The organism is Flavobacterium sp. IMCC34518 (assembly GCF_027111095.2).
GTDB lineage: Bacteria > Bacteroidota > Bacteroidia > Flavobacteriales > Flavobacteriaceae > Flavobacterium > Flavobacterium praedii.
In genome coordinates this window covers 1,751,374-1,809,044 of sequence record NZ_CP114284.2, presented here as the reverse complement: position 1 = coordinate 1,809,044, position 57,671 = coordinate 1,751,374, and the positions used below count along the sequence as shown (strand labels likewise).

General features: G+C 35.9%; 42 protein-coding genes (1 of these 42 running past the window's edge). 24 read left to right on the top strand and 18 right to left on the bottom strand.

Annotation, left to right across the window (positions count from 1 at the left end; genetic code table 11):
• Positions 1–655 precede the first annotated feature (655 nt).
• The 4 genes from OZP06_RS07920 to ssb all read right to left on the bottom strand — a co-directional run bounded on the left by OZP06_RS07920 (position 656) and on the right by ssb (position 5,873).
• Positions 656–2,974, bottom strand: coding sequence for a transglycosylase domain-containing protein (locus OZP06_RS07920; RefSeq protein WP_269224400.1), 2,319 nt, complete (start codon positions 2,972–2,974; stop codon positions 656–658).
• A 9-nt stretch (positions 2,975–2,983) separates the two neighbouring features.
• Positions 2,984–3,463: a gliding motility lipoprotein GldH gene (locus OZP06_RS07915; protein ID WP_269224399.1), complete on the bottom strand. Its 480-nt coding sequence runs from the start codon at positions 3,461–3,463 to the stop codon at positions 2,984–2,986.
• Complete coding sequence (ricT, locus tag OZP06_RS07910; protein WP_269224398.1) at positions 3,447–4,886, bottom strand: regulatory iron-sulfur-containing complex subunit RicT; 1,440 nt, start codon at positions 4,884–4,886, stop codon at positions 3,447–3,449. Before ricT ends, OZP06_RS07915 begins: the two co-directional genes overlap by 17 nt.
• A 663-nt stretch (positions 4,887–5,549) precedes the next feature.
• A complete protein-coding gene (gene ssb, locus OZP06_RS07905; RefSeq protein WP_269224397.1) occupies positions 5,550–5,873 on the bottom strand; it encodes a single-stranded DNA-binding protein in 324 nt (107 codons plus the stop codon).
• 761 nt (positions 5,874–6,634) lie between these two features.
• Here ssb and OZP06_RS07900 point away from each other — a divergent pair.
• The 11 genes from OZP06_RS07900 to OZP06_RS07850 all read left to right on the top strand — a co-directional run bounded on the left by OZP06_RS07900 (position 6,635) and on the right by OZP06_RS07850 (position 19,912).
• On the top strand, positions 6,635–8,164 hold the full coding sequence (locus OZP06_RS07900) for a bifunctional GNAT family N-acetyltransferase/carbon-nitrogen hydrolase family protein (RefSeq protein ID WP_269224396.1): 1,530 nt from the start codon (positions 6,635–6,637) through the stop codon (positions 8,162–8,164).
• Between the two features lie 240 nt (positions 8,165–8,404).
• Complete coding sequence (locus OZP06_RS07895) at positions 8,405–8,752, top strand: DUF2116 family Zn-ribbon domain-containing protein (protein ID WP_269224395.1); 348 nt, start codon at positions 8,405–8,407, stop codon at positions 8,750–8,752.
• A gap of 12 nt (positions 8,753–8,764) precedes the next feature.
• Entirely contained in the window at positions 8,765–11,149 is a 2,385-nt protein-coding gene (locus tag OZP06_RS07890; protein WP_281324449.1) for a M20/M25/M40 family metallo-hydrolase, read from the top strand.
• A 280-nt stretch (positions 11,150–11,429) separates the two neighbouring features.
• A complete protein-coding gene (locus OZP06_RS07885; RefSeq protein ID WP_269224394.1) occupies positions 11,430–13,295 on the top strand; it encodes an amidohydrolase in 1,866 nt (621 codons plus the stop codon).
• Positions 13,296–13,307: 12 nt separating this feature from the next.
• Positions 13,308–13,676 (top strand): hypothetical protein, encoded by a 369-nt coding sequence (locus OZP06_RS07880; protein ID WP_269224393.1) that lies wholly within the window; start codon positions 13,308–13,310, stop codon positions 13,674–13,676.
• Between the two features lie 187 nt (positions 13,677–13,863).
• The gene (locus OZP06_RS07875; RefSeq protein WP_281324448.1) at positions 13,864–14,058 is read left to right on the top strand and encodes a hypothetical protein; all 195 of its coding nucleotides are present in this window, start codon (positions 13,864–13,866) and stop codon (positions 14,056–14,058) included.
• A 5-nt stretch (positions 14,059–14,063) separates the two neighbouring features.
• On the top strand, positions 14,064–14,606 hold the full coding sequence (locus OZP06_RS07870) for a hypothetical protein (protein ID WP_269224392.1): 543 nt from the start codon (positions 14,064–14,066) through the stop codon (positions 14,604–14,606).
• A 30-nt stretch (positions 14,607–14,636) separates the two neighbouring features.
• Positions 14,637–16,895, top strand: coding sequence for a hypothetical protein (locus tag OZP06_RS07865; RefSeq protein ID WP_281324447.1), 2,259 nt, complete (start codon positions 14,637–14,639; stop codon positions 16,893–16,895).
• 10 nt (positions 16,896–16,905) lie between these two features.
• Positions 16,906–18,117, top strand: coding sequence for a gliding motility-associated C-terminal domain-containing protein (locus tag OZP06_RS07860; protein WP_269224389.1), 1,212 nt, complete (start codon positions 16,906–16,908; stop codon positions 18,115–18,117).
• Positions 18,118–18,156: 39 nt separating this feature from the next.
• Positions 18,157–18,960 carry an SDR family NAD(P)-dependent oxidoreductase gene (locus OZP06_RS07855; RefSeq protein WP_269224388.1) on the top strand — a complete coding sequence of 268 codons (804 nt, stop codon included), beginning with the start codon at positions 18,157–18,159 and terminating at the stop codon, positions 18,958–18,960.
• Between the two features lies 1 nt (position 18,961).
• Complete coding sequence (locus OZP06_RS07850) at positions 18,962–19,912, top strand: EamA family transporter (RefSeq protein ID WP_269224387.1); 951 nt, start codon at positions 18,962–18,964, stop codon at positions 19,910–19,912.
• Positions 19,913–20,325: 413 nt separating this feature from the next.
• Here OZP06_RS07850 and OZP06_RS07845 read toward each other — a convergent pair whose 3' ends face one another.
• The 8 genes from OZP06_RS07845 to OZP06_RS07810 all read right to left on the bottom strand — a co-directional run bounded on the left by OZP06_RS07845 (position 20,326) and on the right by OZP06_RS07810 (position 32,382).
• Positions 20,326–21,312, bottom strand: coding sequence for a virulence RhuM family protein (locus OZP06_RS07845; protein WP_269224386.1), 987 nt, complete (start codon positions 21,310–21,312; stop codon positions 20,326–20,328).
• A 2-nt stretch (positions 21,313–21,314) separates the two neighbouring features.
• On the bottom strand, positions 21,315–25,058 hold the full coding sequence (locus OZP06_RS07840) for a type ISP restriction/modification enzyme (protein WP_269224385.1): 3,744 nt from the start codon (positions 25,056–25,058) through the stop codon (positions 21,315–21,317).
• 830 nt (positions 25,059–25,888) lie between these two features.
• The gene (locus OZP06_RS07835) at positions 25,889–26,383 is read right to left on the bottom strand and encodes a hypothetical protein (protein ID WP_269224384.1); all 495 of its coding nucleotides are present in this window, start codon (positions 26,381–26,383) and stop codon (positions 25,889–25,891) included.
• Positions 26,384–26,538: 155 nt separating this feature from the next.
• On the bottom strand, positions 26,539–26,769 hold the full coding sequence (locus tag OZP06_RS07830; protein WP_143378118.1) for a ferredoxin: 231 nt from the start codon (positions 26,767–26,769) through the stop codon (positions 26,539–26,541).
• Positions 26,769–28,010, bottom strand: a complete 1,242-nt coding sequence (locus OZP06_RS07825; RefSeq protein WP_269224383.1) for a peptidase U32 family protein — start codon at positions 28,008–28,010, stop codon at positions 26,769–26,771. Before OZP06_RS07825 ends, OZP06_RS07830 begins: the two co-directional genes overlap by 1 nt.
• A 117-nt stretch (positions 28,011–28,127) precedes the next feature.
• Positions 28,128–29,495 (bottom strand): rhodanese-related sulfurtransferase, encoded by a 1,368-nt coding sequence (locus OZP06_RS07820; protein ID WP_269224382.1) that lies wholly within the window; start codon positions 29,493–29,495, stop codon positions 28,128–28,130.
• A gap of 207 nt (positions 29,496–29,702) precedes the next feature.
• Positions 29,703–31,388: a SulP family inorganic anion transporter gene (locus OZP06_RS07815; protein WP_281324446.1), complete on the bottom strand. Its 1,686-nt coding sequence runs from the start codon at positions 31,386–31,388 to the stop codon at positions 29,703–29,705.
• A gap of 22 nt (positions 31,389–31,410) precedes the next feature.
• Positions 31,411–32,382, bottom strand: a complete 972-nt coding sequence (locus tag OZP06_RS07810; protein ID WP_269224379.1) for a polyphosphate kinase 2 family protein — start codon at positions 32,380–32,382, stop codon at positions 31,411–31,413.
• 285 nt (positions 32,383–32,667) lie between these two features.
• Here OZP06_RS07810 and OZP06_RS07805 point away from each other — a divergent pair, with 285 nt between their 5' ends.
• The 3 genes from OZP06_RS07805 to OZP06_RS07795 are packed head-to-tail and all read left to right on the top strand — an operon-like array spanning position 32,668 to position 38,322.
• On the top strand, positions 32,668–33,807 hold the full coding sequence (locus OZP06_RS07805) for an efflux RND transporter periplasmic adaptor subunit (RefSeq protein ID WP_269224378.1): 1,140 nt from the start codon (positions 32,668–32,670) through the stop codon (positions 33,805–33,807).
• Positions 33,808–33,809: 2 nt separating this feature from the next.
• A complete protein-coding gene (locus OZP06_RS07800; protein ID WP_269224377.1) occupies positions 33,810–36,968 on the top strand; it encodes a multidrug efflux RND transporter permease subunit in 3,159 nt (1,052 codons plus the stop codon).
• Positions 36,958–38,322: an efflux transporter outer membrane subunit gene (locus OZP06_RS07795; protein WP_281324445.1), complete on the top strand. Its 1,365-nt coding sequence runs from the start codon at positions 36,958–36,960 to the stop codon at positions 38,320–38,322. The genes OZP06_RS07800 and OZP06_RS07795 overlap by 11 nt, the downstream gene beginning before the upstream one ends.
• 126 nt (positions 38,323–38,448) lie before the next feature.
• Here the strand turns inward: OZP06_RS07795 and OZP06_RS07790 are convergent, their stop codons facing one another.
• The 3 genes from OZP06_RS07790 to OZP06_RS07780 form a co-directional block, all read right to left on the bottom strand.
• Positions 38,449–38,859, bottom strand: a complete 411-nt coding sequence (locus OZP06_RS07790) for a BrxA/BrxB family bacilliredoxin (protein WP_269224375.1) — start codon at positions 38,857–38,859, stop codon at positions 38,449–38,451.
• 110 nt (positions 38,860–38,969) lie between these two features.
• A complete protein-coding gene (locus OZP06_RS07785) occupies positions 38,970–40,130 on the bottom strand; it encodes a lycopene cyclase family protein (protein ID WP_281324444.1) in 1,161 nt (386 codons plus the stop codon).
• A gap of 29 nt (positions 40,131–40,159) precedes the next feature.
• Positions 40,160–40,915, bottom strand: coding sequence for a transporter (locus OZP06_RS07780; protein WP_281324443.1), 756 nt, complete (start codon positions 40,913–40,915; stop codon positions 40,160–40,162).
• A gap of 93 nt (positions 40,916–41,008) precedes the next feature.
• On the opposite strand from OZP06_RS07780, the gene OZP06_RS07775 reads away from it, so the two are divergent.
• The 3 genes from OZP06_RS07775 (at position 41,009) to recA (ending at position 45,081) form a co-directional block, all read left to right on the top strand.
• Positions 41,009–42,880: an Nramp family divalent metal transporter gene (locus OZP06_RS07775; RefSeq protein WP_281324442.1), complete on the top strand. Its 1,872-nt coding sequence runs from the start codon at positions 41,009–41,011 to the stop codon at positions 42,878–42,880.
• A 52-nt stretch (positions 42,881–42,932) separates the two neighbouring features.
• Positions 42,933–43,586 carry a metal-dependent transcriptional regulator gene (locus OZP06_RS07770; RefSeq protein WP_269224373.1) on the top strand — a complete coding sequence of 218 codons (654 nt, stop codon included), beginning with the start codon at positions 42,933–42,935 and terminating at the stop codon, positions 43,584–43,586.
• 475 nt (positions 43,587–44,061) lie between these two features.
• A complete protein-coding gene (recA, locus tag OZP06_RS07765) occupies positions 44,062–45,081 on the top strand; it encodes a recombinase RecA (RefSeq protein ID WP_269224372.1) in 1,020 nt (339 codons plus the stop codon).
• Between the two features lie 32 nt (positions 45,082–45,113).
• Here recA and OZP06_RS07760 read toward each other — a convergent pair whose 3' ends face one another.
• Positions 45,114–45,878: a lysophospholipid acyltransferase family protein gene (locus OZP06_RS07760; RefSeq protein ID WP_269224371.1), complete on the bottom strand. Its 765-nt coding sequence runs from the start codon at positions 45,876–45,878 to the stop codon at positions 45,114–45,116.
• Between the two features lie 231 nt (positions 45,879–46,109).
• Here OZP06_RS07760 and trpS point away from each other — a divergent pair, with 231 nt between their 5' ends.
• Complete coding sequence (gene trpS / locus OZP06_RS07755; protein WP_281238373.1) at positions 46,110–47,084, top strand: tryptophan--tRNA ligase; 975 nt, start codon at positions 46,110–46,112, stop codon at positions 47,082–47,084.
• Between the two features lie 53 nt (positions 47,085–47,137).
• Complete coding sequence (locus tag OZP06_RS07750) at positions 47,138–47,599, top strand: hypothetical protein (RefSeq protein ID WP_269224370.1); 462 nt, start codon at positions 47,138–47,140, stop codon at positions 47,597–47,599.
• Positions 47,600–47,683: 84 nt separating this feature from the next.
• Here the strand turns inward: OZP06_RS07750 and OZP06_RS07745 are convergent, their stop codons facing one another.
• Positions 47,684–48,157: an Lrp/AsnC ligand binding domain-containing protein gene (locus OZP06_RS07745; RefSeq protein WP_269224369.1), complete on the bottom strand. Its 474-nt coding sequence runs from the start codon at positions 48,155–48,157 to the stop codon at positions 47,684–47,686.
• 189 nt (positions 48,158–48,346) lie between these two features.
• Here OZP06_RS07745 and OZP06_RS07740 point away from each other — a divergent pair, with 189 nt between their 5' ends.
• The 4 genes from OZP06_RS07740 (at position 48,347) to OZP06_RS07725 (ending at position 55,356) form a co-directional block, all read left to right on the top strand.
• Positions 48,347–49,156 (top strand): DUF1338 domain-containing protein, encoded by an 810-nt coding sequence (locus OZP06_RS07740; RefSeq protein ID WP_281324441.1) that lies wholly within the window; start codon positions 48,347–48,349, stop codon positions 49,154–49,156.
• A 327-nt stretch (positions 49,157–49,483) separates the two neighbouring features.
• The gene (gene serA, locus OZP06_RS07735) at positions 49,484–51,379 is read left to right on the top strand and encodes a phosphoglycerate dehydrogenase (RefSeq protein WP_281324440.1); all 1,896 of its coding nucleotides are present in this window, start codon (positions 49,484–49,486) and stop codon (positions 51,377–51,379) included.
• A gap of 300 nt (positions 51,380–51,679) precedes the next feature.
• Complete coding sequence (locus OZP06_RS07730; protein ID WP_269224366.1) at positions 51,680–54,598, top strand: FAD-binding and (Fe-S)-binding domain-containing protein; 2,919 nt, start codon at positions 51,680–51,682, stop codon at positions 54,596–54,598.
• 206 nt (positions 54,599–54,804) lie between these two features.
• On the top strand, positions 54,805–55,356 hold the full coding sequence (locus OZP06_RS07725) for a hypothetical protein (RefSeq protein WP_281324439.1): 552 nt from the start codon (positions 54,805–54,807) through the stop codon (positions 55,354–55,356).
• A gap of 159 nt (positions 55,357–55,515) precedes the next feature.
• Here OZP06_RS07725 and dprA read toward each other — a convergent pair whose 3' ends face one another.
• Entirely contained in the window at positions 55,516–56,616 is a 1,101-nt protein-coding gene (dprA, locus tag OZP06_RS07720; RefSeq protein ID WP_269224364.1) for a DNA-processing protein DprA, read from the bottom strand.
• Between the two features lie 246 nt (positions 56,617–56,862).
• Between dprA and OZP06_RS07715 the strand changes: the two genes are divergently transcribed.
• Positions 56,863–57,671 carry the 5' portion of an SPOR domain-containing protein gene (locus OZP06_RS07715; RefSeq protein ID WP_269224363.1) on the top strand. 172 nt of this gene lie beyond the right edge of the window, so only the first 809 of its 981 coding nucleotides appear in the window; the start codon lies at positions 56,863–56,865; the stop codon falls past the right edge of the window.

Sequence of the window (57,671 nt, the reverse complement as noted above, 5' to 3'; positions counted from 1 at the left end):
TTGTTTTGTTTAGAACTATATCGATTTCTTAATTGATTGTAAAGTTAGGTATTTTTTGATTTTCTATGAAAGATTATTATTTAAAGCATTAAAAAAACTACTTCAATTGTATATAATGAATCTATAAAGTGAATTTAGTACAAGATTCGTATTGATTTGGAATTCGAAATTTTCTTGGCTTCCAGGATTTGCGTGAGGGATAGACGGCAATATCATTAAGTTAAGAAAATAGTACTGATTATACTAGGATTGCCGAGTAACTTGTGTGATCTCTCCTTCGTCGAGATGACAAACTAACGCGATATTGGATATCTAAATTATCGCTTTTTGTCATTCCGAGGCACGAGGAATCACATAATAAGAGAACTCTAGTAGCTCTCAAGTACTAAAAAAACTCATTAAGTTAAGCTTTTTTTCTCGCCAAGACGCAAAGGCGCAAAGTTTAGAGCCTATTTCTTTACGTCTTCACTTCTTTGCGAGAGTTGTATTATGAAAAAGCGTAGTGAGAAATCCTTAACTTAATGACATTGTGCGTGAGGGATAGACGGAAGCTACCGAAGTAGCCCAGATAGCCCGACCGCAATAAAAAAAGGGACAACTAGCACGTTATGCTGAGTTAGTCCCTTTTTTTATTGCTGTCACGCCCTACTATTTTTTACAAAGCAAATTCCTCTGTGTCTTGTTCTGGTGTAGCAGTTGTGTCTATTACTGTTGAAGCTCTACGCGTGTAACAATCTACTTTTATAGAAAGATTGGCTGGTCTTTCAAATGGTTCTTTGGATATATTTAAAGTTTTGTCTTCATAACATTTTTTCATATAGTAACCCCATATAGGTAATGCTTCTGCAGCACCTTGTCCGTAAGTAAGACTTTTGAAATGTGCTGAACGGTCTTCACAACCTACCCAAACACCTGTAACTAGATTGGGAACCATTCCCATAAACCATCCATCAGATTGATTTTGTGAAGTTCCTGTTTTTCCGGCAATTGGGTTGGTAAACATGTATGGATAACCGGTCCAGCGATTGTCACCACTACCGCCACCTTGAGTTCTAAGTCTTGCCCCAGAACCTGTTTCGGTAACTCCTTCTAAAAGTTTTATAACCGCAAAAGCAATATCTTTATTCAAAACATCATGAGATTCAGGAATTGGTTCGTAGATAACCTCACCACTTTTGTTTTCGATTTTAGATAAAAATTGAGGTTTGGTGTACACGCCTTGATTGGCGAAAGTACTAAAGGCTGCAACCATATCTTCTACCGTAATTTCAACTGCTCCCAAAGCAATAGAAGGCTGATTGATAATCTCGGATTTTACACCTAATTTATGTGTAAGTTCGATTACCGCTTCTGGACTAACTTTGTCAATTAATTTAGCTGATATAGTATTTATGGATTGTGCCAAAGCTTGTTTTAGCGTTACCATTCCACGGTATTTATTGTCAGAATTTCTAGGTTCCCAATCTTCGGTAACATGATGACGTCCTTTTCGAATCATAAACGGACCGTCTAAAATGGAGTCACAAGGAGACATGTTTAATTGTTCGATTGCCGTAGCATATACAAAGGGTTTAAAAGTAGAACCTACTTGTCTGGCTCCTTGGCCTACGTGATCGTATTGAAAATATTTGTAATTAATTCCACCGACCCAAACTTTTATATTTCCTGTTTGTGGCTCCATTGACATTACTCCCGATTGCAAAAAGTGTTTGTAATAGCGAATAGAATCCAGCGGAGTCATAATCGTATCTCTTTCCCCTTTCCAAGTAAAAACAGTCATTTTTGTTTTTTCGCTAAAGGTTTTGATAATTTCATCATCACTTTTGTCTTGCTCCTTCAAAGCGCTCCATCTATGGGAAGATTTCATGGCTTGATTGATAATACGTTGCGTTTCTGCTTCCGAAATGTTTACAAAAGGAGCGTTTTTATTGTCTTTATTTTGAATGAAAAATTCCTCTTGCATATTAGCCATGTGAGCTGCAACAGCTTCTTCGGCATACGCTTGCATTCTTGAATCAATAGTGGTATAGATTTTAAGACCATCTTTGTAAATATCGTAATCTGATCCGTCAGGTTTCTTGTTGTCTTCCACCCATTTTTTCATATAATCACGAAGGTATTCTCTAAAATAAGTTGCGGTTCCTTCTCTATGGCTTTCCAATTTAAATTTCAAAGTAATAGGCAAACTTTGCAATTGATGTTTTTGATCTTCGGTAATAATATTTGCTTTTTCCATTTGCGAAAGCACCACATTTCTACGATTTTTTACGCCAACAGGATTTTTTACAGGATTATAAAGTCCAGAGTTTTTAAACATTCCCACTAAAATAGCAGATTCGTCTATGGTTAAATCTTTGGGTTCTTTGGAGAAATACGTTTTTGCTGCTGAGCTAACTCCTACTGAGTAATTACCAAAATCATATACATTGCAGTACATGGCGATGATTTCATTTTTGGTATATTGTCTTTCTAATCGAATGGCAATGATCCATTCTTTTATTTTTTGAACAATTCTAAAAGGCAAAAACTTAGAACCTTCCCCATGAAATAATTGTTTGGCAAGTTGTTGAGATAATGTACTGGCTCCACCGCTAGTTCCTAAACTGGCGATGGCTCTTAAAGTTCCTCTGCCATCAATACCGGAATGTTCATAAAAACGAGCGTCTTCTGTTGCAACTAGTGCTTGAACCAAGTTTTTGGGTAGGTCAGAATATTTTAATGCCGAACGATTTTGTTTGAAATATTTACCCAATACCACTCCATCCGAGGAAATAATTTCGGTAGCCAAATTAGAATCTGGATTTTCTAAATCCTCAAAAGAGGGCATGGAACCAAAAAGCCCCCATGATGCAAAAAGGAAAAACAAGGCAATACTACCTAATCCATAAAAGAAAATTTTCCAAAATTTCTTGGAATAATATTTAACATCTTTTTCGATGCCTTTTGACTGTCCGTTATTTTTTTTAATAGCCATAATCGTGATCTATTCTTTGTTTTCTATTCTAAAACCTACTTCGGTAATTCCGTCTAAAAAAGCAACACCAGGTACTTTTCCGTTTTCTCGTACTGCTTGTTTGATGTGCACTTTATATTTTCCTCTAAAACGCACATTTTCTTTGTAATACAATTTACTTTCTTTAATATCAGTAAATCCATTGCCTAACAAAGTTCCGTCTGGATTGGCCATTTGATATTCTAAAGTATCCACTTTGGTGTATCCGTTTGGACTTTCTAAGGAAACAATTAAAAACAAATTGTTGTATTTGTAATTGCTGTTGTCTCTTAAATTCACAAATAAATCATATCGTTTTGTAGCATCTAAAACTGGCAAATCAAACGTAACAATACTGTCTTTATTCCAGGCACTTCCTACCGATTTATATTCATCAAAAACTCTTTTTTTGTCACATGAAAAAAGGAGTATTGTTACAAAAACCAGTAAAATACTATTCTTTATTCTCATTTTTTTTAATAATTATGGGTTTTCTAGGTTCGTCTGATTTGTTCTCAGTGTTTGCGGGCCGATTGTTGTTCGACTTTTTGCGATTGTTGTTTTTGTTGCGATTATTGTTCCTATTTGGGTTATTACCATTAGGATTTTCTTTTGCAGGATTTTCTTTTGCAGGATTTTCTTTAATAATAGAATTTACCTTTGACACAGGATTAATCTTTGTCCCAGGATTTGATTTTATCGGAGGGTTTGATTTTTGAATAGTCGGTTTGCTAGCATTGTTAGAAAGAATTACATTTTCACCAGCTACTCTAGGTTTTTTGTTTGGTTTTTTCTTTCTTTTGGGTTGGTCAAAACGTGTCAAACTTTCCTGACCCATCGCATTATTAAAGTTTTGCTCTGGTTCTGCAACTACTTCAATTGCATAATCTTCTAGCGATGAAACTTTGTTTTTTAACTTGTTTTCAGCTATAATTTCTTTGACCTGATCAATTTTTAAAATGTGCCAATTTGCAAAATTATTAGTATACGCAAACCACATTAAACCTTTGAAAATATCTTGCTTCTGACAAATGGCATCTCCTTTTTCGGTAACCAATTTGGTGTCAAATTCAGGAAAATCTTTTAAAGCATCCATATAAGTGTCCAATTCGTAATTCAAACAACACTTCAATTTGCCACACTGACCAGCCAGTTTTTGAGGGTTTAAAGACAATTGTTGATAGCGAGCTGCAGAGGTGTTAACACTTCTAAAATCCGTTAGCCAAGTCGAGCAACACAATTCTCTACCACACGAACCTATTCCGCCTAAACGAGCTGCCTCTTGACGAAAACCCACTTGTTTCATTTCGACTCTGGTACTGAATTCTTTTGCAAAATCTTTGATTAAAAGTCTAAAATCGACTCTGTCATTGGCAGTATAGTAGAAAGTAGCTTTGGAACCATCGCCTTGAAATTCAATGTCTGAAATTTTCATTTCCAGTTTTTGGGCAATCGCCAATTCTCGTGCACGCACTTTCATTGGTTCTTCCTTATTTCTGGCTACGGTCCAAATATCGATGTCTTTTTGAGTAGCTTTTCGGTACACTTTAGGTACTTCGTTGCTTAAATGATTGACTCCTTTTTTCTTCATTTGAATTTTTACCAATTCGCCTGTAAGTGTCACAATTCCAATATCGTGTCCTGGAGAAGCAACAGTTGCTACTATATCTCCCATACTCAAAGTCAATTTATCAGTGTTGCGATAAAACTCTTTTCTTCCGTTTTTGAATCGTACTTCAACACAATCAAATGGAGCTTCTCCGTTGGGTAAACTCATGTTCGAAAGCCAATCAAAAACCGTTAATTTATTGCAGCTATCGGTGCCGCAAGTCCCATTATTTTTACAACCCTTTGGTGCGCCACCATCTGAAGTTGAACAACTTGTACATGCCATAATGATATATGTAGTATTGCTATTGAAGCAATTTAAGTTCGTATTACGTTTAATGGGTAAAGATAGTATTTTTTTGGTTTATGTTACAAGGGGTAAAAAAGGCTAAAAATCATAAATTTATATTAAACTCTGATTTGGGATTAGAAATCTACAAAAACTGGATTCTATTTCAAATCCAGGTATTTATTGCTATTTTAAAATCGAAAGACAGAAGTAATAGTACATTGGTTATTATTTATTTTGGCATTCACTGAACTTCGTTTTCTTCATTAAAATAGTCCTTCAGCACTTGTTTTTATTGGTTAATCCAACTTCATAACAAAATCTGATGCAGAATCGGGGTAAAAGAATATGATTGATTGACAAGCTTAAACGTAATTTTAAATGTTTTTTAAAGATGTCATTTTCATAGATAAGAAAAGATTAAATCTCATAAAACTATTTTGAACTAAAAAAAGAGTCTCTTTCTAAACTGCAGCCAAAAAGTATAATCCTTTTAGCGCAGTCCATTGGAGACTCTTTTTGGAAAATGAATGTTTCTTTTTGAAGGATTGTCAAACTGTTTTTAAATGCCTACTGTTGAATAAAAGTAAATTTTAAAACAGAATTCTTTTTTTATAAACAATCCTCAAAGATTTATTTCTAGAACTTATTTTTTGGGTTTTATTTCCCTAGTAACATAATTTCGTTTACAACCACTTCGGTGATATAACGTTTTTCACCGTTTTTGTCGTCGTAGCTTCTGTGGGTTAGTTTGCCTTCAACGGCAATTTGTTTTCCTTTGGTCACAAATTTTTCGATAATCTCGGCCGTTTTTCCCCAAGCGACTACCGTGTGCCATTCCGTTTGTTCAACGCGTTCTCCTTTGTCGTTTTTGTAACTGTCATTGGTAGCGATAGTCAAACTGGCTAATTTTTTTCCTCCTTCAAAAGATTTGATGATTGGGTCGTTTCCTACGTTTCCGATTAATTGCACTCTGTTTTTCATGGCGTGTAAAATTTAAATATTAGTGTGTATATGATAGTTTTTTGAAATTGACATTGCTATTGTTATTGCTCTGTATCATTTCGACAGGGCAAAGATGCGACAGCCTCAAAATATTATTCGGTTGCTAACTGCTTACTTTCGGTTGTAAATATTTGTAACCGTTTGTAAATGGAAAATTTTGAGTATATTTGGGAGTTGGCAAAAAATAAAAATTTACAAATCTTGAATTGCCTCCTGATTTAGCAACTGAGATTAGGCCACAGAACCCGATAGCTCAATGTCATTAAGTTAAGGGTTTCTCACTACGCTTTTTCAAAATATAACTCTCGCAAAGACGCGAAGACGCCAAGAAATCGACTCTTAACTTTGCGCCTTTGCGTCTTGGCGAGAAAAAAAGCTTAACTTAATGACATTGCCCGATAGCTATCGGGACAGATTAAACGGATTCTACACGGATAAAAAATCGAGCGTATACCATGATTAGTGTTTGGAAAGTTTGAAATTAAAAATCTATGCTAATCCGTTTCATCCGTATTATCTCTGGCTAATTTTAAAAGTGTTAGGATGGAAAACAAAAACAAAACCATAAATCCTGACTAGCCCTGATTGCAGTGAAAATCCTTTTTTGTCTCGTCTTTTTCGAGACAAAAAAGATTGAAACAAAAAGCAGGAACCCATGCCTACAAATAAAGCCTATTGATTGGCTCCAAAAAATAAAATGATGTTGCTTTTAACTAATTATTCACCTAAAATTCTCCATTATGCAGGCCAAAATAAAAAAAGTAGAATTGCGGAATTTAGCTTTTGAGGATTACAAACAACTCAAAAACTCAATGGTGGAATCGTATCCAGAAATGGCCGATTCCTATTGGCGCGCCAATGATATTGAAAAGTTATTGAGTGTTTTTCCCGAAGGACAATTGGTTATTTTGGTCGACGGAAAAGTGGTGGGTTCTGCTCTATCACTGATTGTCGACGAAAAACGAGTTGATAAAAACCATAATTATTTGCAAATAATTGGCGATTATACGTTTTCGACTCACAACCCGAATGGGGAAATATTGTACGGAATCGATGTTTTTATCCATCCCAGTTATCGTGGTTTGCGTTTGGGCAGGCGTTTGTATGATGCCCGCAAAGAATTGTGCGAACAGTTGAACCTCAAAGCGATTGTTTTTGCCGGCCGGATTCCGAGTTATGGTCAACATGCCGATAAAATGACGCCCAAAAAATACATTGAGAAAGTAAAAAGCAAACAATTGCACGATCCGGTGCTTTCGTTTCAGTTGAGTAATGATTTTCATGTGCTTCGAATCATAAAAAATTATTTAGAGGGTGATGAAGACTCCAAAGAATTTGCTGTTTTGCTGGAATGGAACAACATCTATTTTGACGAAAGTCCAAGACTGATAAATACGGAGAAAAATGTGATTCGGCTAGGGCTAATTCAATGGCAAATGCGTTTACTGGGTAATCTCGAAGCGTTATTTGAACAATCGGAGTTCTTTATTGATGTGGTTTCGGGCTATACTTGTGATTTTGCGGTGTTTCCCGAATTATTCATTGCACCTTTAATGGCCGATTACAACCATTTGACCGAAGCGGAAGCGATTCGGGAATTGGCCAAACACTCAGAACCCATTCGGAAACGGTTTCAGGAACTGGCTATTTCGTATAATATCAATATTATTTCGGGAAGTATGCCGTATCTGGAAAATGGGGATTTGTATAATGTTGGGTTTCTATGTAAAAGAGATGGAACCTTTGAAATGTATACCAAAATTCACATTACTCCAAACGAAGCGCAACATTGGGGAATGAAAGGCGGATCCGAAATTAAGACTTTTGACACCGATTGTGGCAAAATTGGAATTATGATTTGTTATGATGTCGAGTTTCCCGAAGTGGCGAGAATTATGGCCGATGAAGGCATGAATATTCTATTTGTGCCTTTCTTGACCGATACCCAAAACGCCTACATCCGGGTAAAACATTGCGCGCAAGCACGAGCAATAGAAAACGAATGTTATGTTGCTATTGCAGGTTGTGTGGGAAATTTGCCTAAAGTAAATAATATGGATATACAATATGCACAAGCGGCGGTTTTTACGCCTTCGGATTTTGCGTTTCCAAGCAATGGAATCAAAGCCGAAGCTACTCCGAATACCGAAATGACTTTGATTGTTGATGTCGATTTGAGATTGCTGAAAGAATTGCACGAACATGGAAGCGTGAGAATCCTAAAAGACAGAAGAACCGACTTGTATGAAATAAAAAAGATTAAAAATTGAGATTATATTCGAAATTAATTTTAAACATATAAGTCATATAATTTCTTAATTTAAATACAAATAAAGTGAAATTAAAAGTTCATTTAAGGATAAGAACGAAACCTAACAAAGATGGTTTCCAGCTTATATTCTCTTTTCCCAATCTATTAACGAGCTTATTTTTTATTTAAACTTATATGACTTATATGGTAAGCATTTTTCCAGATCGATTCAAAAATAATAGCCTTAAAAAATAAAATTATGAAAACCTGCCTCGAATGTGGTGACCCCATTGTGGGTCGTGAAGACAAAAAATTCTGCAGCGATGGTTGCCGAAATGCCTACAATAACAAAATAAATAAGGATAGTACGAATTATATGCGCAATATCAACAACAAATTGCGCAAAAATTACCGAATTTTGTCGGAACTGAATGTGGAAGGAAAATCCAAAACGACTCGTGCCAAACTGATGAGCAAGGGTTTTGATTTTGACTTTTTCACTAACGTTCTGAATACCAAAACTGGGAATACCTACTATTTCCTGTATGACCAAGGCTATATGGTTTTGGACAATGATTATTATATGCTCGTTAAAAAAGATATTTAATACCTACAAATAATGAAAAAGAATTATTCCTCTATTATAACTGTTGTCATCATCCTTGGGATTTTGGGGTTTTTATTTGCAACCTTAATGCCTTCGTGGTCGCCAAATGAGGACAAAAAAGTTACGGAGTTTTCAACTAGCAGAGCCTTGGAACACATCAATGCGATTGCGAAACAACCGCATTATGTAGGTACCAAAAACCATGAAGTTGTGGCCAACTACATTATCAAAGAATTGCAAAAACTGGGGCTGGAAACAACGGTTCAAGAAGGCTTTACGCTGAGCGATTGGGGGAATTTGGTAAAATCCAAAAACATAATGTGCCGCATCGAAGGCACTAAAAATACCAAAGCATTGCTCCTGCTCTCACATTATGACAGCGCACCACATTCGGTTTCGCACGGAGCCAGTGACGATGCGTCGGGCGTTGCGACAATTCTGGAAGGCGTTCGTGCCTTTTTGAATGCCAAAACCAAGCACCAAAACGACATCATTATACTTTTTACCGATGCGGAAGAATTAGGATTGAATGGCGCTGCGCTTTTTGTTACTGAACATCAATGGGCCAAAGAAGTCGGATTGGTACTGAATTTTGAAGCCCGCGGTTCTTCGGGACCGAGTTATATGCTGATGGAAACTAACAAAGGAAATGCAGGTTTGGTAAAGGAATTTGCCAAAGCAAGTGCTACGTATCCGGTTTCGAATTCATTGATGTATAGTATTTACAAAATGTTACCGAATGACACCGACTTAACGGTTTTTAGAGAGCAAGGTGACATACAAGGATTTAATTTTGCTTTTATCGACGACCATTTCAATTACCATACTGCTCAAGATGATGTGGCACATTTGGACAAAAGCACCTTGAAACACCAAGGTTCCTATTTGATGCCATTGTTGAATTATTTCTCCAACGCCGATTTGAATGCGACAACTTCAACAACCGATGATGTGTATTTCACGATTCCGTTTACGTTTATCAGCTATCCTTTTGACTGGGTGCTGCCAATGACGCTTATCGCTGCTGGTTTACTACTGATTTTAGTATTTCTGGGCAAAGCCAAAAGAATGCTGAAGTTGAATGATATCATGAAAGGTTTCTTTCCGTTTTTGGGTGCTTTGCTTTTTACCGGATTGATCACGTATTATGGATGGCAAGGATTATTGTTGTTGAATCCACAATACAATGATTTACTCAATGGTTTTACCTATAATGGTCACGATTATATTGCAGCTTTTGTATTGCTGAGCCTTTCCATTTGTTTCTTGTTTTATCAAATTGCTTCCAAACCAAAAGTAACGATGAACCATTATGTGATTCCACTAGTGTTTTGGATCGTGCTAAATGGTTTTCTGGCCAACAGTTTACGTGGTGCTGGGTTTTTGATTATTCCAGTATATTTTGGGTTGGTTGCTTTTGCAGTTTTTGTCTTTAGCCAAAGATCCAATTGGATTGTAAACCTCATCTGTGGTATTCCAGCGTTGCTCATTATTGCTCCATTTATTCAAATGTTTCCAGTAGGTTTGGGATTGAAAGTACTGTTTGGAAGTGCAATTTTGACTGTTTTGGCATTTGCCTTGTTGTTACCAATTTTTGGAGCTTTTACCAAAAAAGGAAGCTGGTCATTATTGTTCTTTTTACTTTCTCTAATCTTTCTAGGCAAAGCACAATACCATTCGGGTTACGAATTAGGGGAAGCCAAATCCAACAGTTTGGTGTATCTGTATAATGGAGACTCGAACAAAGCCTATTGGGCAACTTATGATACTAATCTCGATTCTTGGACAAAAGGTTATTTGGGTGAAAACCCGAAAAGTGCTAAGACCTTGAATAATTTGAAGTTGTTTAGCAAATACAATTCGGAGTTCACCTATGCTGCTGAAGCGCCAAACAAAGGAATTGCCAAACCAACGATTACTTTTTTACAAGATAGCGTAGTGGGTTTCAAAAGGTATTTAAAAATTCAAATCACTCCAAACCGAAAGGTGAATCGCTATGATATTTTTGCTGATGAAATTATGACATTTTTCAATTTCAAAGCCAATGGTGTAAGTACTTTGGGGCAAAAAGGAACAGAATTGGAACGAAAAGGCAAAAAATTATTAAGCTATTATGTAGTCAATAATGAACCACTTATTTTGCAATTTACCATAAATAGAGCAACGATTCTCAATATGGATGTTATGGAAAGTTCTTTTGATTTGATGGTCAATCCAATTTTTTCAATGACTCCAAGAGAAGACTGGATGATGCCAACTCCTTTTGTACTGAATGATGCAGTAATTATTACCCAAAAAATAAAAAGACCACAAGTTAAGATCGAAAGCAAAATTGTCATTACTGCCACCGATTCATTAGCTATTGCAAAAGATAGCTTGGTAGTGCCAAAAAGGTAAATCGTTGTATATCCTTTTTAAAACACCCTATTCCATTATGTTGGAGTAGGGTGTTTTTTTTGAAATTATTTTACACAAAACACGATAAGTTTAAAAAAAATGTTAATTTTATTGTATTGCATTTGTTTTCAGTGTTTTATATTGGTTTTCAAGTAAGATTTTTGCTAAAATAATATCGTTTTTGTTTTCATACTTTTGTTTGAATTCAACTAATACTACTCTGAACATAGAGTTACAGAAAGGAAAAATAGCACATTTATTAATTTAATCTAAAAGCATCATGACTAAAAAAATTATCCTATTCGCTATGTGTTTGTTTTGTTCGATTGTAACATCCCAGACATTACAAGACATGAGTGGTACAATGACCACTGATACTCCCATTGTCATTTACACTGCCAAAGAAATCGTTACTATGGATATGGCCAAACCCAAGGCGGAGGCAGTAGCTGTTCAAAACGGAAAGATTATAGCAGTAGGTACTAAGGATGAAGTAGGTAAAATTCTGGGGGATAGAAAAGCACGTTTGGATAAAACGTTTAACGATAAGGTTATTGTACCTGGTTTTATTGCACAACACGATCACCCTGTTTTAGCAGCTTTGACTATGGCTTCTGAAGTACTTTCTATTGAAGATTGGGAATTGCCCGAAGGTACAGCAAAGGCTGTTAAAGACAAAAATGATTTTATGACGCGACTAGCGGCGGCTGAGAAAAAAATGTCTGATCCTGATGAGCCTTTAGTTACTTGGGGTTATCATCCTAATTTTTATGGTAAATTAGTTAAAACTGATTTGGATAAAATTAGTACCACCCGCCCAATTATTGCTTGGCTACGTTCTTGCCATGAAATTGTACTCAATTCAGTTGCCCTTCAAAAATATAACGTTACTGCTGATTTTATTAAGACTTGGGGTGAAACCCCACAAAAGCAATCCGTCTTAGCCGAAGGTCGTTTTTGGGAACAAGGTATGTTTGCCGTAGCCCCCAAAATAGCTACCGTATTAGCGACACCTGAAAAGCTAGAAAAAGGGTTGTATATCACTAGAGATTATATGCATTCCAAAGGGATTACGTTTGGTAATGAACCAGGCGGAATCTTAGTAAAGCCGTTGCAAGATGGTGTCAATAGTGTAATGTCGTCTAACGATATGCCTTTTAGATGGAGTTTTATGGCGGATGGGAAGACCTTGTGCGATAAATACAAGGATGATGCTCAGGTTATTGAAGAAGCCAAAAAATTAGAAAGTTGGTATACTGGTAAAACTTCTTTGGCGAAAAATCAAGTGAAATTATTTTCAGATGGGGCAATTTATTCTCTTTTGATGCAAGTGAGAGAGCCTTATACCGATAAACATCATGGCGAATGGATGACGGATTTGCCTGTTTTTGAACGTGCTTTCAAAATATTTTGGGACGCTGGCTATCAAATTCACGTACACGTAAATGGCGATGCCGGTTTGGATCGGGTATTGAATACTTTAGAGAAAAACCTAAAAGCCAATCCTAGAACAGATCACCGCACAGTAATTGTACATTTTGCCGTTAGTGCAAAAGATCAGGTAGACCGTTTAGCAAAACTAGGTTGTATAGTAAGCGGAAATCCATACTATCCTGTGGCTTTAGCAGATAATTACAGTAAAAATGGATTGGGTCCCCAAAGAGCAGAGAGTATGGTACGTATGGGTGATGTAGAAAGAGCTGGAGTCTCCTATTCTTTTCACAGCGATATGCCAATGGCGCCAGCTGATCCTTTGTATTTGATGTGGTGCGGTGTAAATAGACTAACCACTGGCGGGAGGGTAGTCGCTCCAGAACAAAAGGTTTCTAGAGAGGGCGCTCTAAAAGCAGTTACCATCGATGCTGCTTATTCTTTAAAAGTTGAAGATCAAATGGGTTCGATTACCAGTGGAAAGTTGGCTAACTTTACTATTCTATATGATAATCCTATCAGTTGTGAGGCAATGAAAATTAGAGATATAAAAGTATGGGGAACAGTAGTAGAAGGCAAAAAACAACCTGTGAGCTTAAAAAACACTAAAGATATTCTCGGAATGAATTACACTAAAGATGCCGATGGATTAGCACAAGCTGCATTAAATCACGTGGTAAAAATACTAGCTGCTCATGAAGATGCGGATCATTAAATTTTAGTACTTATGGTTTTATTTTTTCAAATTTTCTGGGCCATTGGCTGTATCGCTTGGAATATGTATGGTTTGTATTTGATTTCAAATAGTCAACAACCTATTGGGCCTACAGCAAGTGCTTTAGGAGCTGGACTTTGCGCAGTCTTTGCATTTCTATTTTGGTATTTTTTGAAAAATAACCTCAAATGGCCTTATATAATTCTCTCTGCTGTAGCGGCTTTGATGGCAGGTTTTGTGATCTATGGTTCATTTACGAAAGACCTTAGCTTATGGCCTTCGGAAGGTTGGCGTTGGGCAGGAATTTTGTTAAACGGAATAGGAATGATAGCTGGTATAGGAGGAATCATTCAAATTACTAATAAGAAAGCTACTTTGTAATACCCAATTTCTAATTCCAATTATCATAGTTTTCAGCAGTCGTTATTTGAGTTGTTATGTGATTAAAAGGAATCGTATAATTCAATTTTTTCTGTTTTTAGTGCGAAATAGATTGTATTTTAATGGTTTGATACGCCTGAGATAGTTTCAAAATTTTTTAATCAGTGGAAGTAGTAAATTAAATCAAATGAAACTTAATTATTTTATTTTACTTTTTGGAGTTGTAATTGTTTCATGTAATTTAACAAAAAAAAAGATTTCACAAACAACCGATACTACAATGAAAGCCAATTTAATTGATGGGTCTTGGAAAGTTAATTACATAATGAATGCTCCAAAAAACAGTAATGCGTTTAACAAGAGTTCAATAATCTTAATTTAAATGGTATGAAAAAAGCATCTCTTTATTTAGTACTACTGTTAAGCACTCTCATATCCTACAGTCAGAATGAAAACCACCATGAAATTCATAGTAGCCAAGGCAGTCATCGTCTCACTTTTGGTATCGGTCACACCCATCTGTCAGAAGGCAAAATAGATGGTAAAACCGAATGGTTGGCTGTACCCTCTTTTACTTTGAATTATGATTATTGGTTATCTAATACTTGGGCAGTCGGATTACAAAACGATATCATTTTGGAGTCGTTTAAAATTGAACACGGAGGAGCCGAATTGTTAGAACGTAGTTATCCATTAGCAGTAGTTCCTGTTGGTATTTATAAACCTGATAAACATTGGTCTTTTATTGGTGGTTTAGGAGCAGAGATTGCACATCAAAAAACCTTAACATTGACCCGTTTAGGCGTTGAATATGGTTGGCATATTCCAGGAAATTGGGAAGTAGGAGGAGCTTTAGTTTGGGATAACAAATGGAATTATTATAATTCTTGGGGTTTGAGTTTGACGATAAGTAAAATTTGGAATAAGTAACATTGATTTTTAATGATTAAATCAGTTGGTATGAATAGTAAAGTTATAAATGTAGTCGTCTTTTTTTTATTTTTTGGAACTATTCAAGCTCAAGTGGGTATAGGCACTATTACTCCTAATTCTTCTAGTATACTTGATATAACTTCTTCAAAAGCAGGAGTATTGATACCTAGAATAGGTCTTCAAAATACAACCGATCAAACCACCATAGAAAAGGGAAATGTAAATGGGTTATTGATTTTTAATACTACTTCTAATGCTGAGTTGCAACCCGGATTTTATTATTGGTTCTTAAATCGATGGATTAACTTAGGAGAACAAAAAGCAGAAACCATAACCACCATGACTGATAATGGAAATGGGACTTTTACCTATGTCAACGAACAAAATATTCCAGTTACCATCAATTTAACAGCAGGTCCTCAAGGCATTCAAGGCCCCAAGGGCGATAAAGGAGACACAGGCGTAACAGGCCCACAAGGAATTCAAGGTCTAGCTGGACCAATAGGTGCAACAGGTGCTCAAGGTCTTAAAGGTGACAAAGGTGATACTGGAGCAGCAGGAACAAATGGAGTTGACGGAGCAGTTGGTGCAACAGGTCCTCAAGGCCCACAAGGTCTTAAAGGAGATAAAGGAGATACTGGAGCTACAGGTGCTCAAGGAATTCAAGGAGAAAAAGGAGATACAGGAATAACAGGTGCTAAAGGTGACAAAGGCGACACAGGTGCAGATGGTGTTGATGGAACGAATGGAATAGATGGAGCTACTGGAGCAACAGGGGCTCAAGGCCCAATAGGTTTAACAGGTGCTACAGGTGCTCAAGGAATTCAAGGAGAGAAAGGAGATACAGGAGATACAGGATTAACAGGTCCTAAAGGTGACAAAGGCGACACAGGTGCAGCTGGATTAGATGGTGCAACTGGTCTTGAAGGCCCAAAAGGTGACAAAGGAGATACAGGAGTTGCAGGAACCGATGGGGCTATTGGCCCACAAGGCCTCCAAGGGATTCAAGGTCCGAAGGGTGATAAAGGAGATACTGGAGCAGATGGTGCCATTGGTCCTCAAGGTCCTCAAGGAATTCAGGGTATTGATGGTGTTGATGGAACGAATGGAACGAATGGAACGAATGGAACGAATGGAACGAATGGAATAGATGGAGCTGCTGGTCAAGGAGGGGTAACTACAGCAGGAACCAATGTTACTGTCACAGGAACTGGTATTGTAACCGATCCCTATGTAATTAATGCCACTGGGTCAACAGAAACGAATACCACCTTAACATTTAATAGTAGTACTAAAATTTTGACGTATACGAATGAGAACAATGATAATCCTACACTTGATTTATCGGCATTGCAACAAGAACCATGGAAAGTGAATGTCACTAATGTAAATGCGAGTACTAATACCGAGAATATTTATCAAGCTGGAAGAGTAGGGGTTAATAAAATTTCTATTATGGATGATGTGGCGCTAGATATTGAAGGTGCTGTTAGAGGGGGAAACACTCAAATAACCCCAATTGGAACAAATTCTGTGGGTTTCGGATTAGCTGTTAAAGCTTCAGGTACTCGTAGCGCTGCTTTTGGTCTTTCAACATTAGCGGAAGGTGATAATACTTTTGTAGCAAATGAAGGTAATCAAGCTAAGGCACAATCTAGTAGTGCTTTTGGTAAAAGCAATATTGCTGATGATTCGAATGCATTTGTACTTGGAGAAACCAATAAAGCCAATGGGAACAATGCTTTTGTGCAAGGTAATAATAATCTTTCTACGTCTTATTCAGAAACGGTTCTTGGGTATTATAATGCGATTACACAAGGAGCAGGTGATACCGGTACTAATGGTACTACCGGTAATATTACTGCTGCTGAAGGTAGTGACCCTTTATTGCAAGTGGGAAATGGTACAAGCGGAGGAGCTACGGGAAGAAGAAACGCCTTAATTATTTTAAAAAATGGTAAAGTTGGTATTGGGTTGGACCAAACAACATTACATAAGCCTTCCGAGCGGTTGGATATTGGGGTTGGTAAGGTTAGAATTCGTGAAATTGTAACTACTCCTGGAGATGCATCTGATAAAATTGTAACCGTTAATAGTTTAGGTGTTTTACAAACAATGCCTGCTGCTGCAGCAATTCAATTACCTTCAGGCGACACCACGCAAAGACCAGCTAGTCCTACTTTTGGACAAATTCGATACAATACAGATTTAGGTAGAGTAGAAGTGTATGTCAATGATCTTAATAATGATGGAACGTTGGGAGATGCGGGTTGGTCTAAGTTATAATTGTATCCAAATGAAAAAACTTGTATTTACTCTAGGACTGCTTTTTTTATGGGAAATGCCAACCGTTGCTCAATGGATTAATAAGGAGCAGATTAGTATTTTGCCCAATACAATAGTTTTCAGTGATGAATCTTTCAGTAATGCCTCTACTGGAAAGTTTTTGAATGATGGTAGTTTATTTTTGACTAGCGATTTACGTAATGAAGGGGATTTTTCTTTTTCATCCAATTCACAAGGAACAACCTATTTCAATGGAAAAAATGTACAACAAATTTCGGGTCAAAGTGCGATACGATTGTTTCATACCGTTTTTGATAATCCCCAAGGATTTGAGTTGAGTAATACGGTTAATTTTTTTAAAAAAGTAGATTTTATTGACGGAATTATTACGGCGCAGCCTACTATAGGCATTCCTGTTTTTGAGGAAAATGCCTTAGCCAACAATGCCAGTAATACCAGTTTTATTGTGGGCAAGACTTTTAAAAACGGCACCACTGATTTTGAGTATCCGATAGGAAGAAATTCACAGTATCGTTCGGCGAAAATAAGTAGTTTAAAAGCAACGAATCAAATGTATAGTGGTGAGTTTTTCGAGGCTAACTCCAATGACCTCTATCCACACAGCAATCGCGCAGGGATTATCAAAGAAATTAGTTCTACAGAATATTGGGAAGTTTCAAATGTTGGTGGGGCGTTGCCTATGGTATTAACCTTAAGTTTTGAAAATGCTACATCTACAGATGCCATTGTTAGAGCACCACTCGAAGCCCTACGAATTGTTCGTTGGGATGTTCCTTCACAAAAATGGGTGGATGAAGGAGGTATTGTCGATAAGGATAAATTAACCATAACTACGCCTTATGAGGTGTCTGGTTTTAGCATTTTTACCATCGGTCGAATCGATGATGCTGGAATAATTTCTCCTTGTAATAAATTGGCAATCTATAATTTTATTTCGCCAAATGAAGATGGTTTTAATGATTTTTTTAGAATTGATGGTTTGGTAGAATGCGGCATTCCTAATTCTGTTGAAATATACAACAGATGGGGAAGAAAAGTGTATTCTACAAAAAACTATGGAAGTGACTTTAATGTATTCGAAGGTATTTCTAATTGTAATTTGCAAGATACCAAAACACTACAACTACCCAACGGAACCTATTTTTATGTTTTAAAAATTGGGGAACATTTTTCAAAGTCAGGTTATTTGTTTATTAATTAATTTTCAGTAAACTTTGTTTTTTAATGAAACAATCGAAAAATGACACAAATAAGCATATTAGGTTGCGGTTGGTTGGGTTGGCCTTTGGCGAAAGCCTTACTTGCAAATAAATTTTCAGTGAATGGTTCCACTACATCCGAAAGTAAACTCGCAATATTAGAAAAATTAGAAATTAAACCCTTTTTGATTGCTCTTTCAGAAGACAAACCAATTGGAGACTTTACTGATTTTCTAAAAGATTCATCAATTTTAATTATTGATATTCCGCCAAAACTCCGCGGTATAGAAAAAGAAAACTTTGTTTCCAAGATTAAAAACACAATTCCGTTTATCGCAAAATCGACGATTGAAAACGTGCTTTTTGTAAGTTCTACTTCAGTTTACGGTGAGGCCAAACAAACCATTTCAGAAAATACCACTCCAAAACCCGATACCGAAAGTGGCAAACAATTGCTAGAGGTAGAATCGCTTTTGCAAAGTAATCCCCATTTCAAAACCACCATTCTCCGTTTTGGCGGACTCATTGGAGAAGACCGAAATCCAACCAAGTTTATGGCAGGAAAAGTAAATATTGAAAACCCAGAAACCCCAATCAACTTTATTCATCAAGAAGATTGCATCGGGATCATCTTAAAAATAATAGCTACCAATTCTTGGAACGAAATCTTCAACGGCGTCAGTCCATTTCATCCCTCAAGAGAAAATTATTACACTCAAAAAGCATCCGAATTAGGTTTACCTTTGCCTCAATTTGATCACTCCAAACCATCAGTTGGCAAACTGATTCTTAGTGATAAAGTAGAAACAATTTTAGGTTATTCCTTTATTAAAACCAATTTATAAATTGAAAACAAAAATACAAACCGCTTTTAAATCTAGAATAAACGCTATCGGATTGCCCATTTTGGCTTTGTGTTGGGTGAGTTTCTTTTGGGGAACGACTTGGTTGGCTTCCAAAGAAGGGGTCAAACACATGCCCGCATTACAACTCGCTGGGATCAGACAATTTATTGGTGGTTCCTTATATCTTACTTTTTTCCTCTTGAAGAATACACCTTGGCCAAAAGGCAAACAATGGAAAAGCATCATTATTCTCAGTTTGCTCAATTTTGTTTTAAGCAACGGACTCAGCACTTGGGGCGTGAAATACATCAGTAGCGGACTGGGCGCTATCATTGGCGCTATGGTTCCTTTGTGGATTGTGTTCATCAGCTTTTTTAAAGGCGAAAGAATCACTAGATTAGCCGTTTTTGGAATTATAACCTGTTTTGGTGGCGTTTGTGTTATTTTTTATGAACACCTATTCGATTTTTTAAAACCTGATTTTCAATTTGGAATTGTACTTTCGATAGCGGCAACCATTACTTGGGCTTTTGGGACTTTATACACCAAGAAAAAAGCGGCTAGTTTCAATCCTTATTTCAGTTTGGGCTTGCAAATGTTTATCTCCAGTATTTTTCTGTTTGCTTTTGTAGGAGCTACGGGTGCGAGCATTCCACTTTCTGATATTCCATTAAATTCATGGTTATCCATTGCCTATTTGGTAATCATTGGTTCCGTTTTAACCTTTATTGCATTTATCTATGCCTTGCAAAAACTACCAACTGAATTGAGCAGTTTGTATGCCTATGTCAATCCGATAGTAGCGGTTATTTTGGGTTCTTTTATCTTTGGTGAGCCATTAACGACTGCCATCGTCTTTGGCGGAAGCGTAACATTATTTGGCTTATATCTAATAAATTATGCCATGCGGAAAAAGAAAAACAGCAGTGAACCCATTACTGAGATTAGCTAAATTAGTGCTAAAAATAAGCGATAAAAAATATTAGGAGCGAATGATTGGGCAATTTCAGCAAACATCGTTCCTGCCATTATTCCTAAACTTGCGAGCCGAACCCCGGCTCACAAGGTTTATTCCTTATGTCAGGGCTAAAAGAAAACAATAGGCATTTTTGGGAATAATTAATTGTGATCAGTTGATGGTTAAACCCACGTAATTTATTGATCAATTGGCTACAGGCCAATGTCATTAAGTTAAGCTTTGTTTTTTCTCGCAAAGACCCAAAGTTAAGAGCCATTTCTTTGCGTCTTCGCGTCTTTGCGAGAGTTATATTTTGAAAAAGCGTAGTGAGAAACCCTTAACTTAATGACATTGAGCTATAGGCCTAAAACAACAAACCTATTCCATTTCAAAACGGAATAGGTTTGTTACTTTAACTTTTTTATTTCTTTATCAAAATCAGAAATTATTTTTTGTGTTTTATTGAAAACTTCGTAAGCTGCAATTGCTTTTTTATCGGCTTGAATTTTAGAAATTCTCCCTTTGCCTTCTAAAACTTTATAATCATTAAAACTGATAAATTTATTCACACTTTCGGCCAATTGAGTCATCGTAAACGTATTCTCCCGCTCTATCAATCCTTCGATGTAATCAAAATATCCCGTTACGGTACGCTCCAATTGTTTAATTTCTTTTTCCTGTAAATAATTTTTGGCAACAATCACATCCGATTTTAAAACTCTTCCGTTTGGGCTATTTTTCCAGGTTGTCAATCCCATATTTTCCTTTTGGGAATCGGCAGTTTTAAATATAATTTCGGCAGCAGTTTTGCCTGTTATAGCAAAATGAAATTTATTTTGAACTGTAGCATAAAAATTTTTAGTTATTTCGGCATTGCTATCATAATCAATACTGCACTCGGCAAAAATATCGGTCACCTGCTGGTAAATTCGTCTCTCACTCGCTCGAATCGAACGAACTCTTTGCAGTAATTCTTTAAAGTAATCTTTACCAAAAATAGCTTCACCTTGCTTTAAACGATTGTCATCCAACACAAAACCTTTGATTATATATTCTTTTAAAGTTTGGGTTGCCCAAATCCTGAATTGTGTAGCTTTGGTAGAATTTACTCGGTATCCAACCGAAATTATGGCATCGAGATTATAATAATTTGTAATGTAATTTTTATCATCAGAAGCAGTTGTTTCCATTTTGGAAATAACTGAAGATTCAATTAATTCTCCCTCTTCAAAAATATTTTTAAAATGTTTACTTATTGCGGGTACTTGCACGCCAAACAACTCAGCTATTGCTTTTTGTGTAAGCCACACCGATTCATTTTGAAGCAATACATCAACGCGTATTTGACCGCTTGGAGCGGTATATAGTACAAACTTTTTTAAATCTTCTTCCATAACTACTCTATTTCAATTGTATCAATTGCTTTCATTAATCGGTCGGTTTCGGTAAGGGCTACTATTATTTTTTGATAGTGCGCAATATCGTCAAATTCTAGTTTACGTTCCTTACGGTCTTTGAGCCATTTTTGTGCGGGCTGGTAACCGCCAATATAAAAATTCCAAGCTACTTCTGGAACGTTATCGAAATATTGAGTTTCGTTGATGTACACTTTCCCAAACGTCCCTTTTTTCAAATTCCCCTCCACTGGAGGGGTGCCCGTAGGGTGGGGTGGTTCTTCTTGCAAAACCAATAAATTTGATGCTTTCCCAAACTCTTCTATTATAAAAAGCTCTAAGTTGCTCATAGCCGTTTTCATATTCTGTAAAACATCTGTTACGGGGATATGATACACTTGTAAACCCAAGGATTTCAAATAAACATCCCTTTCAGCATCGTATTTTTCTTTATTGTCGTGACTAGGTCCATCGATTTCTATTACTAAACCTAGTTTTTTGACATAAAAATCAACGATATAATTTCCTATAATGCGTTGTCTGTCAAAATCTATGCTGTGGAAATTACTTTTGTGTACTTGCATCCAAAAAAGCACTTCGGATAAATTTTCGGCATAACGAAGTTCCTTCGCTCTTTCTTTTAATTTGGGATTATAAGGAAGTTCTAAAATGGGGTTAAAAAATATGGGGTTGTTTTTGATGAAGAGATCAGGAACCACCCCGCCCGATGGGCACCCCTCCAGTGGAGGGGAATTTTCTTTGCTTGTGGTTATATTCGTTTTAAAGGAATTTTCTCCGATTGTGTTAATTTCAAACTTCGGTTTCCCCACCACACAATCCCCATCAATATTAAATTCCGTAATATACTCTTCAACAATTGGGCTTTCGAGCAAATGGATTTCTCTTATTTGTTTGCCCAATGCCACCAATTCCCAAAAGGTTGCAGCGTCTTTTGGATACGGAATTTTCGGGAAGTCTATCTTTAAAAATTCTTTGTATTTCTCTCGGTAGGTTGGCGAATGCAAAACGGCGTAGATGTAATCCAGAATATCGATTGGTGCAAAAACCACCCCGTCCTGCGGACACCCCTCCAATGGAGGGGAATTTTCTCCCTTTGTGTTTCTTAGAGGGGAATTGGTCGTGGTTTTCTCGGGAACAAAAGCTAAACCCAATTGCTTGGCTATTTGAGTGACTATTTCTGGGTTCAGGTTCGGGATTCTTTCTGTGGTTTGTTCTGTTGAAAGTTGTCCGTTGGTTTCGGGGTAGAGATATAAAGGAAATGCATATGTTGTTTCTTTAGTTTGTAAGGATACTGTACACATATCAATTAAATTTTTTGAAACTAATACATGTTGAAAATCAAAAGTTGATAGCTGTCTACAAGTCATAATAGCAATATTATCCTTTAACATATGCTTCATAACTGAATATCTATGTCGCTGAACTTTTTTAAGGTCATATTCAATATTTCTTACATCAAATGGTCTATAATCATATAATTGATTTGATGTATTAAATTTATCAAAATTGACTAGAGTAGCGTCACTATGAGTTTTTATGCCACTAGTTGATACTGCAAATAAACTATTAATATTAAATCCTTTATCATATTCTTTTTGCTGTTCAAAATCTTTAGAAACAAAAAAATAATTAGGAGCGATATTAAGTAATTTTTTAAATTCAATGTTTTTTAATAGGTTTTCAGAAAGAAAATCATATTTAAAATCGCGCTTTCCATATAAATCATAATGAAAAACCTGTCCCAATTCATTTGGTTTTTTCCTGCCTGTTTTGACAAAAATATTGATAGAAACTCCTTGCATGATATCAAAGACATTCACATCAGCGGAACCATCAGGCGAAGTTTCTTTCTTTTTGCTGTTACCATGTAAATCTATAGTGTAAATTTTGTCGTACGTTTTCAATAAATTCCAACGCATTCCTCGATAGGTAACATTATCTAAAAATCCGTGCGGGTTGATGAATGCCAAAACACCGCTGCCGTTACGCTCAATATAATGCTGTCCGTAACGCAAGAATTTTACATAATCGTCATTTAAAGCTTTGGGGTTTCGTTCTTTGAGTTTTTCTTTTCCGCCCGGTTCTTTTTTGTAATCTTCCATCAAGTCCATAATCCACTTGCCCTTGTTGTTGCTCTCCCCACTATACGGAGGATTTCCCACTATACACATCACGGGCGTATCGCGCTTGATGAAATTGGCTTCGTTGGCTTCACTGCTCAACCAATTGGCAAACAACGTTCCGGTATCGGGATGGCTTTCTTCGAGAGAGTTGGTCAAATAGATTTTTAAACGCTGTTCTCTGGTGGGTTTAAATCCGGTTTCGGTCAGTAATAAATCCATTTGCAAATGCGCCATGGCATAACTCGCCATCAGTAACTCAAAACCATTCAATCGGGGCAGTAAATGCGTTTCTACATAATTGCTCCAAACGCCTTGTTGCCCTTTGAATTTGTGGTGAATGTGCTTGACTACCTCAGCCAGAAATGTTCCTGTTCCCGTTGCTGGGTCTAGAATTTGTACTCGGTGTACTTCCTGTTCTACTTTCTTGCCTTGAAGGTCAATTTTTATTTTGGTTTTGCTGGTGTCAGCCAGACCTTGTGGCAAATCAAATTCGGTTTTCAGGATATCATCTACGGCACGCACGATGAAATTCACCACCGGTTTTGGAGTGTACCAAACCCCGCGGGCTTTTCTTAATTTCGGGTCGTATTCGCTTAGGAAAGTCTCATAAAAATGAATGATCGGGTCTTCCATTTTGGTAGACTTTCCGTAATTTTTTAGGATATCGGCAACATTACACGCCAGGAAAATATCAACCAGCGAATCTACTATCCATTTGATGCGGTCATCAATATCGGGTCCTGCTATGTAGCCAAAGAGTTTTCGCAGGAACGGGTTCGATTTTGGAATCAGTTCGGCGGCTTCTTGTCTGGAGAAGGTAGGCAAAGTAGGGTCGTGCAATCGTGCGGCAAACATTCCGTAGGCAATAGTTTGCGAGTACACGTCGGCAAAACCTTTGGGCGTAATGTCGTGAATCAGGATTTCCTTAAAGGCATTCATCTGGTCTTTCAGCGTACTGTCTTCGTTGTGGGTTTCGTCACTGGTTAGGGCTTGCTCGATTACATCCGATAGCAATCTGGCTTTTCCCGCCATCATTTCGGCCAGTCTTTTGGAACTTTTTATAGTTTGGCTTATGTGTACACAAAAATCTTTGATCAAATTGGTGAAAGCAGCGAAGTTTTCGGGAATTGGGACTATCTCAGCACCAGAAAAACCACCCCGCCCGTTGGGCACCCCTCCAGTGGAGGAACCACCCCGTCCTTCGGACACCCCTCCAGTGGAGGGGAATTTTAGTTCTGCGATGGCTATTTTGGTAATAAAAATACCATCTATGTACAAATGAAAATCGAGATAATCGGTAAATATCAGATTGTTTAACGAGTTTTTGTAACGGTCAAATTGTTCTTTGTTCCCTGTTTTCTTTAGTCCCGAAAGGTCTTTGTCGCCTATGTCTTTGGCTTCAATAAAACCAACAGGAACATCTTTTTTGGTCAGAATATAATCGGGAGCGCCACATTGCTGGCGTTTGGGTTCGTTGGTTGCTATGACATTTGGAACAATGGTTTCTATAAGCTTAGACAAATCGCCTCGATAGGTATGTTCTGTTGCTGTTCCTCGTTTGTAGGCCGCATTTATATTTTGAATGTATTGATCGATAGTCATGAATATGTTTTGGAATTGAATTGTAACAAATATATGTTTTAATTGTGAGAAGTGAAATGTGAATGGTGAGTTGTGAATGGTGGGTTGTGAATGATGAATGGTGAGAAGTAAATGTTGAATGGTGAGGATTGAGGAGTGAAAAGGTTTCTTGTTTGGGGACAAATCTGCTCAGAACGGGGTCATGGCCGTCGAGAACGGGGTTGACCCCGTTGTATAACGGGGTAGTTGACGTCTAGGACGGGGTGAACCACGTTGTTCGATGGGATAATTGGCGCACAGAACGGGGTAGACCACGTTACCCAACGGGGTAAACGGGGTTCGAGACGTGGTCGACCACGTTGTAGGAACTATCACGAGGACACAAGGTTAAAATTTAAACATTGATTAAACCCATTGTAGGTATCTAATTTCTATAAATTAGGTTTTGATTATACCATAGCCAACGGTTTCAACCGTTGGAGGCAATATAGAAGAATTCAATTTCGAGAAATACGTTTAGCGATACGTAACCCACGGTTGATCACGAGTATTATCCTATCGTGTGGATACAACTCCAAAATTTGGGCGTTGAATAAAGCAATTTAGTATAGTAATTCCTCTTTACATCGGTTTTGATTATACCATAGCCAACGGTTTCAACCGTTGGAGACAATATTAGGGAGCGGGCTGGTGCTGAATCTTAATCACATCGATTTGTTATGAATAATGAGGTCCTATTTGTGTCCATACGATATGTTGTAGAACGGGCTAAACGGGGTCGGGACGTAGTAGGCCACAAAAAAACGGGAAAGAAACTAGTTCCTTTCCCGTTTGGGTACTGTATGCAGGGGCTAAATCTCCTCTTCTATTTTCTTGGCGGGTTTTGCTGCAGTGCTGCCCCCTGTGAAAAACTGTGAAATGGCAGTTACTTTGCCTTCGTATCCTGCCGCTTTGGTGCTCGCTTTGTATTTGCTAAAGTCATAATCGGTAAGAGCAGCCTGGTAATTATCATAATCATGCAGGATTTTATTATTGGTCAATCCGTCGATTAAGGTCTGTAATCTAGTAATAGTAGATTGCAGAAAGTCTCTCGAATCAAAATCGCTCTGGAACTCCACCCAGTCTACATCGGGACTGCTTAAACCCGGCTGGCTGGCTTTATAGTCTTTTACTTTGTTTACAATTAGTTTGTTTGACTCATTGATGCTCCCATATTTCTGGCGCTCCTCGGCACTCAGGTTTTTAATTTTGGCAGACAAAGCAGTTTCAAGTGCAGTTAGGCTAGTGCCAACTACTGTTTTCTCGGCAGCGACATAATGGTTGTTGTTTAAATTTTCAAATGGCATAGGGTTTTGGTTTTTTAAGTTAATAACTATATTTATTCAAATATAAATAAAATCTTAAATAACCTATAAAATAATTGAATATTCTTATTTTTAAATATTTAATAATTCTTTATTCTTACTATTAAGGCATCAACACCTTCAAATTAAGGATTTTTCTACGTTTCCTTCACCGAAATAATTTTCACAGGACAGGCTTTAGCAGCCAATTCACAACTTTCGACTATGGTGTGGTCAGGTGATTTCAAGGTGTAAAACCCTTTGGCATTTACACTCTTAATCAATACCGATTTTCCGTCTTTTTTGGACATTTGGAATTGAACGGGTGCCATTTCTACACAATAATTGCACCCAATACATTTGTCTCTTTGCAGTGTTACAATAACCATTAGGCTTCCACTATTTTATATAATTTGTCGGACATACGGATTCTGAAAGGCAGTTTGAAAGTACAATCGTCTCCTTTTGTGGCTTTCTCGGCCGTCACGTCATTCACATACATTTCTTCGATGATCATTTCCTGCGCTCCCGTGCTTGGACCCGTCACCAATATTTTGTCGCCAACTTTGATATCGTAGGCTTCAATTTTGAATTGACCAATAGCTGCTTTTGGAAAAAAATGAGTTCCTTTCCCCACATACACTTTCTTCTGAGTAGCTACCGATCCCGAAACATCGCTCCACTCTCCCAATTCTTGACCAAGGTAATAGCCTGCCCAAAAACCGCGATTGTAAACGGTGTTCAATGCTTCCATCCAAACCGTTACTTTTTCTTTCGAGAAAGTACCTTCGTAATAGCTGTCAATTGCTTCACGGTAGGTTTTGATAACCGTTGCCACATATTCTGGAGCACGTCCGCGGCCTTCAATTTTAAGGACTTGAATACCGGAATCAATCACTTGATCCAGAAAATCCAGTGTGCATAAATCTTTTGGCGACATTAGATATTCGTTATCTACTTCAATTTCAAAACCAGTTTCCTGATCGATAACCGTGTATTTCTTGCGGCAATTTTGTTTGCAAGCGCCTCGGTTTGCAGAGGAATTGTTGGAATGTAAACTCAAATAACATTTCCCGGAAACCGCCATACACAAAGCACCGTGACCAAAAATTTCGATTTCCACCAAATTCCCGTTAGGCCCTTTGATTTGTTCTTTTTCGATTTGAGCAGTAATGCTTTTTACTTGACGCAAACTCAGTTCTCGACTCAAAACCATAGTATCTGCAAACAGACTGTAGAACCGAATGGTTTCGATATTCGTAACGTTCAATTGGGTCGAAATATGTACCTCCATTCCGATTCCCCTTGCCATAGCAATCACAGCTTGATCCGAAGCGATTACAGCCGTTATATTCGCTTCTTTGGCTTTTGCCAACAATGTCTTTACTACAGACAAATCGTGATCGTAAATGATGGTGTTTAGCGTTAAATAACTTCTAACATTTTTGGCTTCGCAACGACGGGCGATTTCTGGTAAATCATCCATAGTGAAATTTACAGTGGCACGAGCACGCATATTCAATTGTTCTACACCAAAGTAAACGGAATCCGCTCCGTTGTCTAATCCTGCTTGTAACGACTCGAAGTTTCCTGCGGGAGCCATTAATTCTATTTTGTTGTTTGTTGTCATTTTGTGTGAAATAAACCTTTGTCAAAGTTTAAAACTTTGACAAAGGTGATGGGTGAATGTAAACCTTTGTCAAAGTTTGGAACTTTGACAAAGGTGATGCGAGAATTATTGGAAGAACTATCCAATTATTTTATACAATTTGTCAGACAGCCTAATTCTAAATGGCACTTTGAAAGTACAAGTGTCTCCTGCAACAGCTTTTGCGGAAGCAATTTCATTGACAAACATTTCTTCAATAACCAATTGTTGCTCACCCGTTGTTGACCCTTTAATTAGGATTTTGTCACCAACATTGATTTCTTTTTCTTCAATCAAAAACTGGGCAATACTCGGTTTTGGGAAAAAGTGCGTTCCTTTTCCAATGTATTGTTTTTTGATCTTTGGTTCTTTTTTAACAACCGTTTTTGATTTTACTAAATCGCTAAGGTTAGGAACATTTGCCAAAGGATCTTGATTGTTCTTGAACGTCAAGACATCTGATTTTCCTTTTTTGAAGATTTTATTTCCGTTTTTAATGCCTCTTCGAATCGCTTTTTGTTCTTCTTCTGGAAGATGAATAACAGTTACACATTCGGTTGAGCAGCAGCCTTCCATTTTTTCCTTGCAAGAATCACATTGTATGAAAAGCAAATGACAACCTTCGTTGGCACAATTGGTATGCACATCACAAGGTTCGCCACATTGATGGCATTGCGAAACGATATCGTCTGTAATTCTTTCGCCCAAGCGGTGGTCAAATACAAAGTTTTTACCAATGAATTTACTTTCCAGTCCTTCGGCTTTAACCTGACGGGTGTATTCAATAATTCCACCTTCGAGTTGATACACATTTTCAAAACCTTTGTGTTTGAAGTAAGCGCTGGCTTTTTCGCAACGAATTCCGCCCGTGCAATACATCAACAGTTTTTTGTCTTGTTTGTGTTCGGCTAATTGCTCTTCGATAATTGGTAAGCTTTCGCGAAAGGTATCCACATCGGGTCTGATGGCTTTGGTAAAATGACCAATTTCCGATTCGTAATGGTTTCGCATATCGACCAAAATCGTGTTCGGATCTTCAAGTAATTCGTTGAATTCCTTTGCTTTTAGGTGAATTCCGATGTTGGTGACATCGAAAGTGTTGTCTTCTAGCCCGTCGGCAACAATTTTGTCGCGGACTTTTACGGTGAGTTTCAAAAAGGAATGGTCGTCATGCTCTACGGCAATATTCAATCGGATTCCCTTCATGAAATCATATTGTTCAATAGTATTTTTGAATTCGTAAAAATGATCTGCCGGAAGTGATAATTGGGCATTGATTCCTTCATGGGCAACATAAATTCTTCCTAAAACCTCAAGCGGGTTCCAAGCCAGAAATAATTCGTTACGAAATTGTGTTGGATTTTGAATTTGCGCGTAGGCATAAAAAGACAATGTGAGACGTTGCTTTCCGGCATCGTCAATCATAGTGGCTCTTTCCTCTGCGCTTAAAGTGTTGTACAGTTGCATGCTATAAACTAATTTAAGTTGAGAAAATATAAGATGATTTTAATTTACGGTTCCAATTATTTGGGAAATGCGTATTTGAAATCGGGCGCAAAATTAGTGAACTTTTGGGATTTTAGGATGCTAATTAGCGGAATATTGTGATTTGGCTAGTATCGAATGAGAATGTGTTTCAAAAATTACCCAACGGACATTACGGATCAAACAGATTTAGGACGATTTTTTATCATTGATTCTAATTGCCTCAACCACTAAATCATCTACCGAAACCGAACGACTAATATGCCCCAGTAGCACTTCAAGTCCTTCAGCCCGACAGGTATCGCGAACTTCAGAACGAGCTTCGGCAATTTTTAAGTATATGTTTTTGGCTTTCAAATCGATAAAAAGCTGTTTCAAAAAACGAGCTCCCGCAATATCTATGCGAGGTGATGAATTAAGATCTAAGATTATCGTTTTTAAGGTGTCTGATTCGCTATTAATTTTCAGCCACAACTGTTCTTTTATAAATTCGCAATTAAAATACAAAATCGCCGATTCAATTCGAACAATTAATACGCCTTCAATTTGTTCATTATCAGGATGTCTAGAAATATCAGTATAGCGTTTGGTGCCGGGAATTCTGCCCAAGAAAGCGATGGTTGGTTTTGAAGTTGCCTTTATCATTAACAGCAAGGTCACGATGGCTGCCAATAAAACACCAGTAAGAATTCCCCAAATAAGAACTCCAACAAACGCAATCATAGCAACATAAAATTCCTGTTTGTTGATTTTATAAAGATGTTTTATTTCTACAACGTCAAAAAGTCCTCTAATGGCTACTAAGACAATAGCGGCCAAAACTACGGTTGGCAAATTTTGAAGAAATCCTGTAAAAAAGAGTAGGCAAATCGCTATGGTTGCTGACGCAAATACTAAAGACAAAGGTGTTTTGGCTCCAGCGGTATCGTTTACAGCAGATTGGGACAAACCTCCTGCAACTGGATATCCTTGACCGAACGCTACAGCAGCATTGGCGATTCCGAGTGCGAGTAATTCTTGACGCGGGTCAATGGTGTATTTGTTTTTTTGTGCCAATGTTCTACCAGCCGAAACACTTTCGATATACGATAATAAAAAACAAGCCAATGCTAAGGGAAGAACGCCGTCGACGTCTCGAATTTGTAACAAAGGTATATGAAATTCTGGCAGTCCAGATGGTATAACTCCAACTGTTTTGAAACCTAGCAAACCAAGCGTTGTTGTAGATAGGAGTATAATCGAAAAGACTACGATAATAATGGCTATGGGTCGACCAGGTGCTTTTTTTTCACCAACTAGTAGGACAATAATAGCTATTATGCCAAAAATAAAAACTACCATATTCATTTCTGGAAGTTGCTGAAAAATAGTAACAATTCGATCCAAAAAATTTTCTCCACCTCCTTTTATACCAAAGAGTTTAGGTAATTGGGTTAAACCAATAGTCAAAGCAGCTCCAGCTTTGAAACCAACCAAAACGGTTTCACTGATAAAATTGATAATACCGCTCAGCCGCAAGATATAGGCCACTATCGCCATTCCTGCAAAAACAAGAGCAGTTAGAGAAGCTATATCGGCCCAACGCTGAATGTCTCCGTGTGCCATATCAGCAATTGTTGTACCAATAAGTAATGAAATTGCTGATGTTGGGCCAATGGCTAATTGCTTACTGCTGCCCAATAAAGCATAAAACAAACCACCAATAAGATAGCCATAGATTCCGTATTGAGGTGGTAAACCTGCAAGAGTTGCATATGCTAGCGAAACTGGAATTCCATACGCCGCTAAGGTGATTCCTGCAACAAAATCACTTTTTAAAGTTTTGGTATTGTATTTTGTTAGCCAGAGTACTGGAGGAAAAAAATTAGAGAGCATGGTTTGATTTAAATAAAATGCATTAGTCTTTCTCGTCCAGTAATGTTTGTTTGATTGCTTTTAATTCGGCTCTTTTGGCATCATCCACTTTAGGATATTCCAATTCCATTTCATCCAATGCGTGAATAATTGCAGAAGCTATAGCAATTCGGGCATAAGATTTGTTATCAGCGGGAATTACATACCAAGGCGATTTTTTGGTCGAGGTGTTTTTGATTAGTTCCTCATAAGCAAACATATAATCACCCCAATAACCTCTCTCTTTGGCGTCTGTAGCACTAAATTTCCAGTTTTTATCAGGATCGTCTACACGTTCTATAAAACGTTCTTTTTGTTCATTTTTAGAGACATTGAGAAAAAATTTGAGAACTATGGTTCCGTTTCTGGATAAATATTTTTCGAAGTTGCGAATGTCCTGAAAACGTTCTTCCCAGATGTCTTCGGTAACTAATTTTTCAGGAAGTTTTTGGCCTTTCAAAATTTGTTCGTGTACACGAACTACCAAAACTTCTTCATAATAAGAGCGATTAAAAATTCCGATTCGACCTCGTTCTGGCAAATGCTTTTGACAGCGCCACAAAAAATCATGATCCAAATCCTCTGAACTCGGTGCTTTGAACGAGGAAACTTGACATCCTTGTGGGTTTACTCCAGACATAACATGTTTAATAGCACCATCTTTTCCAGCGGCATCCATTGCTTGAAAAATGAGCAATAATGACCATTTGTCTTGAGCATATAATACATCCTGCATAGCAGCCAAAGCTTCAACACCCATTTGCAAAGTTTGATTCACCAATGGTTTTCCTTCTTCACCCAAATTAAAACTCGCTTTTGTTTCGTAATCATTGAGTTTGAAATTCTCACCATCACCAACCCAATATTGCTTAGAGAATGTTTTTGCTCTTTGTACTAGCTCTTTTTTGCTTAGATTATTTAAGTTTATTAGTTTATCCTCAAAGTTATTCGATTCCTTTTTGCTTGATTTTGACATATTTCCAAATTTAATTTTTATTAAAATCTGATTTCATTTAAATAATTAGAGCAATTCGATGTTGAAAATTGAATAATCGAATCCACTAATTTAATAAAAAAAAAGTAACAAGAATTGAACTTAACGAGAATAATTAAAGTATTCGTAACTTTTACGCAATCTGACGGTTAATTATATTTTATTTTAATAATATTAATGTTTTATTGAGTATTTTTTTTGTAATTTGATTAGTAGTCTTAATAAAAATCAATATTTTTGTTAGTATTAATTTTAATAAAACAATGTATGAATGCGCTAAAAAATAGTAAACTATTGTTTTTTGTTATAGCTTTTTCGGCTCTTTGTTCTTCGTGTAAAAAAGAAGAAAAGCAAGCACCCCCACCAATTCCTGCACCTTTTATTACTGTAGTTGCAAGAGATGTTCCCATTTATAAGGAATTTGCAGCTCAAACCTTTGGAGATTTAGACATTGTTTTAACGGCAAGAGTGGATGGAATTTTGACAGGCATTCATTTCAAAGAAGGACAACGCGTTCGAAAAGGACAATTGCTTTACACCATTGATCCATTAGAATATGAAACAAAAGTGGAGCAAGTAAAAGGGCAAGTGGCTACATCGCAAAGCAATCTTGTCAATGCTGAGGAAGAACTGAAAAGAATTCGCCCTCTGGCAGATATGAATGCGGTTAGTAAAAGAGAATTAGATGCCGCTGTTGCAAAAGCAAAAGCTGCACTATCTAATTATGAAAGTACTCAAGCAGCCTTACGAAATCAACAATTAGAAAGAAGTTATTGCAATATAGTATCGCCAATTGATGGTATAATTGGAATAAGCCATGCCCGAGTAGGAGATTATATTTCGAGAATGGGAAGTTCATCTAAGCTAAATACCGTTTCAAAATTAGAAAAAGTGAGAGTTCGCTTTACAATTAGCGAAGCGGAGTTTTTAGAGTATCGAAAAAAGAAAAGCCTTACATCTGACAATCAATCTAATGATATTGAGCTTTTATTATCAGACGGAAGCGTTCATCCTTACAAAGGAGTTTTAAACTTTGCTGACGCCAAAATAGATCCTACAACGGGAACCATGACTATTGAAACGACTTTCCCCAATCCAGAAAACAATTTGCGCTCAGGACAATTTTCGAAAGTGAGAGCTTTGATTCAAAATCAAAAAGGAGCTATCGCTATTCCTCAAAAAGCGGTTACCGAATTGCAAGGGATTTTTCAAGTATTAATCATTGATAACGAGAATAAAATTCAAGTTCGTATTGTTGAAGTGGGATCCAAAGTTGGACAAGATTGGGTAATTACAAAAGGACTAAACGTTGGAGATAAAGTAGCCATTGTAGGCAGTTTATTTATTCAACCCGGATCAGTTGTTATGCCAGTTCCATATGCATCAGAAGATAAAAAAACAAAATAGTTATGGATAATTTTTTTGTAAGAAGACCCATCGTTGCAATTGTATTATCCATTTTTATGGTTATAATTGGAGGATTATCCATACTCTCCACACCAATTGCTCAGTATCCAGAAATTGCGCCTCCAGTAGTACAAATTCAGACCAGTTATAGAGGTGCAAATGCTTTAAATGTAGAACAAGCAGTTGCTACTCCCATCGAACAAAAAGTAAATGGAGTAGAGAACATGTTGTATATGCAATCCACCAATACAGGAGACGGAAGCATGTCATTATCGGTTACTTTTGATATGGGAACCGATCTGGACAATGCGACAATGCTAACCCAAAACCGCGTGGCATCAGCAACCTCAACACTACCTGTTGATGTGAAAAACACAGGGGTTACGACCAAGAAGTCTTTGTCGATGCCGCTACTTTTGTTCTCTGTATATTCCCCAAACAACACTTATGATTCTGATTTTTTAACCAACTATGCCAACATCAATATGGTTGACGCCCTATCAAGAATCAAAGGAGTTGGTGAAGTAGTGATTTTTGGTGGAAGTAATTATGCCATGCGAATTTGGGTAAAACCCGACATTTTGGCCAAATATAAGTTGACCATTCCTGACATTATGAATGCAATCAAAGAGCAAAACTCGATTGCTCCCGGAGGAAAATTTGGTGCACCTCCAGCTAATGAAGGCAACGAATTTACTTATAATGTAACCTTAAAAGACCGATTGATTGATATAGCCGATTTTGAAAACATCATTTTGAAATCAAATATTGACAATCAACAAGTACGATTAAAAGATGTAGCCACAGTAGCATTAGGAACAGAAAGTTATGCTTCAAAAGGAGGTTTAAATGGAAAACCTGCAGGAACTATCGGTGTAAAACAAATGCCCGGATCCAATGCATTAGAAGTAGCTGCCGAGTCTAAACGTGTAATGGAAGAATTGAGTAAAAAGTTTCCACAAGACCTAAAATACGCTACCTCTTTAGACACCACTTTGGCAATCACCGAAGGGATAAATGAAATTATGCATACCCTTTTAGAAGCTATTATTTTAGTAATCATAGTGGTTTTTATCTTCTTACAAAATTGGAGAGCTACAATTATTCCTTTGCTTACCGTACCCGTTTCCTTAATTGGAGTTTTTATGCTGTTCCCGCTTTTAGGTTTTTCGGTCAACGTGTTGTCATTGTTAGGATTGGTATTAGCAATCGGGATTGTGGTCGATGATGCTATTGTCGTGGTCGAAGCTGTAATGCATCATATTGAACACGGATTATCGCCACGAGAAGCTACCAATCGTGCCATGAAAGAAGTTTCTGGACCAGTTGTCGCTATTGCTGTAGTTTTAACAGCTGTTTTTATTCCAGTTGCTATGACGCCAGGAATTACAGGCCGTTTGTACCAACAATTTGCAATCACGATAGCCATATCTGTAGTGTTTTCAGCCATAAGTGCACTAACGCTAAGTCCAGCTTTGTGTTCAATTTTATTAAAACCCAATCAAGAAGCGAAAGGCTGGTTAGGACGTTTTTTTAAGTCATTCAATAAAAAATTTGATGCTTTTACAGGCAAATACACTGGTTTTACAGGTTTTTTAATTAAGAAAACCGTTCGAAGTTTTATTTTCATAGGCATAATTGTGGGAGCCATTATAGTACTTGGCAGCAAAATTCCTGGAGGATTTGTGCCTGAAGAAGATCAAGGATACATGTTTGTCAATGTAGAATTACCTGGAGCTTCTTCATTGCATCGTACAGAGTTGGTTTGTAAAAAAATTGAAGCCATTTTGGGAAAAACAGAAGGAATTGAATATTACACAACAGTATCCGGATATAGTTTGTTGAAAAACTCAATGGCTACCAATAATGGTTTTTTCTTTATTTCACTAAAAGAATGGAAAGAACGTAAGCAAGATGTATTTCAAATTATAAAAGAACTAAACGGAAAATTGGTATATGCCGTTCCAGAAGCAACGGTTTTTGCTTTTGGACCACCGCCAATTTCTGGAATTGGAAATGCTGCAGGGTTCACTATAATGCTACAAGATAAAGGAGGGAAATCACCTCAATATTTATTTGAAAATGCCCAACGATTTATGGCTGAAGCCAGGAAACATCCCGAAATTGGAAGTGTCCGAACGACTTTTAACCCCAATGTTCCCCAAATTAGTTTGGATATTGATCGCGAAAAAGTAACCGAGCTGAATCTGTCCCTCTCCGATGTAAATTTAGCCATTGGAGCCAGTTTGGGAGGACAGTATGTAAACGAGTTCAATAGATTTGGGCGGCAATATATAGTTTTGATTCAGGCCGCTCCTAGTTTTACTTTAAATCCTGAAGATATCAATAAAATTTTTGTTCGAAATAGAGACAATATCATGATTCCTATTTCTAGTATTGCCACTATAAAAAAAGAAAGCGGTCCTGAGTTTACTACTCGGTTCAATTTGTATCGTGCCGCCGAAATTGGTGGTACACCCGCCGAAGGATACACTTCTGCCGAAGCACGTCAAGCGTTGCAAGAAACTGCCGAAAAAGTGCTACCTGCGGATATGGGATACGAATGGTCTGCCATGAGTTATCAAGAAAAACAAGCCGAAGGGAAAGGAGCAACTGTTTTTATCATGGCTATTTTGTTTGTTTTCTTGATATTGGCTGCCCAATACGAAAGTTGGAAACTACCTTTTAGTGTACTTTTAGGAACACCTTTTGCTGTTTTTGGAGCTTTTTTAGGACTGTATTTATGTAAATTGTTTAGTCCCGATTATGTAAATAATGTTTTTGCCCAAATTGGGTTAGTAATGCTCATCGGACTGGCGGCAAAAAACGCCATTCTTATTGTCGAATTTGCTAAGGCTGAATACGAAAAAGGAGTGCCGCTGGTTGAGGCAGCACTAACAGCAGCAAAGTTGAGATTCCGACCTATTTTGATGACTGCATTTGCCTTCATTCTTGGTGTTGTTCCGTTATTAACCGCTTCGGGAGCAGGAGCTCAAGCTCGAAAGGTAATGGGAATGACTGTTTTTAGCGGAATGCTCGTTGCTACTATCCTAGGGGTTTGTTTTATTCCCGTTCTATTTGTGTTCATTGAAGGTATTGGAAAAAAGAAAACTACCGAACAAAGTGTCGAATCTACTAAATCTATTAGCCATGAGGAATAAATTTAAAATAGGATTACTTCTGGTAACACTATCCTTTATACCAGTTAGTTGTTTGGTAGGACCAAAATATAAAGCACCCGAATTACAGGAAGCCCGTCAATATCGATTGACTCAAAATGCAGATACTACGGCATCCATTTTGAATGTAAAATGGTTTGATATCTTTAATGACGAAACCCTTAAAAACCTTATAAACAAAGGTATTCAGAACAATTATGATTTGAAAATTGCTATTTCGCGTTTGGATCAAGCCAAAGCTAATTTAGGATTTACCAAAGCCAATGTTTTGCCAAGTTTTCAATATTCAGGAGGAGTAAATACAGCAGAAACATTTTTTCAGCCTTCATCTTTGGTTGCCAATATGTCTTGGGAAATTGATTTTTGGGGTAAATTAAGACATGAGAACAAAGCCGTTCAAAATGAACTTCTAGCAACTGATGAGGCTAGGAAAACCGTTTTGGCAGGATTAGTAAGTGATATTGCAACTGCATATTTTCAGTTGCGCGATTTAGATAATCAATTAGAAATCACCAAACAAACACTAAAAACACGTCAGGATTCTTATGTGATCATAACTGATCGTTTCAAAAGCGGATATACTTCGGAATTGGACAAAGTTCAAATTGAACAACAAGTAGCTATTGCAGAGGCAGCCATTCCTAATATCAAAAGACAAATCACTGTTTTAGAAAATACCATTTCGATTTTGATAGGAGAAGTTCCCGGCCCGATAGAACGAGGAAAAGCCAACAAAGACCAGTTAATGGTAACCGATTTGCCAACCGCTATTCCGTCTTCATTGTTACAAAACAGACCCGATGTAAAAAGGGCTGAATTGCAATATATTGCGGCACATGAGCGAATAGGAGTGGCTCAAGCGATGCGTTTGCCTTCGTTTAACATAGCTGCTGTTGCAGGATTTGCAAGTGCAAAAGTGAGTGATTTATTTTTAGATGGTTCTTATAACCAAAATGCTTCAGCTGGAGTGGTTGGACCAATTTTTCAATTTGGTAAAAATACAAGAAGAGTAGAAATCAACAGACAAATTGCGGAGCAATCTAAACTAAATTATCAAAAAACGTATTTGGTAGCCATTGCAGAAGTTGAAAATGCCATTCAAAATGTTGCAACCTACAAAGAAGAATACGAAGCAAGAAGCCGACAAGTAGCAGCTGCAAAAAAGAATTACGAATTATCGTATGCCAGATATTATAATGGCTATGTTTCTTACTTAGAGGTATTAGATGTTCAACGTTCTTTATTTGATGCTGAAATCAATTTATCACAATTATCACAACGTCAGTTAGCGGCAATGGTACAATTGTATAAAGCACTTGGTGGCGGTTGGAACTAATACGGATTAGAAAAATGAAAATGCCGCAAATTCTATTATGAAATTTGCGGCATTTTGTATTAGTATAAAAATAAGAATACTGTTTTTGGAACAAAACGGTTTCTTAAACTTCTGCATTCATGCTAATTAGCAATACTCGTTGAAAGCATCTTTTAAGTTTTCTGCAATTGTTTCTGCTGGACGCCCTTCTATATGATGACGCTCTAACATATGAACCAATTCACCATCTTTAAACAAAGCAATACTTGGAGATGATGGAGGAAATGGGAACATAAATCCTCTTGCTGTTTCTACAGCTTCACGATCTACTCCTGCAAAAACAGTTACAAGTTTTGAAGGTTTTTTATCATTATCCAAGCTCATAACAACTCCTGGACGAGCATTTCTTGCAGCACAACCACAAACAGAGTTGACTACTACAAATGTTGTGCCTTCTGACTTAATAGCGCTTTCTACTGCGTCTGAAGTATGTAATTCTTGAAAACCAGCAACAGTTAATTCTGCTTTCATCGGTTTTACCATTTCTTCTGGATACATATTATTTTTGTTTTAAGATTGTAGTTTTAATATTTTAATACAAATATAAAGAGATTTATAATTTCAGGAATGTTTCTTGTATAAAGTTTTGTTATAGTTTGATTGTTATTTTATGTGTTAAAAATAACTCGAAATAATGCATTTATAAAAATGCGTTTTGGGCAACTCAATATGACATGTAAGTCTTCTAAAAACGAGGTTTCCTCATCCAAAAATTTAAAAATTAATTTGGAATCCCCTTTTTGAAATAAAGAAGAAAAAATAGTAGAACCCAATTCATTGTGTTTGTCTAAAATATCCAGCAATAACAAATCATAATACCAGAATTTTGTTTTATTATAAAAAGCCTTCAATTCTTTTCCTGATTGAAGAAATGCGACTAATTCCGTTGATTTTTTATCTGAATTTTTAAAAGTATATCCCGTGCTTGCTTTTGTCCAACCACCAGCAGTTCCAATATTCAGAACCCGTTTGGTGTTTTTTTTCCAAAAAGGAAAACTAGTCATTGGAATACTGCCTTGTTCTTTTTCGATAATTATATAATTTTCAATACCTAATTTATCGAGATAATTCTGAATTTCATTTTCATATTCTTCCTTTGAAAGTAAATCTTTTGAAAACATAGTATATTCCACCAAAGCTTCGGTCTTTGTATTTGGCAACACGTACATAAATCGAGTATTACCTTTTTGCGCTACCGAAAAATCCATGAAAGTTGCTTGTTTTGGATTGAAAATTTCTTTTTCTGTTTTAATAAACCACCCTATAAAATGTTGTTGCAAAACAGGATATCTATTTTGTGCTTCAACAAGGTTTTTTGTATAAATACTGTTGAATAAGGAATCAGAAGTAAAATTATTGAATTCTGTTCGTACAAAAACGTGAGTTTCCAACTCATTAATATCAATAACTTTCTCATTCAAAAAAGTTATATTATTTTGTTTTAGAAGCAAATCCAAAACGAAATTATAAAAATCTAATCCTAGAATTTGATTGTATTGATAAGGTTTTAATATCAAATTACGCTTAAAATTTTCATCTGCAAACAATGCCGAATCCCATTTTTTAGCTATTATTGAATTCCAAAAACCATCATTTTTATCCCAAAAACACCAAGTTCTATCATTGTTTTTTTTGGAATCAGAATCTAAAAGTAAGATGGTTTTGTTTTCGAATTTCTGGGATAAAACCATTTTATAAACTGTCATCAAAGCGGCCAAACCAGCACCGGCAAAAATGTAATCGAAATGTTTGATTTGAGGTGAATTCATCTTCAAAAATAATCAATTTAGAATATAATTTAGATTTTGAATCGAAAAGAGTATCCGAGTGCAATATAAAAGTCCGGGGAATCTTTAGAAAAACCAATCCCACCCGATACGTCTAATTGGTGATTTGGAGTTATCAAATAGGTTAAACCAGCATCAAAACGATGGTCTGGTTTTTCAAATTGAACTAAAAATCCATAGAGTTCAAGATACGCTCCCATTTTATCTGTAAAAGAATAACCAGTTGTTAAGGTGTAAATATAAGTTGGATTACTGGACAGACCGTTCCATTCGGCTCCAAGATTATAACTGAGTGATTGTTTCGCGTTAATAGTATGCTGCATGGTAAAACGGAATTCAGGATAGTAATTGTTTACCTTATAATCAGATGAAGCTGCTTTTGGAATCCCTAAATGACCAATTAAAGAAGTGTTTGGAATAATTCCATTCTCCTTCAAAAGTCTTGTTTTAAAACCAATCAAAATGGGATTTATTCCTGAATATCTGTTTGAATATTCATTAATATTGACAAATTCTGTTATTAATCGCAACTCAAAAAAATCATTTATCCCAAATCTCGTTAAAAAAGATTGTGCAATTATTTCATTGGAATCATCATGCCCTTTTTCATAAGAAAAACCACTTTCAATCTGAAAATAATGTTTTGGCGTTATAAATGGACATTCTGTTTGATCCGGTCGGTCAGTTTGAATTGAAGTCATATCCTGAGTGTATGAAGGATTGACAAACAGTATAAAAAACGCGAAAAATAGAATATTAGTTTTCATTTAGTCGGATATTATATTTATTTTTAGACAAAACTAAAAATAAATTAATTAATATAAAACAAATGTATACATTTGCTTTTTAAACTATTAAAAATGAGCAAATCTCTAGAAGAAGTAAACCAATCGGTGTCAACTCAAAATAAAAAAACTGTTTTCAAAAAAATACTGGCCTTTTTCGGGCCTGCTTATCTGGTAAGTGTGGGGTATATGGATCCAGGAAATTGGGCTACCGATATAGCAGGTGGAAGTCAATTTGGGTATGCCTTATTGTGGGTTTTGTTAATGAGTAATTTAATGGCGTTGCTTTTACAAAGTTTAAGTGCTCGTTTAGGAATCGTTACCCAGCGTGATTTGGCGCAAGCCTCCCGAGAAACGTATTCTAAATTTATTAATTACATTCTTTATATTCTTGCAGAAATAGCTATTGCCGCTTGTGATCTAGCAGAAGTTTTAGGAATGGCCATCGGGATCAATTTACTATTTAATATTCCGTTAATAGATGCTGTTATTATAACGGTACTGGATACTTTTTTATTGCTTTTTTTAATTAATAAAGGGATTCGAAAAATGGAAGCCTTTATCATTGTTTTGGTGTTAATAATTGGACTTTCATTCGTATTCGAAATGTTTTTTGCCCAACCAGAGATGGGGAAAGTTCTTTATGGTTTAATTCCTTCGATACCAAATGAACAAGCGCTTTACATCGCTATTGGAATTATTGGTGCTACGGTAATGCCCCACAATTTGTACCTACATTCCTCATTAGTACAAACTCGAAAATTTAGCCGAAGCGATGTTGGTATCAAACAAGCCTTAAAATACAATTTTATCGATTCAGCAATTGCTTTAAATTTAGCTTTTTTTGTAAATGCTGCGATTTTGATATTGGCTGCTGCCACATTTTACAAAAACGGAATGCATGAAGTAGCCGAAATTCAAGATGCGTACCGTTTTCTACAACCTTTACTGGGTACCAAATGGGCTTCAATATTGTTTGCAGTAGCTTTGATTGCTGCGGGACAAAGTTCAACCGTAACAGGCACATTGGCGGGACAAATTGTCATGGAAGGGTATTTAAATCTTAGAATACAGCCTTGGGTAAGACGCATTATAACACGCTTGATTGCGATCGTTCCAGCTGTGGTTATTATTTTAATTTATGGAGAAAGTGTTACTGGAAAATTATTGGTTCTTAGTCAAGTTGTATTGAGTTTACAATTGGGTTTTGCCATTATTCCATTGATACATTTTGTAAGTGATAAATCCAAAATGAAAGGTTTTCACATTGGTAAAGTAACCCAAGTTGCTGCTTGGCTAATTGCGATAATCATCGTTTCGCTGAATGCTAAACTGGTATATTCAGAAATTCAAGGATGGTTGGAAACCTCTGAAAACCCAATAATTCTGTGGTTAACAGTTGTTCCTTTGGCACTTGGTTTTTTATTTTTGTTGCTTTATATTGTAATAAAACCATTCATTTCGAAAGCTAAGTTGAATATTGAGAACCATTCGCCACATGATATGAATTTAAAATTTACAGAAACTTCTGTTCATGATAACAAAAACATAGCAATTACAGTTGATTTTTCGTTTGCAGATGAAAATGCGATTAACTATGCTTTCAAAATGGGAGGAAAAGAGGCAAAATACACCTTAATTCACGTGGTTGAATCTGTTGGTGCTCTGATGTATGGCAAACAAATTGATGATCACGAAACAACAATTGATGAAACCTTATTACTCGAATATAAATTGATGTTCCGAGAAAAAGGATTTCATGTCAAAACTTTATTAGGGTTCGGAAAGCCCAATAAAGTAATTCCGAAATTAGTAAACAAAGGCGATTTTGATATTTTAATTATGGGAACTCACGGGCATACAGGCATGAAAGATTTACTTTTTGGCACAACCGTTGACCGCTTGAGACACAAGATAACCATACCTTTGTTGATTGTCAAAAATTAATTTCAATTGCCAATCTGAAATTTAAATTCTAAAATCTTCAATCACAATTCAAATGACTTTCTCAGAAGAAAACTATTTAAAATCCATATACCATCTTACTACTAGCGCTAATAGTGAGGTGAGTACCAATGCCATTGCGGAAATGATGGAAACCAAAGCTTCCTCAGTAACCGATATGTTGAAGAAATTGGCCGAAAAAGATTTAGTTAATTACAAAAAATACCAAGGCGTATCTCTCACAGATAAGGGAAAACTTGCCGCCAAAATGATTGTTAGAAAACACCGATTATGGGAAGTATTCCTGGTAGACAAACTCGATTTCTCTTGGGATGAAGTACATGATATAGCGGAACAGCTTGAACATATTAAATCTGAAAAGCTAATCAATAAACTGGATGATTTTTTAGGAAATCCAACCGAAGATCCACACGGCGATCCCATTCCAGATGCACATGGACGCATTGTAGCGATCGAAAAACAATTGTTATCGGAATTGCAAATTAATCAGACAGGAATTTGTGTAGGAGTCAAAGACAATTCTTCCGATTTCTTGAAATACCTGGACAAACAACAAATTGGTTTGGGAACAAAAATTGAAATTCTAGCAAAGGAAACTTTTGATTTATCTTTGAAAATAAAAATAAATGATGCAGAAATGACCATTTCGAACAAAATTGCGAGTAATTTGTATGTAAAAGTACTTTAAGTTAAATTTTGAATACACCTAATTATTCATATTTTCAAAAAAATAACATACCCAATATAGTATAAAGTTCACTGTCCTAAAAAGCGATATTTTTAAATTTTGAGATATAGAAAGATTATAAAGTGTTAAGAAAGTTTCATTTTTACAAAAAAACGGGTTACGATTATACAGAAAATACTTCTTTGTTATTTGTAACAAAACATTTTCAAAACTCAATTTGCAAAGTCAATCTTTAAACAATTAAAAATGCAACAACCCTAAAATATTTTTTAAAAGAGACAACCAACTACTACGAAAATAAATGATATTCAGACAAAATGGGGACTCCCGATGAATGAAAAAAATACTTATTGATAATAAAAAAAACAACTTTTGCTACTTCAAAAAAAAGAAGTATTTTTACGAAAATTAAATTAAACCGATCCAATATTTTGAATAAAATAAAGGAAAACCAGAATAAACAAAAGAAATAGAGATGAAAGAAAAAAGCGGTTCAGAAAAAGAAGCTAAGTTAAAAGCATTACAACTTACACTTGACAAGTTAGATAAAACCTACGGAAAAGGAACTGTAATGAAAATGGGAGATAAAGCCATTGAAGAAGTAGAAACTATTTCTTCAGGGTCTTTGGGAATCGATTTGGCTTTGGGAGTTGGTGGTTATCCAAAAGGAAGAATTATAGAAATCTATGGACCAGAATCATCTGGTAAAACAACATTAACACTTCACGCAATTGCTGAAGCGCAAAAAGCCGGCGGAATAGCTGCTTTTATCGATGCGGAACATGCATTTGATAGAAATTATGCTGAAAAATTAGGCGTTGATATCGAAAACCTAATCATTTCACAACCGGATAATGGGGAACAAGCACTTGAAATTGCCGAAAACTTAATTCGCTCAGGAGCTATTGATATTGTGGTAATTGACTCGGTTGCTGCATTGACTCCAAAAAGTGAAATTGAAGGTGAAATGGGAGATTCCAAAATGGGTCTACACGCACGTTTGATGTCTCAAGCCTTAAGAAAATTAACCGGAACAATTAGCAAAACAAACTGTACGGTTTTCTTCATTAACCAATTAAGAGAGAAAATTGGAGTAATGTTTGGAAATCCAGAAACGACTACTGGTGGTAATGCCTTGAAGTTTTATGCTTCGGTACGTTTGGATATTCGCCGATCTACTCAAATTAAAGATGGTGAGAATGTATTGGGTAACCGAACTAAAGTAAAAGTGGTTAAAAACAAAGTAGCTCCACCGTTTAAAGTGGCCGAATTTGACATCATGTATGGTGAAGGAATTTCTAAAACAGGAGAAATACTAGATCTTGCGGTAGAATTTGAAATTATCAAAAAAGCGGGTTCTTGGTTCAGTTACGGTGAAACCAAACTGGGACAAGGTCGTGATGCAGTAAAATCATTGATCAAAGACAATCCAGAATTAGCAGATGAACTGGAAGTGAAAATTAAAAATCACATTAAAGAATTGGCTAACGCATAAAAACAGAAAAGACCGCAAATTGCGGTCTTTTTTTATTTATCTCGATTATCTAGTTTTTCAAATTCTACTAACTCATTGTAGATTATATTTCGAACTTTTTCTCGCACTTCTTTCCTTTCCAATGGTTCACCAGTTTCAGAAACGGTAGCTACAGTGGGTAAAATTTTAACCCGCATAATCCCTGGGCTACCACTATAAAACGTATACGACAACCTTTTTTTATTGTCTGGAAAAACAAGCGGTACAATTGGCAAATGATGTTCTACCGCCAAACGAAACGCTCCATCTTTGAAGGTGTCTAACAAAATAGACTCATCGTGAGGAACTCCTCCTTCGGGAAAAATACAAATACTCAATCCACGGTCGATTCTTTTTTGAGCTTCATTGAATACTTCCATTCTACTCTTAGAACAACTTCTATCAACCAATATGCTAGTTCTCTTGTAGAAAAAACCAAATAACGGAATTTTAGCAAGCGACATTTTTCCAACAAAAACAAAAGGATTATCAACTACTGCAAGCATCAACATAATGTCTGACATAGAAGTGTGATTGGCCACAAACATATAACTTTTGTTACGATCCAATTTTTGAATCTTCTCTACTTTATAATAAAAACCCATTCCAAACAAAACACATTTTGCCCAAATACGAGACATTTTAAAAAAATAAGGATAGCCGCTTTCCGTTAATATAGAAGCCACCAAAAAAGGCAACATAATTAGGATTGGTATGAGCATGACTACATAAAACCAAATCCGCCAAACGGCCCAAAATATCTTTTTTATACTTTTCATGTGTTGTTTGTAATAGTTATTTATTGGTCACATACAATTGCTTACTTGTTCCTACTGAAATTTATCAAGTATCTAGTTGCAAAATATAGATAATTGTAATCACCCATTTAAAAATATGCACATTTGATGGAGCCAAAAGTAAGGAAACTTGCGGAAAATTTAGCAAAAGAATTAACTTTGCAATAAAATATTATATTACCTTACAATCATACGAGATTTAAAAAACTAAAAATGGCAAAAATACTTACTGGCGTTCAAAGTACTGGAACACCGCATTTGGGAAACCTATTGGGCGCAATTATACCTGCAATCGCACTGTCGAATAAACCAGAAAACGAATCTTTCCTTTTTATAGCCGATTTACATTCAATTACACAAATAAAAAATGGGGAAACACTAAGAGCCAATACCTATAGTACTGCTGCCGCTTGGTTGGCCTGCGGTTTGGATATCGAAAAAGTCGTTTTCTACCGCCAATCAGATGTGGCACAAACTGCTGAGTTGTCTTGGTACTTGAGTTGTTTTTTCCCTTTTCAACGTTTGACATTGGCACACTCGTTCAAAGACAAAGCGGATCGGTTGGAAGATGTTAATGCCGGTTTATTTTCGTATCCAATGTTAATGGCAGCCGATATTTTGTTATACGATGCCGAATATGTTCCAGTTGGAAAAGATCAGTTGCAGCATTTGGAAATCACTCGCGATGTAGCTTCCCGTTTCAACCACCAAATGGGAGAAACTTTTGTGATTCCAGAAGCCAAAATCCAAGAAGACAGTATGCTGATTCCTGGAACTAATGGCGGAAAAATGAGTAAATCTGCTAATAATTTCATCAATATATTTTTGGATGATAAAGCTTTGCGCAAACAAATCATGAGCATTGAAACGGACAGCACACCCCTCGAAGCTCCAAAAAATCCGGATACTTGTAATTGTTTTGCTTTGTATAAATTATTGGCAGACGAAAGTCAAATCGAAGCGATGAGAGCCAATTATTTAGGCGGTAATTACGGATATGGTCACGCCAAACAAGCGTTGTTTGAATTGATCGTTGAAAAATTTAAAACCGAAAGAGAAAAATACAACTATTATATCAACAATCTTCCGGAAGTAGATGCCTTATTGAAAAAAGGAGCTGCAAAAGCAAGTACTGTTGCCACAGGTGTTTTGAATAGAGTTAGAGAGAAATTGGGATTTGAGGTTTAAAGAACTACTTGAAGTCAAATAACAATCAAGCTATCAAAACATAAAGTCAAAAAATGGAATCAGAAAGAATTAAGAGTATAACCATAAATGTCAGCTTGCTTCTGTTCTTTATTTCTTTAACTCAAAATGCAGTAAAAATATATTACCATGGAGAATCTCAGGATTCATCTTCCATAAGTTACTTACTAACAGGAAGCATCGCTTTTTTTGGTGGAGGATTATTGGAGGAAATTATTTGGCTTGCAAATCCTTTGTGTTTATATGCAATAATTATGCTCCAAAGAAAGGATCGAAAAGCAATTGTTTTAAGTTGTATAGCTTTACTTTTGGCAATTAGTTTTTCATTTTGGACTGAAATACTTGGATCTGAAAGTGGTTCACTAGCAAAAATTTTATCTTTAGAATTGGGTTATTTTCTCTGGTTACTGAGTATTATTACATTAACAATCGGTACTTTTCTCTTTTTTATAGTAGAAAAAAAGGAACTTATTGAAGAGGAAAATAGTATTCTTTAGTTCCAAAAAATTAAGAAAAACACAAATTGCACTAAGTTTCACGAATCAATCCGTAAAACTTAGTGCAATTGCTATTTATAGAAGCTACTGTATCGGCAAGTTTTTCTCAAAAGCTGACCCAAAAGAAATAAAAGAATCCGTTCCTCCCACTCCTTCAATAATATGAATTTGTTCGTAGATTATTTTGCGTAGCTCTTCGTTATTTGCCGCTACAATTTTTATAAACAAAGCATATTTACCCGAAACCCAATGGCATTCCACAATCTCTGGAATCAGTTTTAATTGCTCGGCTATTGAATAGGCAAAACGCGCTTCTTTGGTAGCAATTCCAGTATAGGTAATGGTTTCGAAACCGTTTGCTTTGGCATTCAATTTTACTGAGAATCCAGCTATCACGCCCGATTCCTGCAATTTTTTTACCCGTAAATGCACCAACGAATTGGATACTTTTAATTCTTTAGCCAGTTCAGAATAAGGGATTCTCCCGTTCTCACTCAACTTTTTGATGATTTCTTGGTCTAAATAATCCGTATTTTCGTTGTTTTTGGTGTTTACCATGACTTAAATAATGGGTTGAAAACTATAACATTGACAATTCTAAAGCCAAAAACGCTTTTTAAAATGTCAAAATTACATAATTATTAATCAAAAATGTCTATTTATAAATAATCGAATTATAAATATGTTAGTTTAACATATTTGTATCTAGTTTTGTGTCATTATTACAATATAAAAACACAGACAGAAATGGACAAAAATCAACTACTTTCGAAACTATGGGAGCAATATGCTGAAATAACCCCATCTGCAAAAAAAATACATGCTTTACTGGAAGAAAAAGGCGAAACGATTCAAAATGATCATATTGCAATCCGTACTTTTAATGACCCACGCGTTGATATTTCGGTTTTAGAAAAACCTTTTTTGGAAGTTGGTTACGAAGCGCGTGGAGAATATGTTTTCGAATCCAAAAAACTATATGCCAAACATTACGAACATACTTCAGATACCAATGCACCAAGAATTTTTATCTCCGAATTGGAGTTGGAAAAATGTTCTCCAGAACTACAGAAAACCGTAAAAACAATTTTGAACGATTGCTACCAAAAAGATTTTACTAATCCCGAACTAGTATTGAATGGTGTGATTTGGAAATCGAATTCACAAGCGATTTACAAAACGTTTTTAGAAGAATCTGAATATGCGGCTTGGATGTACGTGTATGGATTCCGTGCCAATCACTTTACCATCAATGTCAACGCCTTAAAGCATTTTGAAAAACTGGAAGAATTAAACACTTTCTTGGAAGAAAAAGGGTGGAAATTAAATGCTTCTGGCGGGAAAATCAAAGGAACTCCTGAGCAATTATTAGAACAATCCAGCACTTTGGCTGATTTATGTACCATAAACTTCGAAGAAGGTTCTTTTGAAATCCCATCTTGTTATTACGAATTTGCTTTGCGTTACGCATTGCCTGACGGGAATTTATACCAGGGTTTTGTCACTTCCTCTGCCGATAAAATTTTTGAAAGTACCGATGTAAAATTGCAAAATTAAACATCCAAAAACAGCTCAATAACTTGTCAAATTCTTTGTTTTGCATGAAGAATAATGACAAGTTATTGTTTTTTTAAGAAATATCGCTCTATTAATAAGAAAACGCACAAAGCTTTATCAATTTTAAAATAAATAAAACAAAATTTAAAATTGATTTTTGGGGTTTAAATTTAAAATTACCCAACTAAAGAGATAATTTATAACAATAATCTCAATTCTCGTTAAACTGGCCAGTATTATACCAATATATTTTCACAAAACCAATAGAGAGGCTATCTTTGAAAAAAAATTGACAAATAACTTCTATTTGTGAAAAACAGTAAAAAGATGACAGAAAATCAGGAAACATTTATATTCGATTTTGACAGTACTTTTATGAAAGTCGAAGCGCTAGATGTATTATGTGAAGTAATTTATAAAGATAGTGCAGCAGGAGTTCAAATATTAAGTGAAATTCAACGATTAACCGACCTTGGGATGGAAGGTAAATTGTCCTTGAAAGAATCTTTGACTCAAAGAATCCAATTATTACAGGCTAATAGAGATCACATAGGTGCAGTAATTGAAGAATTGAAAAAGAAAGTAACCGCATCGGTGATTCGAAATAGAACTTTTTTCAAACAACACTCCGATCATATTTATATCATTTCAAACGGTTTTAAGGAAATTATTATCCCAATTGTTCAAGAATATGGAATCAAACCAGAACACGTTTTGGCCAATACGTTCAAATTTGATCACGATGGAAATATTATTGGATTTGATGAAAAGGATGAATTGTGCGAAAACCAAGGAAAAGTAAAGAAGATAAAATCCTTAAACCTGAAGGGAGAAGCCATAATGATTGGTGATGGCTATACCGATTATGAAACTTTGGAAGGTGGCGCCGTTTCCCAATTTTTTGCTTTTACCGAAAATGTAAGTAGAAAAATTGTAATAGAAAAAGCCAGCCAAATAGCTCCTTCATTGGATGAAATTCTTTATGAACTTTCGTATAAAGCTTCGGTTTCCTATCCAAAAAACAGAATTAATGTTTTGTTATTGGAAAACATACACGAAGATGCTGTTAAAATTTTCGAACACGAAGGATACAATGTAGAAACACTTAAAGGCGCTTTGAATGAAGAAGAATTAATTGAAAAAATAAAAGGAGTTTCTATTCTTGGAATTCGTTCCAAAACCAATGTAACGGCCAAAGTTTTAGAACATGCTAAAAAATTACATGCTATTGGAACTTTTTGTATTGGTACCAATCAAGTAGATCTTAATGCTTGTAGCATGAAAGGGATTTCTGTTTTTAATGCACCTTATAGCAATACGCGCTCTGTTGTAGAATTAGCTTTGGGACAAATTATTATGTTAGTTCGTAATACTTTTGAAAAAAGCAAATTGATGCACGCTGGTGTTTGGGACAAATCGGCCACCAATAGTGTCGAAATTCGAGGCAAAAAATTAGGATTAGTTGGGTACGGAAGTATTGGATCTCAACTTTCAATTATTGCAGAAGCGTTAGGAATGAAAGTCTATTTTTATGATGCTGTAGACAGATTGGCACTTGGAAATGCTAAAAAATGTTCTTCTTTGAAAGAATTATTAGCCCTTTCGGATGTGGTTTCTTTACACGTTGACGGACGCGCCAGCAATAAAAATTTAATAAATGCAGAAGCATTTGAATACATGAAACCTGGCGTTATCTTTTTGAACCTTTCTCGAGGTCATGTAGTAGATATTGAAGCTCTAAGTGCGAACCTAAAAAGCGGTAAAATTCATGGTGCGGCTGTAGATGTTTTCCCTTATGAACCTAAAGACAATACGGAACCTTTTGTGTCTGAATTACAAGGAATGCCAAACGTAATTTTAACACCCCACATTGGAGGTAGTACCGAAGAAGCGCAAGAAGACATTGGACATTATGTGGCCAACAAAATTATTAATTATATCAATACTGGTACGACTTATGGAAGTGTAAATCTTCCTGAAATACAGCTTCCTGAACTGCAAAGTGCCCACAGAATCATGCACATTCATGAAAATGTGAAAGGTATATTGGCTCAAATCAACAATATTCTTTTAGAGTATGACAACAATATTTTGGGTCAATATCTTAAAACCAATGAAACTTTGGGTTATGTAATTACCGACATTGATAATTTCCATAACAAAGAATTGGAGAAAAAATTAAAAAAGATTCCTAATACCATTCGATATAGAATTCTTTATTAATGATTGTTGATTAATTCATTAGATAACAGCACTTTATCAAATAAAATTATAAACCATATAAGTCATATAAGTTTTTATTTAAATTAAGTCGAATCAAAGTTCATTTAAGAAAAAATGTTTAATAACATTTTTAAATTATATGAACTTTTTTAACCACTAATTTTAGCAAAGTATCAAAAAGCTTATATGGCTTAAATGGTAAAATTAATTGCTGCTTATTTTTATAATAAAGATATTCGTCACAAGAAATCAAAAATCAACCTCGATAACTGTCAGGGTTAATCTAAAATCAAAAATAAAATGAAGCTTGAACATCTTGAAAAGCAATTAGAAGGGAAGTTATTGTACGACCATACGATGCGTACACTTTACGCAACTGATGCAAGCGCTTATAAAGAAATGCCGTTAGCGGTAGCCATTCCGAAAACAAAGGAAGATATTCAAAAAATTATCACTTTTGCCAGAGAAAACAAAAGCAGTGTTATTCCACGTGCTGCAGGAACTTCTCTTGCGGGACAGGTGGTAGGAAATGGAATCGTGGTAGATATTTCACAAGAATTCACCAAAATACTTTCGGTTGATTCCGTAGAAAAATCATGTTGGGTTGAACCTGGAGTGATTCGAGATGAACTGAATTTACACTTAAAATCATACAAACTATTTTTTGGCCCCGAAACTTCTACCAGTAATCGCTGTATGATTGGCGGAATGGTCGGAAATAATGCTTGTGGCGCGAGATCCGTTATTTATGGTTCCACTCGGGAACATTTGCTTGAAATTAAAGGTTTTTTGGCTGATGGAAACGAAGTCACTTTTGGCGCATTGACCACTGCCGAATTTGAAGACAAATGCAACGGAATAAATGTAGTAAGTCCATTAGAGCAAGCAATTTATGTTCAAACTAAAGAAATATTAGGCTCACAAGCAAACAGAGCATTATTCGACGAAAATTATCCTAAAAAATCCATTCCAAGACGAAACACAGGTTACGCCTTGGATTTGCTGGCCGATAGTCAACCTTTTGGCGATCCAACCGAAAAATTTAATTTTTGCAAATTAATCGCAGGTTCCGAGGGGACATTGTTCTTTTCGACAGCGATAAAACTGAATTTAGTTGATGCTTTAAAACCTTTCGCTGGTTTGGTCTGTGTACACCACAATAGCATCAACGAATCGCTAAAAGCCAACTTGGAAGCTTTGAAATTCAAGCCGGACAGTGTTGAGTTAATCGACCATTATATCCTTGAATGTACTAAAGAAAATATCGAGCAAAGCAAAAATAGATTCTTTGTGGAAGGCGATCCACAGGCGATTTTGGTTGTTGAATTTTTAAGGGACTCAAAAGAAGAAATTATTCAGGCCGCCCAAGAAATGGAAGAACTGATGCGTTCCAAAAACCTTGGTTACCACTTCCCGATTGTTTGGGGAGAAGACACCAATAAAGTTTGGAATCTGAGAAAAGCAGGATTGGGATTATTGTCTAATATTCCTGGTGATGCCAAAGCCGTTGCCGTTATTGAGGATACTGCTGTTGATGTTAATGATTTACCTGATTTTATCGAAGATTTTAATGCCATTTTAAAAGAACGAAATCTAAGTTGTGTGCATTATGCGCATGCTGCCACAGGAGAATTACACCTTCGTCCAATTATTGACTTAAAAACCAAAGAAGGCGCAGCTTTATTCAGAACTATTGCGACTGATATCGCCCATTTGGTCAAAAAATACAAAGGTTCTCTAAGTGGGGAACACGGCGACGGAAGACTTCGAGGTGAATTTATTCCGCTAATGTTGGGAGAAGAAATCTACCAAATGTTCATACAAGTAAAAAATACTTGGGATCCTTGGGGCATTTTTAATCCAGGAAAAATTGTGAATACTCCACCAATGGACTCCAGTTTGAGATATAAACCGGGTCAGGAAACTCCGATGCCAGAAACCTATTTTGATTTTTCTGAGCATAACGGTATTGTACGTGCTGCCGAGATGTGCAACGGATCTGGGGATTGCCGAAAAACTGAGAAAAGTGGCGGAACCATGTGTCCAAGTTATATGGCGACACGTGATGAAAAACATACTACACGTGCGAGAGCCAATATTCTGAGAGAAACCATTAACAACTCTACACAAAAAAATAAATTTAATGATGAAGGTTTGATCGAAGTAATGGATTTGTGTTTGAGCTGCAAAGGATGTAAATCCGAATGTCCTTCGAATGTCGACATGGCAAAGCTAAAAGCCGAAACCTTACAACAATACCATGATAAAAATGGAGTGAAATTCCGTTCCAAATTAATTGGTAACACTCCAAAAATCAATCAATTATTTGCATCGGTACCATGGTTGTATAATTTTGGTTCGAAAGGAATTATAGGAAACTTAATGAAACGTTCGACTGGTTTTGCAACTGAAAGATCATTGCCGTTAATGCACAAAATTACTTTTGATAAATGGTTCAAAAGCTACAGACAAACGGGGAATTTAATCCAAGGAAAGGTGTATTTGTACAACGATGAATTCCTTAATTTCTATGATGTCGAAATAGGTCAAACTGCAGTAAAGCTCTTTAATCGTTTGGGTTATGAAGTGGTTGTTCCCGAAATTGGCATCAGCGGAAGAACCTATCTTTCAAAAGGAATGCTGAAAGAAGCCAGAGAAATCGCTGAAAAGAATGTTCAGGCTTTCGCCAAAGAAATACCCCAAAATAGCATTTTGATTGGAATTGAACCTTCGGCAATATTATCATTCCGTGATGAATATCCTGATTTGTGTCGTGGTGAATGGAAAGAAAAAGCCAAAGCATTCTCGAACAGAGCCATGCTAATCGAAGAATTTTTAGCCAAAGAATTGGATGAAGGACGCATCACTTCGGATTCATTTACGGAAACTCAAGAAAGAGTTCGTATGCACGGTCACTGTTTCCAAAAAGCCTTGTCTTCATTGGTACCATTAAAGAAAATCCTGATGTTGCCCAAAAATTATACTGTTCTCAATATCCCAAGTGGCTGTTGCGGAATGGCAGGATCTTTTGGATATGAAAAAGAGCATTACGACATTTCGATGAAAATTGGAGAATTGGTTTTATTTCCAACCATCCGCTCCGAAGAAGAAGCTACGTTAATTTCTGCCTCTGGAACCAGCTGTAGACACCAAATAAGCGACGGAACAAGCCGAAAAGCATTTCACCCTGTCGAGATCCTTTTTAAGGCTTTAAAATAACGATTTTTGATAAACGATTTAAGATTGCAGATGTTGTCTAAAGCATCTGCAATTTTTTTGGCTGAATTTAATTTTTTGGTTCCTACAAGGTTTTTTCGAACCTTGTAGGTAATTTATACGAAGGCGGATTTTCGCACAAACGAAGTGAACTGACGAAGTAATACGATTGGGGGATAAATATGAATACACAATAAAATTTTAATCAAATGAAAATAAATAATAATGCTTTTTTTAAAAAACATAAGATAATTAAAATTATATTGTTAGTACATCTGGCTATTTCATTACTTATATCTATTTCAGAAATAGTACATGGATATATTGATGGAAATGTTAAACAAGGTTTTGAAAAAAATTTTCAAAATGGCCTAGCTCTTTACAATCAAGATAAATATTTGGCAAAAGACTTTTTTGTAGTTGATACCGCATATATTGAAATACACGCGTCTCCAAGTCATAGATCAACTACAACTTACACTGACAATACAGTAATTAAAGGTCATTTATTGCACTCGAAATTTAAACAAGAAATGATTTGTAATTATAAAAACTCTGCCATACTAAATGATACTTCCTACCAAGAAATAAATAATAAAAAAGTAAAAATTTTAGAAGTATTAAGAAATAGAATTAATGATAATGTATTTTTAGAGGATAAACAATATATAAAAGAGTCAATGATTGATGCTGTTTCAGGTATCTATTTACTTATTTCAATTATTCCTCTCGTATTAATTTTATTAATCAAATCAAAATGAAAAAATATTTAGTTCTATTAGTCTCTTCGAAGTCTCTCCTGCTCAACAATTTATATAAACTCTACAAAGTCACAACACTTTGCGATTCGAGTAATTTTAGAATAACAATTTGAAACTGTGCAAATCTAGAATTTACATTCTGCAATCTAAAATCAAAAATCAAATCGCCTCAAACATTTTACCTGGCAATGGTCGTATCACTCCTTTCAACTCCATATTGAGTAGTAATCCAGAAATCCTGTAAATAGGAAAATCACAATGCAGGGCAATGATATCCATCAGTTCTTTGCCTGATTTCATAAGATAATCATATACTTTTTGTTCGTCATCATCAAGGGTGACAAACAATTGTTTTTGTATGGATTTGGTTTCTTGCTCAATATCCCAATTCAGCATATAAATTAAGTCAGCAGCACTAGTTAATACATTTGCTTTTTGGGTTTTAATTAAATTATTACAGCCCTGACTGTATTTATCGGTAATACGTCCTGGTACCGCAAAAACATCCCTGTTATAATCATTAGCCATATTGGCGGTAATGAGTGAACCACCTCTATCAGCGGATTCGATGACGATTGTTGCCTCGGTCATTCCGGCAACAATGCGGTTTCTACGAACAAAATTCTCTTTATCTGGATTAGAGGAACTCCAAAACTCAGTCATAAAACCTCCATTTTGTTCCATCTTGGCAACATACTTTTTGTGTGGTTTTGGATAAATTTGGTTCAAACCATGAGCCACAACACCAATGGTTTGTAAATTATGATCCATTGCCAGTTGATGTGCCACAATGTCAACTCCATAAGCAAAACCACTTACAATTATTGGATCCAATGGTGCCAAATCTTCTATCAATTTTCGGCAAAATTCGGTACCATATGACGTAATTTGTCGTGTACCGACAATACTTATTATTTTTCGGTTTTTTAAATTAATATTTCCTGTGGTGAATAATAAAACAGGACTATCAATACAATGTTTCAATCGATCTGGATATTTTTCCTCTAGAAAAGAATGCACTTCAATGTTATTATTTTGAATAAAATCAAGTTCCTGTTTCGCTTTTTCAAAAATAGTTTTGTCTTTAAAATTTTTTAGCAAAACTGTTCCTACACCGTCAATAGCGGCGAGTTGATCCGACTTGGCATTCAAAACTTTTTCGGCAGTACCAAAATGGGTAAGCAGTTTTTTGGCCATAATATCCCCTACTCCTTCAATTCGGAGTAAAGCCAATAAATAAAATATATTTTCTTCTGACATATCTTACAATTATACTACTTATTTTTGATTCCATAAATTTTTTTTAATCACTATTAAATAGATATTCAGATAAATTCAATTCAAAAACAATATAAAGTAAGAATAAAAATGAAAATAGTAGAATTTAATTTATAGGATAAAGGAGTAATGAAATTGCAATGAATTGATTTGTAAAACAATGCAAATTGTTAATAAAAATTGTGAATAAAATTTTGATAACTATTTTGGTTGTATAACTTTGTTACTATGAAAATCGAACTATACATCGCGCAACTTTTATACCGTTACCAATGTGTAACCGTTCCAGGTTTTGGAGCTTTTTTGACCGAAATCCAATCGGCTCAATTGATAGAAAATTCAAATTCCTTTTTTCCGCCAAAAAAGATGATTTCGTTTAATAGTTATTTAAAAAACAATGACGGATTATTGGCCAATCATATAGCACAAGCTGAAAAAACATCTTACGATTATGCTGTAAGTGCTATAGAATATGAAGTTTTAAATTGGAAAAAAGCATTACAAGAAAATAATTCTATTTCGATAAAAAATATTGGAGTTATAAGTCTTACTAGTGAAAATAACTTGCATTTTACTCCAAATGAGCAAACTAACTATTTGTCAGAATCATTTGGATTAACTTCTTTTGTTTCACCAAAAGTTAAAAGAGAATTAGAAGTGATAAAAAACACAACAATTTCAGAGATAACTACTGCAATTGTCGAAGAAGAAAAATCACTTTTCAATTTTATTCCAGATACCGAAACTAAAAAATCAAATCCATATATCAAGTATGCAGCCATTTTGGTTTTGGGATTAAGTGTTGCTGGAACTATTGCTTATCCTATGTATCAAAACAGAATCGCTTCCGAAACCATTTTGGTAGAAACTGCGGTTCAAAAACAAGTACAGAACAAGATTCAAGAAGCAACTTTCTTTATCAAAACTCCAATACCAGCAGTAACACTTTCTTTAAAATCGAATAAAGAAGTAACAAAATTACCGTATCACATTATGGCGGGAGCTTTTAGAAGTGAAGCAAACGCACAAAAAAGATA

Excerpts from the sequence above, each read along its gene's own strand:
- dprA (WP_269224364.1), bottom strand. The coding sequence starts at position 56,616 with ATGTCAGAAGAAAATATATTTTATTTATTGGCTTTACTCCGAATTGAA.
- OZP06_RS07730 (WP_269224366.1), top strand. The coding sequence starts at position 51,680 with ATGAAGCTTGAACATCTTGAAAAGCAATTAGAAGGGAAGTTATTGTAC.
- OZP06_RS07775 (WP_281324442.1), top strand. The coding sequence starts at position 41,009 with ATGAGCAAATCTCTAGAAGAAGTAAACCAATCGGTGTCAACTCAAAAT.
- OZP06_RS07895 (WP_269224395.1), top strand. The coding sequence starts at position 8,405 with ATGAAAACCTGCCTCGAATGTGGTGACCCCATTGTGGGTCGTGAAGAC.
- OZP06_RS07875 (WP_281324448.1), top strand. The coding sequence starts at position 13,864 with ATGAAACTTAATTATTTTATTTTACTTTTTGGAGTTGTAATTGTTTCA.
- ssb (WP_269224397.1), bottom strand. The coding sequence starts at position 5,873 with ATGAAAAACAGAGTGCAATTAATCGGAAACGTAGGAAACGACCCAATC.
- OZP06_RS07835 (WP_269224384.1), bottom strand. The coding sequence starts at position 26,383 with ATGCCATTTGAAAATTTAAACAACAACCATTATGTCGCTGCCGAGAAA.
- OZP06_RS07805 (WP_269224378.1), top strand. The coding sequence starts at position 32,668 with ATGAATGCGCTAAAAAATAGTAAACTATTGTTTTTTGTTATAGCTTTT.
- OZP06_RS07785 (WP_281324444.1), bottom strand. The coding sequence starts at position 40,130 with ATGAATTCACCTCAAATCAAACATTTCGATTACATTTTTGCCGGTGCT.
- OZP06_RS07795 (WP_281324445.1), top strand. The coding sequence starts at position 36,958 with ATGAGGAATAAATTTAAAATAGGATTACTTCTGGTAACACTATCCTTT.
- OZP06_RS07845 (WP_269224386.1), bottom strand. The coding sequence starts at position 21,312 with ATGGAAGAAGATTTAAAAAAGTTTGTACTATATACCGCTCCAAGCGGT.
- OZP06_RS07900 (WP_269224396.1), top strand. The coding sequence starts at position 6,635 with ATGCAGGCCAAAATAAAAAAAGTAGAATTGCGGAATTTAGCTTTTGAG.
- OZP06_RS07760 (WP_269224371.1), bottom strand. The coding sequence starts at position 45,878 with ATGAAAAGTATAAAAAAGATATTTTGGGCCGTTTGGCGGATTTGGTTT.
- OZP06_RS07855 (WP_269224388.1), top strand. The coding sequence starts at position 18,157 with ATGACACAAATAAGCATATTAGGTTGCGGTTGGTTGGGTTGGCCTTTG.
- OZP06_RS07920 (WP_269224400.1), bottom strand. The coding sequence starts at position 2,974 with ATGGCTATTAAAAAAAATAACGGACAGTCAAAAGGCATCGAAAAAGAT.
- OZP06_RS07790 (WP_269224375.1), bottom strand. The coding sequence starts at position 38,859 with ATGTATCCAGAAGAAATGGTAAAACCGATGAAAGCAGAATTAACTGTT.
- OZP06_RS07740 (WP_281324441.1), top strand. The coding sequence starts at position 48,347 with ATGGACAAAAATCAACTACTTTCGAAACTATGGGAGCAATATGCTGAA.
- OZP06_RS07830 (WP_143378118.1), bottom strand. The coding sequence starts at position 26,769 with ATGGTTATTGTAACACTGCAAAGAGACAAATGTATTGGGTGCAATTAT.
- OZP06_RS07870 (WP_269224392.1), top strand. The coding sequence starts at position 14,064 with ATGAAAAAAGCATCTCTTTATTTAGTACTACTGTTAAGCACTCTCATA.
- OZP06_RS07770 (WP_269224373.1), top strand. The coding sequence starts at position 42,933 with ATGACTTTCTCAGAAGAAAACTATTTAAAATCCATATACCATCTTACT.
- OZP06_RS07885 (WP_269224394.1), top strand. The coding sequence starts at position 11,430 with ATGACTAAAAAAATTATCCTATTCGCTATGTGTTTGTTTTGTTCGATT.
- OZP06_RS07840 (WP_269224385.1), bottom strand. The coding sequence starts at position 25,058 with ATGACTATCGATCAATACATTCAAAATATAAATGCGGCCTACAAACGA.
- OZP06_RS07890 (WP_281324449.1), top strand. The coding sequence starts at position 8,765 with ATGAAAAAGAATTATTCCTCTATTATAACTGTTGTCATCATCCTTGGG.
- OZP06_RS07825 (WP_269224383.1), bottom strand. The coding sequence starts at position 28,010 with ATGACAACAAACAACAAAATAGAATTAATGGCTCCCGCAGGAAACTTC.
- OZP06_RS07860 (WP_269224389.1), top strand. The coding sequence starts at position 16,906 with ATGAAAAAACTTGTATTTACTCTAGGACTGCTTTTTTTATGGGAAATG.
- OZP06_RS07800 (WP_269224377.1), top strand. The coding sequence starts at position 33,810 with ATGGATAATTTTTTTGTAAGAAGACCCATCGTTGCAATTGTATTATCC.
- OZP06_RS07780 (WP_281324443.1), bottom strand. The coding sequence starts at position 40,915 with ATGAAAACTAATATTCTATTTTTCGCGTTTTTTATACTGTTTGTCAAT.
- OZP06_RS07880 (WP_269224393.1), top strand. The coding sequence starts at position 13,308 with ATGGTTTTATTTTTTCAAATTTTCTGGGCCATTGGCTGTATCGCTTGG.
- recA (WP_269224372.1), top strand. The coding sequence starts at position 44,062 with ATGAAAGAAAAAAGCGGTTCAGAAAAAGAAGCTAAGTTAAAAGCATTA.
- trpS (WP_281238373.1), top strand. The coding sequence starts at position 46,110 with ATGGCAAAAATACTTACTGGCGTTCAAAGTACTGGAACACCGCATTTG.
- OZP06_RS07745 (WP_269224369.1), bottom strand. The coding sequence starts at position 48,157 with ATGGTAAACACCAAAAACAACGAAAATACGGATTATTTAGACCAAGAA.
- OZP06_RS07725 (WP_281324439.1), top strand. The coding sequence starts at position 54,805 with ATGAAAATAAATAATAATGCTTTTTTTAAAAAACATAAGATAATTAAA.
- OZP06_RS07915 (WP_269224399.1), bottom strand. The coding sequence starts at position 3,463 with ATGAGAATAAAGAATAGTATTTTACTGGTTTTTGTAACAATACTCCTT.
- OZP06_RS07820 (WP_269224382.1), bottom strand. The coding sequence starts at position 29,495 with ATGCAACTGTACAACACTTTAAGCGCAGAGGAAAGAGCCACTATGATT.
- OZP06_RS07750 (WP_269224370.1), top strand. The coding sequence starts at position 47,138 with ATGGAATCAGAAAGAATTAAGAGTATAACCATAAATGTCAGCTTGCTT.
- OZP06_RS07810 (WP_269224379.1), bottom strand. The coding sequence starts at position 32,382 with ATGTCAAAATCAAGCAAAAAGGAATCGAATAACTTTGAGGATAAACTA.
- serA (WP_281324440.1), top strand. The coding sequence starts at position 49,484 with ATGACAGAAAATCAGGAAACATTTATATTCGATTTTGACAGTACTTTT.
- OZP06_RS07865 (WP_281324447.1), top strand. The coding sequence starts at position 14,637 with ATGAATAGTAAAGTTATAAATGTAGTCGTCTTTTTTTTATTTTTTGGA.
- ricT (WP_269224398.1), bottom strand. The coding sequence starts at position 4,886 with ATGGCATGTACAAGTTGTTCAACTTCAGATGGTGGCGCACCAAAGGGT.
- OZP06_RS07815 (WP_281324446.1), bottom strand. The coding sequence starts at position 31,388 with ATGCTCTCTAATTTTTTTCCTCCAGTACTCTGGCTAACAAAATACAAT.